The organism is Variovorax sp. GW821-FHT10C12 (genome assembly GCF_059415405.1).
In genome coordinates, this window is sequence record NZ_JBWKNE010000003.1 from 451602 (window position 1) to 508204 (window position 56603).

General features: G+C 67.7%; 53 protein-coding genes (2 of these 53 cut by a window edge). 34 read left to right on the plus strand and 19 right to left on the minus strand.

Annotated elements, in window-relative coordinates:
* The 8 genes from gspN to gspG all read right to left on the minus strand — a co-directional run.
* Positions 1-108, minus strand: partial view of a type II secretion system protein N gene (gene gspN / locus AC07OH_RS18585; protein ID WP_495301688.1) — the beginning only. Its footprint begins 696 nt before the window's first position; the window shows 108 of its 804 coding nt (coding positions 1-108); it begins with the start codon at positions 106-108; the stop codon falls past the left edge of the window.
* 21 nt (positions 109-129) lie between these two features.
* A complete protein-coding gene (locus tag AC07OH_RS18590; protein WP_495301689.1) occupies positions 130-681 on the minus strand; it encodes a type II secretion system protein M in 552 nt (183 codons plus the stop codon).
* Positions 678-1889, minus strand: coding sequence for a type II secretion system protein GspL (gene gspL, locus AC07OH_RS18595; RefSeq protein ID WP_495301690.1), 1212 nt, complete (start codon positions 1887-1889; stop codon positions 678-680). Before gspL ends, AC07OH_RS18590 begins: the two co-directional genes overlap by 4 nt.
* A gap of 130 nt (positions 1890-2019) precedes the next feature.
* Positions 2020-3045: a type II secretion system minor pseudopilin GspK gene (gspK, locus tag AC07OH_RS18600; protein ID WP_495301691.1), complete on the minus strand. Its 1026-nt coding sequence runs from the start codon at positions 3043-3045 to the stop codon at positions 2020-2022.
* A complete protein-coding gene (locus AC07OH_RS18605) occupies positions 3042-3722 on the minus strand; it encodes a PulJ/GspJ family protein (protein WP_159273966.1) in 681 nt (226 codons plus the stop codon). The genes gspK and AC07OH_RS18605 overlap by 4 nt, the downstream gene beginning before the upstream one ends.
* Positions 3722-4102, minus strand: a complete 381-nt coding sequence (gspI, locus tag AC07OH_RS18610; RefSeq protein ID WP_489059089.1) for a type II secretion system minor pseudopilin GspI — start codon at positions 4100-4102, stop codon at positions 3722-3724. The genes AC07OH_RS18605 and gspI overlap by 1 nt, the downstream gene beginning before the upstream one ends.
* Complete coding sequence (locus AC07OH_RS18615; RefSeq protein ID WP_489059087.1) at positions 4099-4605, minus strand: prepilin-type N-terminal cleavage/methylation domain-containing protein; 507 nt, start codon at positions 4603-4605, stop codon at positions 4099-4101. Before AC07OH_RS18615 ends, gspI begins: the two co-directional genes overlap by 4 nt.
* Entirely contained in the window at positions 4580-5020 is a 441-nt protein-coding gene (gene gspG / locus AC07OH_RS18620; RefSeq protein WP_056573020.1) for a type II secretion system major pseudopilin GspG, read from the minus strand. Before gspG ends, AC07OH_RS18615 begins: the two co-directional genes overlap by 26 nt.
* Before the next feature lie 50 nt (positions 5021-5070).
* Here gspG and AC07OH_RS18625 point away from each other — a divergent pair, with 50 nt between their 5' ends.
* Positions 5071-5694: a type II secretion system protein N gene (locus AC07OH_RS18625; RefSeq protein WP_492679487.1), complete on the plus strand. Its 624-nt coding sequence runs from the start codon at positions 5071-5073 to the stop codon at positions 5692-5694.
* A 39-nt stretch (positions 5695-5733) separates the two neighbouring features.
* On the opposite strand, the gene ilvA is transcribed toward AC07OH_RS18625, so the two are convergent.
* Positions 5734-7299 (minus strand): threonine ammonia-lyase, biosynthetic, encoded by a 1566-nt coding sequence (gene ilvA / locus AC07OH_RS18630; RefSeq protein WP_253252430.1) that lies wholly within the window; start codon positions 7297-7299, stop codon positions 5734-5736.
* A 73-nt stretch (positions 7300-7372) separates the two neighbouring features.
* Here ilvA and AC07OH_RS18635 point away from each other — a divergent pair, with 73 nt between their 5' ends.
* Complete coding sequence (locus AC07OH_RS18635; RefSeq protein WP_495301692.1) at positions 7373-8503, plus strand: site-specific integrase; 1131 nt, start codon at positions 7373-7375, stop codon at positions 8501-8503.
* Positions 8504-8597: 94 nt separating this feature from the next.
* Here AC07OH_RS18635 and AC07OH_RS18640 read toward each other — a convergent pair whose 3' ends face one another.
* Positions 8598-9878 carry a porin gene (locus AC07OH_RS18640; protein ID WP_495301790.1) on the minus strand — a complete coding sequence of 427 codons (1281 nt, stop codon included), beginning with the start codon at positions 9876-9878 and terminating at the stop codon, positions 8598-8600.
* A gap of 271 nt (positions 9879-10149) precedes the next feature.
* Between AC07OH_RS18640 and AC07OH_RS18645 the strand changes: the two genes are divergently transcribed.
* The gene (locus AC07OH_RS18645; RefSeq protein WP_062472691.1) at positions 10150-10599 is read left to right on the plus strand and encodes an OsmC family protein; all 450 of its coding nucleotides are present in this window, start codon (positions 10150-10152) and stop codon (positions 10597-10599) included.
* Positions 10600-10626: 27 nt separating this feature from the next.
* On the opposite strand, the gene coq7 is transcribed toward AC07OH_RS18645, so the two are convergent.
* Positions 10627-11256 (minus strand): 2-polyprenyl-3-methyl-6-methoxy-1,4-benzoquinone monooxygenase, encoded by a 630-nt coding sequence (gene coq7, locus AC07OH_RS18650; RefSeq protein ID WP_495301693.1) that lies wholly within the window; start codon positions 11254-11256, stop codon positions 10627-10629.
* A gap of 281 nt (positions 11257-11537) precedes the next feature.
* Here coq7 and AC07OH_RS18655 point away from each other — a divergent pair, with 281 nt between their 5' ends.
* The 8 genes from AC07OH_RS18655 (at position 11538) to ygiD (ending at position 21002) form a co-directional block, all read left to right on the plus strand.
* Positions 11538-12806, plus strand: coding sequence for a porin (locus AC07OH_RS18655; protein ID WP_495301694.1), 1269 nt, complete (start codon positions 11538-11540; stop codon positions 12804-12806).
* 185 nt (positions 12807-12991) lie between these two features.
* On the plus strand, positions 12992-13972 hold the full coding sequence (locus AC07OH_RS18660; protein WP_495301695.1) for an ABC transporter permease: 981 nt from the start codon (positions 12992-12994) through the stop codon (positions 13970-13972).
* A 1-nt stretch (position 13973) separates the two neighbouring features.
* Complete coding sequence (locus AC07OH_RS18665; protein WP_495301696.1) at positions 13974-15248, plus strand: M20 aminoacylase family protein; 1275 nt, start codon at positions 13974-13976, stop codon at positions 15246-15248.
* A gap of 31 nt (positions 15249-15279) precedes the next feature.
* Positions 15280-16860 carry an ABC transporter substrate-binding protein gene (locus AC07OH_RS18670; protein ID WP_495301697.1) on the plus strand — a complete coding sequence of 527 codons (1581 nt, stop codon included), beginning with the start codon at positions 15280-15282 and terminating at the stop codon, positions 16858-16860.
* Between the two features lie 77 nt (positions 16861-16937).
* Positions 16938-17849, plus strand: coding sequence for an ABC transporter permease (locus AC07OH_RS18675; protein ID WP_495301698.1), 912 nt, complete (start codon positions 16938-16940; stop codon positions 17847-17849).
* Positions 17850-17870: 21 nt separating this feature from the next.
* Positions 17871-18941 carry an ABC transporter ATP-binding protein gene (locus tag AC07OH_RS18680; protein ID WP_495301699.1) on the plus strand — a complete coding sequence of 357 codons (1071 nt, stop codon included), beginning with the start codon at positions 17871-17873 and terminating at the stop codon, positions 18939-18941.
* On the plus strand, positions 18938-19978 hold the full coding sequence (locus tag AC07OH_RS18685; protein ID WP_495301700.1) for an ABC transporter ATP-binding protein: 1041 nt from the start codon (positions 18938-18940) through the stop codon (positions 19976-19978). The genes AC07OH_RS18680 and AC07OH_RS18685 overlap by 4 nt, the downstream gene beginning before the upstream one ends.
* 103 nt (positions 19979-20081) lie before the next feature.
* Positions 20082-21002 carry a 4,5-DOPA-extradiol-dioxygenase gene (gene ygiD / locus AC07OH_RS18690; protein ID WP_495301701.1) on the plus strand — a complete coding sequence of 307 codons (921 nt, stop codon included), beginning with the start codon at positions 20082-20084 and terminating at the stop codon, positions 21000-21002.
* A gap of 21 nt (positions 21003-21023) precedes the next feature.
* Here the strand turns inward: ygiD and zwf are convergent, their stop codons facing one another.
* Complete coding sequence (zwf, locus tag AC07OH_RS18695) at positions 21024-22496, minus strand: glucose-6-phosphate dehydrogenase (protein ID WP_070059994.1); 1473 nt, start codon at positions 22494-22496, stop codon at positions 21024-21026.
* A gap of 144 nt (positions 22497-22640) precedes the next feature.
* Here zwf and AC07OH_RS18700 point away from each other — a divergent pair, with 144 nt between their 5' ends.
* Genes AC07OH_RS18700 through AC07OH_RS18715 form a run of 4 tightly spaced genes read left to right on the plus strand, consistent with a single transcriptional unit; the run spans position 22641 to position 27637 of the window.
* Positions 22641-23651 carry an ABC transporter substrate-binding protein gene (locus tag AC07OH_RS18700; protein ID WP_070059993.1) on the plus strand — a complete coding sequence of 337 codons (1011 nt, stop codon included), beginning with the start codon at positions 22641-22643 and terminating at the stop codon, positions 23649-23651.
* Positions 23652-25925: an ABC transporter permease gene (locus tag AC07OH_RS18705; protein ID WP_495301702.1), complete on the plus strand. Its 2274-nt coding sequence runs from the start codon at positions 23652-23654 to the stop codon at positions 25923-25925.
* A complete protein-coding gene (locus tag AC07OH_RS18710; protein ID WP_062472653.1) occupies positions 25922-26962 on the plus strand; it encodes an ABC transporter ATP-binding protein in 1041 nt (346 codons plus the stop codon). Before AC07OH_RS18705 ends, AC07OH_RS18710 begins: the two co-directional genes overlap by 4 nt.
* 12 nt (positions 26963-26974) lie before the next feature.
* Positions 26975-27637, plus strand: coding sequence for an HAD family hydrolase (locus AC07OH_RS18715; protein ID WP_495301703.1), 663 nt, complete (start codon positions 26975-26977; stop codon positions 27635-27637).
* Here the strand turns inward: AC07OH_RS18715 and AC07OH_RS18720 are convergent.
* Positions 27583-28254: a lipocalin family protein gene (locus AC07OH_RS18720; RefSeq protein ID WP_495301704.1), complete on the minus strand. Its 672-nt coding sequence runs from the start codon at positions 28252-28254 to the stop codon at positions 27583-27585. The genes AC07OH_RS18715 and AC07OH_RS18720 overlap by 55 nt on opposite strands.
* A gap of 240 nt (positions 28255-28494) precedes the next feature.
* Here AC07OH_RS18720 and tal point away from each other — a divergent pair, with 240 nt between their 5' ends.
* The 3 genes from tal (at position 28495) to AC07OH_RS18735 (ending at position 31516) form a co-directional block, all read left to right on the plus strand.
* Positions 28495-29454, plus strand: coding sequence for a transaldolase (gene tal / locus AC07OH_RS18725; protein WP_495301705.1), 960 nt, complete (start codon positions 28495-28497; stop codon positions 29452-29454).
* Between the two features lie 2 nt (positions 29455-29456).
* Complete coding sequence (pgi, locus tag AC07OH_RS18730) at positions 29457-31010, plus strand: glucose-6-phosphate isomerase (RefSeq protein WP_495301706.1); 1554 nt, start codon at positions 29457-29459, stop codon at positions 31008-31010.
* A 173-nt stretch (positions 31011-31183) separates the two neighbouring features.
* On the plus strand, positions 31184-31516 hold the full coding sequence (locus tag AC07OH_RS18735) for a DUF805 domain-containing protein (protein WP_495301707.1): 333 nt from the start codon (positions 31184-31186) through the stop codon (positions 31514-31516).
* A gap of 59 nt (positions 31517-31575) precedes the next feature.
* Here the strand turns inward: AC07OH_RS18735 and AC07OH_RS18740 are convergent, their stop codons facing one another.
* Both AC07OH_RS18740 and AC07OH_RS18745 read right to left on the minus strand, forming a co-directional pair.
* Complete coding sequence (locus tag AC07OH_RS18740) at positions 31576-32640, minus strand: 4-hydroxythreonine-4-phosphate dehydrogenase PdxA (protein ID WP_495301708.1); 1065 nt, start codon at positions 32638-32640, stop codon at positions 31576-31578.
* A 38-nt stretch (positions 32641-32678) separates the two neighbouring features.
* The gene (locus AC07OH_RS18745; protein ID WP_495301709.1) at positions 32679-33659 is read right to left on the minus strand and encodes a Bug family tripartite tricarboxylate transporter substrate binding protein; all 981 of its coding nucleotides are present in this window, start codon (positions 33657-33659) and stop codon (positions 32679-32681) included.
* A 93-nt stretch (positions 33660-33752) separates the two neighbouring features.
* Here AC07OH_RS18745 and AC07OH_RS18750 point away from each other — a divergent pair, with 93 nt between their 5' ends.
* The 11 genes from AC07OH_RS18750 to xylB all read left to right on the plus strand — a co-directional run bounded on the left by AC07OH_RS18750 (position 33753) and on the right by xylB (position 45396).
* Entirely contained in the window at positions 33753-34694 is a 942-nt protein-coding gene (locus tag AC07OH_RS18750) for a LysR family transcriptional regulator (RefSeq protein WP_495301710.1), read from the plus strand.
* A 176-nt stretch (positions 34695-34870) separates the two neighbouring features.
* Positions 34871-36181: an ABC transporter substrate-binding protein gene (locus tag AC07OH_RS18755; protein ID WP_062472668.1), complete on the plus strand. Its 1311-nt coding sequence runs from the start codon at positions 34871-34873 to the stop codon at positions 36179-36181.
* Positions 36182-36239: 58 nt separating this feature from the next.
* Positions 36240-37097: a carbohydrate ABC transporter permease gene (locus AC07OH_RS18760; RefSeq protein ID WP_062472670.1), complete on the plus strand. Its 858-nt coding sequence runs from the start codon at positions 36240-36242 to the stop codon at positions 37095-37097.
* A 10-nt stretch (positions 37098-37107) separates the two neighbouring features.
* Positions 37108-37932, plus strand: coding sequence for a carbohydrate ABC transporter permease (locus AC07OH_RS18765; protein ID WP_013539656.1), 825 nt, complete (start codon positions 37108-37110; stop codon positions 37930-37932).
* A 17-nt stretch (positions 37933-37949) separates the two neighbouring features.
* Positions 37950-38987 carry an ABC transporter ATP-binding protein gene (locus tag AC07OH_RS18770; protein ID WP_062472672.1) on the plus strand — a complete coding sequence of 346 codons (1038 nt, stop codon included), beginning with the start codon at positions 37950-37952 and terminating at the stop codon, positions 38985-38987.
* A gap of 90 nt (positions 38988-39077) precedes the next feature.
* Positions 39078-40457, plus strand: coding sequence for a D-arabinitol 4-dehydrogenase (gene dalD / locus AC07OH_RS18775; RefSeq protein ID WP_495301791.1), 1380 nt, complete (start codon positions 39078-39080; stop codon positions 40455-40457).
* Positions 40454-41242, plus strand: a complete 789-nt coding sequence (locus AC07OH_RS18780; protein ID WP_495301711.1) for an L-iditol 2-dehydrogenase — start codon at positions 40454-40456, stop codon at positions 41240-41242. The genes dalD and AC07OH_RS18780 overlap by 4 nt, the downstream gene beginning before the upstream one ends.
* 14 nt (positions 41243-41256) lie before the next feature.
* Positions 41257-41928 (plus strand): transaldolase family protein, encoded by a 672-nt coding sequence (locus tag AC07OH_RS18785; RefSeq protein WP_495301712.1) that lies wholly within the window; start codon positions 41257-41259, stop codon positions 41926-41928.
* Positions 41929-41951: 23 nt separating this feature from the next.
* Positions 41952-42920, plus strand: a complete 969-nt coding sequence (locus tag AC07OH_RS18790; protein ID WP_495301713.1) for a carbohydrate kinase family protein — start codon at positions 41952-41954, stop codon at positions 42918-42920.
* A 15-nt stretch (positions 42921-42935) separates the two neighbouring features.
* Positions 42936-43877, plus strand: a complete 942-nt coding sequence (locus tag AC07OH_RS18795; RefSeq protein WP_062471853.1) for an AraC family transcriptional regulator — start codon at positions 42936-42938, stop codon at positions 43875-43877.
* Between the two features lie 52 nt (positions 43878-43929).
* Entirely contained in the window at positions 43930-45396 is a 1467-nt protein-coding gene (gene xylB, locus AC07OH_RS18800) for a xylulokinase (protein ID WP_495301714.1), read from the plus strand.
* Between the two features lie 162 nt (positions 45397-45558).
* Here xylB and groL read toward each other — a convergent pair whose 3' ends face one another.
* Both groL and AC07OH_RS18810 read right to left on the minus strand, forming a co-directional pair.
* Positions 45559-47211: a chaperonin GroEL gene (gene groL / locus AC07OH_RS18805; protein ID WP_489059035.1), complete on the minus strand. Its 1653-nt coding sequence runs from the start codon at positions 47209-47211 to the stop codon at positions 45559-45561.
* A 56-nt stretch (positions 47212-47267) separates the two neighbouring features.
* Positions 47268-47558 carry a co-chaperone GroES gene (locus tag AC07OH_RS18810; protein ID WP_056572926.1) on the minus strand — a complete coding sequence of 97 codons (291 nt, stop codon included), beginning with the start codon at positions 47556-47558 and terminating at the stop codon, positions 47268-47270.
* Between the two features lie 416 nt (positions 47559-47974).
* On the opposite strand from AC07OH_RS18810, the gene AC07OH_RS18815 reads away from it, so the two are divergent.
* On the plus strand, positions 47975-48466 hold the full coding sequence (locus tag AC07OH_RS18815) for a cupredoxin domain-containing protein (RefSeq protein WP_495301715.1): 492 nt from the start codon (positions 47975-47977) through the stop codon (positions 48464-48466).
* A 51-nt stretch (positions 48467-48517) separates the two neighbouring features.
* Here the strand turns inward: AC07OH_RS18815 and AC07OH_RS18820 are convergent, their stop codons facing one another.
* Both AC07OH_RS18820 and AC07OH_RS18825 read right to left on the minus strand, forming a co-directional pair.
* Positions 48518-50695, minus strand: a complete 2178-nt coding sequence (locus AC07OH_RS18820; protein WP_495301716.1) for a TonB-dependent receptor — start codon at positions 50693-50695, stop codon at positions 48518-48520.
* Between the two features lie 253 nt (positions 50696-50948).
* Positions 50949-52541, minus strand: a complete 1593-nt coding sequence (locus tag AC07OH_RS18825) for a phospholipase D family protein (protein ID WP_495301717.1) — start codon at positions 52539-52541, stop codon at positions 50949-50951.
* A 175-nt stretch (positions 52542-52716) separates the two neighbouring features.
* On the opposite strand from AC07OH_RS18825, the gene AC07OH_RS18830 reads away from it, so the two are divergent.
* The 4 genes in view from AC07OH_RS18830 to AC07OH_RS18845 are tightly spaced (at most 37 nt apart) and all read left to right on the plus strand, a layout consistent with a single transcriptional unit that may run on beyond the window.
* Complete coding sequence (locus AC07OH_RS18830; protein WP_495301718.1) at positions 52717-54813, plus strand: TonB-dependent siderophore receptor; 2097 nt, start codon at positions 52717-52719, stop codon at positions 54811-54813.
* Positions 54814-54843: 30 nt separating this feature from the next.
* A complete protein-coding gene (locus tag AC07OH_RS18835) occupies positions 54844-56031 on the plus strand; it encodes a PepSY-associated TM helix domain-containing protein (protein WP_495301719.1) in 1188 nt (395 codons plus the stop codon).
* Positions 56028-56240, plus strand: a complete 213-nt coding sequence (locus tag AC07OH_RS18840) for a hypothetical protein (protein WP_495301720.1) — start codon at positions 56028-56030, stop codon at positions 56238-56240. Before AC07OH_RS18835 ends, AC07OH_RS18840 begins: the two co-directional genes overlap by 4 nt.
* Positions 56241-56277: 37 nt before the next feature.
* On the plus strand, positions 56278-56603 hold the 5' portion of the coding sequence (locus tag AC07OH_RS18845) for a TonB-dependent receptor domain-containing protein (protein WP_495301721.1). 1801 nt of this gene lie beyond the right edge of the window; 326 of the gene's 2127 nt are visible here — the first part of the coding sequence; its start codon is at positions 56278-56280; the stop codon falls past the right edge of the window.

Sequence of the window (56603 nt, forward strand, 5' to 3'; positions counted from 1 at the left end):
CGCGAACAGCACGACCGCGACCAGCACGCCGGTGACGGCGCCGAGCACGGCCCAGCGCCAGCTGCCGCGGCGCGGCTGGAGGTCGGGGACCGGGGGGCGTCTCGCCATGCCGTGCGGTGCGTGGGGGCTTCAGCGCGGGGCGGGCAGCGCCATCACGAGCGTGCCGTCCCAGCGGGGTTGCGGAGGTTGGTCGGGCGTGGCGGGCGCGGGCTTGGCGCCTGGCGGCGGCGGTGCGATGGGCGCGCGCGTCAGGTGCACTTCGCGCGGCACGGCGTGGGCATTGCCGCGCGCTTGTGCGAGCCATTGCGCCAGGTTCTGGGCGGGCGCGCCGCGCAACGTGACGGTGGCGGCGCCATCGCCACCGGCCGTCATGAGCTGGGCGTTCGTGACGCCGAGGCCGTCGCGCACCGAGCTTTCGAGCGCGCGCAGGGCGTCGTCGCGCGCCAGGCGCGGTTGCGACTGCAGCGCCTTCGCGCGGTTCTGCAAGGTGGCCATCTGCTGGAGCTGGGCGTCGAGCCGTGCGTGTTCGGCCGGTGCCGCGGCCAGCGTGCGCAGCGCGGGGGCGAGCGCAATCCACCAGAGCAAGGCCAGTGCCACCAGCGCGACGGCGCCGATGACGAGGCGGCGCTCGCGCATCCCGAGGGCGGCCCAGCGGGCCTTGAGTTGTTCGCTGAAGTTCATCGGTTGGCCTCGGCCTGTACCAGCAGCAGGTCGCCTTCGGTGCGCACCTGGTAGCCGCGCGGCGACAGCGCGGCGGTGATCTGCGTGACCTCCTGCGGCTGCAGCCCGAGGCCGCGCAGGCGCAGCTGGCCGGCGCTGAAGTCGATGGCGCTGGGGGAGCGGCCGGGCGGCAGGGCGGCGGCGATGGCGCCGACCATGGGTTCGAAATCGCTCGGCGCCACGTCGCCGACGGCCTGTTGCAGCGCGGCGACTTCGCGGCCCATCTGCAGCGGCGCGTCGACCACGATCTTCACCGAGGGAAAGGTCTGCGTCAGGATGGCGCGCGTGGCCTGGCGCTTGGACTCGAGCGCGTTGCGCTCCTTCCAGGCCCAGGCGTTCAGGCCGATGAGCTGGGTCAGCAGCAGCACCACGATGCCCCAGCGCGCAGCGCGCCATTCGGGCGCGAAACGCAGGGTCTGCAGCACCGAGGCGAACTTCTTGCCGGCGCGCGCGCGGCCCGTCACGGCCAGGTCGAACTGCGCGAGTTCCCAGGGCGTGCGCGTGGCGTGCAGCCAGCGCTGCGGCGCCTGCACGATCGGCACACGGCGTTGCAGCAGGTGCTCGGCCGCTTCGGCGACGGCGGGTTCGGTGGTGATGACGGCGGTGTCCAGCGGCAGGCCGTTCGACAGGGCCAGGCCCGCGCCGGCCAGCGGCAGCGAGACCACGCCGTCGCCGTCGCAGACCGTGAGCTGCGGCGCCTCGGGCTCGCCCGTGACCTGCAGCAGCGGCGGCGCGTCGGCCGGCTGCGGCGTGAATTCGGGAACGATGCGCACGACGCGCCGGCCGGCGGCTTCGAGCCCCTGCACGACGCTGCGCAGCCAGATGCGGTTGCAGGCCACGACCCACACCGGCTCGCCGGCCTTGGCGTCGGGCGCGAGCGCGAAGTGCAGGGCTTCCGGGTCGTCGAGCAGGTGTTCTTCGAGCAGGCCGTCGAGCACGGCGCGCAGCTTCGAGGTGCTGCCCATGCTGCCCTTGGGCAGCGTGACGCGGTGCCACGACAGCGCCGAGGACGGAATGCCGAGCGTGACTTCGGGGCCCGACGGCAGCAACGTCAGCAGCGCACGGCCCTGGTCGCGCAGCGCGATGCCGTCCTCACCGGCCTGGGCCCAGTCGTACTCACCCGCGGCATCGGCCGGAGGGAGGGGAGCAATGAGCAGCAGCGGGGTCATGTGGGGGGTGTCGGAAAAGCCGGTGATTGTAGGAGGGTGGCTTACAAGTTGTTGCTATTGTTTGAATAGCATATCTTGCAGAGACTACGTGCGTTTGACGGTGTTTTGATCAGAGAAAAGGAAAGCGGCGTCAGGGTTTTGCCGGGGGCATGGTGGCGCCCGCGCCACGGGTGCGCCAGACGGTGGTCACGGCCAGGCCCTTGCGAAAAAGCAGCGAGTGCTCCTCGACCCAGGTGCGGTCCAGCCGCAGCCGGCCGTACACCTCGAAATACTGGGTGCCCACGCCGTGCTGGGCCGCGTTGAAGCGCGAGCCGCCGCTGGGCAGGCCGGCGTTGGCTTCCTCGATGTTCTTGAAGAAGGAGCGCGTGCGCCGCTCCACCAGCTGGCGCGCGCTGGCGATGCCCAGCGATTCGACGCTCGCGCTGATGGCCTCGGCGCTGGCCGTGTTGAGGTTGAGCGTGGTGCGCTCCGGCAGGATCGTCACGTAGGGCTCGAGGGCAGCGGCGGTGGCGGGCGAGAGGCCGAGCCATACCAGTTGCGCGACTTCCTGTGGCATCAGGGGGCTGGCGCCGGTGTCGGCGCCGGCATCGCTGCTGCCACCACTCGATCCGGCGTCGGTGCTGCCGGTGTGCAGCGCGCTCGCGAGCCGCGCGGTCATCTGGGTCAGCTCGCCGGCCGGCAGGCCCAGCAGGTTGAAGAGGCGTGTGAAGGTCGCGACGCTGGCCGGCACCGGCTTGCCGGCGTCCACCAGCGACAGCACGTTGAGCTTGGACTGCGCATCGACGATGCGGCCCGACAGGAAGGCGTCGGGCAGGCCTTCGAGGTTGTCGCTCGCCACGTTCTTCTCGGCTGACAGGAAGCTGGTGAGGCGGGCCTCTTCGAGCGGCACGGCCCAGGGCTCGCCGAGGTGGTCAGGGCCGCCGGCGCGGCCGTCTTCGCCGAGGATCAGGCGCGACCAGTCGAGCGCGCCGATCAGCACCCAGGACGCCTGCACGCGCGCGCGCTCGGCGCCTTCGACTTCGGCCGAGCGCCATTGCTGCCAGAGTGCGGCGGCAGAGAACGTGGCGACCAGCATCACGGTCAGCATGGCGGCGAGCAGCGCGGCGCCGCGCTGGCGGCGTGTGCTGGCCCCGCGATGGCGTTGCGGCGCGGTCATGAGCGCGGCCCCCCGAGCGTCGGCCGCACCCAGTCGCGCGTGAGCGTGCCCGAGAGCCCGTCGCCGGGCGGCAGGGTCAGCACCAGCCGCACGCCGTCGGGCATGGCGATGAGCGCGCCGGCCGGGTTGGAGGGGTTCGCCGCCGCGACGGGCAGCGGCTCCGCCGGCACCCAGGCGTTGTTGCGGAAGTACGCGAGCTGCCAGCTGTTGACCGGCATCAGCGCCACATCGGTGGCGCCGCCGGTGGGCGCGGCGCCGTCCTGCGCCCACGCGGCTGCGAGGTTCCAGGCCTGCACCCATTCGCCGCGCGTGGCGAAGGGCGCCGACTGCCAGCGCCGCCAGCGCGTGCCGTCGGCGCCGGGGCGCAGCGTCCAGGCGACGACCTGCACGGTCGGCGTGCTGGTGTCGCTGCCGCGGCGCGTCATGCGCAGCACGCGGCCGTCCCAGTCGATCGGGCGGGTCTGCGCGAGCAGGGTGATGGCGTCGAGGTCGGCGCTCCACTGCGCGAGCGTGGCCTGCAGCGTGAGCACCGCGTCGGCGCGCTGCTGGTTCTGCGTGGTGGCGCGCGACATGCTGTCCAGGCCGCGCCAGCTCACGAGGGCGAGCAGCGCCATCACGGCGATGGCGACCAGCAGCTCGATCAACGTGAAGCCGCGTGCGCGCGAAGGCTTCGTCATCAGACGCGCCCCACCACGGTCGACACGCGCAGCAGCGGTGCGCTGCCTTCGTCGCGCACCTGCACGTCGACGCGCCGGAAATTCGGATTGAGCGTGGGCACGGTCGTGGTCGTGACTAGGAAGGTGAGGCCGGCCTGCAGGCAGATGGAGCCCGAGTCGCCGACGGCCGGCATCTGCCGCGACAGGCGCGCCTTGGCGAGTTCGTTTTCGGCGCACAGGCCGGCCAGCACGAGGTCGGACTGGCGCTGCGCATTGCGCGTGAGCGACATCGTGGCCTGCGAGCCGGCCGCGAGCGCGAGCGCGACGATGCCCAGCGCGATCAGCACCTCGATCAGCGTGAAGCCGCGGTGGCGTGCAGTGCGCCGCAGCCGTTGTCTCATGGCACGGCGAACACGGTGAAGGGCCGCAGCCCGTCGGTGGCGACGCGCAGCATGCGCGCGGGCGGGCCTTCGCTGTGCAGCATGACCTGCTGCGCCGGAATGATGGGGTCGGGCCCGAGCTGCAGCGCCGCCACCGGCGTGCCGCCGCCCAGCAGGGGCTGGGCCGTGATGCCGGCGTGGGTCCAGCCGGTGGGCAGCGCGTCGGCGGGCAGGCCGTCGAAGACGAAGCCGCCGCCTTCGACGAGGCGCCAGCGCACCATGACGCCGCTGGCGCGCGACTGGGCACGGGCCGATTCGAGCAGGGCGGCGAGGCGGTCGGCCTCGCGGTCGAGCGCGGCGGCGTTGGTGTCGCGCATTGCGAAGCTGACGCCCGCGGTTGCGATGGCGATGATCGCGATCACCACGATCAGCTCCAGCAGCGTGAAGCCGCGCGCTGCGCGAGGCGGTGGCAGCACCACGCGGCCGGGGGCGATGCGCTTACTGCCAGCTGCCGATGTCGGCATTCTTGCCCTCGCCGCCGCTCTGTCCGTCGGCGCCGAAGGAGAGCACGTCGATTTCGCCCTTGATGCCGGGGTTCATGTACTGGTACGGATGGCCCCAGGGGTCGTTGGGCAGCTTCTCGACGTAGGGCTTCCAGTTGGGCGCGGCCGGGCCCGCGGTGGGGCGGGTCAGCAGCGACTGCAGGCCCTGCTCGGCGGTCGGGTAGCGCTGGTTGTCGAGGCGGTAGAGCTTGAGCGCCTGCATCAGGTTGTTGATGTCGGTGCGGGCGGCGGTGACGCGGGCGTCGTCGGCGCGCTCGATCACGTTCGGCACGATCAGCGCAGCGAGCACGCCGATGATGACAAGCACCACCATGAGTTCGATCAGCGTGAAGCCGCGTTGTGCGGTGCGGGAGACGGAACGAAGGAGTTTGTTCATAGCTTGCGGGGACATGAGGCAGTAAGCGCGCTGCATGATAATCCGCGGCCATGACAAGTCCTTACTCCGCAGCCCGCTGGCATGCCCCACTTGCAACGACGGGGCTTTGGGCGTTGGCCGCAGGCGCCGCGGTGTTCTGGGCGCTGCGGCTGGCGTCGCCGGCCGATGCCGTGGCGGCAGCGGCCACGATGCCGCGCGCGCCGGTGGCGGCCGATGCCGAGGCCGTGGCCCGGTTGCTGGGCGTGGTCACGGTGACGTCGAACGCCCCCGTGGCGCCGGAGGCCGCGAGCCGCTTCGCGCTGTCGGGCGTGGTGGCAGACCCGTCGAACCAGGGGGCGGCGCTGATCTCGATCGACGGCAAGCCGCCGCGGCCGTTCCGCGTGGGCTCGAAGGTCGGCGAGAGCTATGTGCTGCAGTCGGTGGGCGTGCGGGCGGCGACGCTCGGTGCCCAGCGTGATGGGCCGGCGGCGTTCACGCTGCAGTTGCCGGTGCGTGCACCGCTGAGCATGGGACTTCCGACGCCGCCTGCCGGTCTGCCCACGATGCAGTCACCTGCGCCGGCCGGGCTGTTGCCGGCCACGATGCCGGCGGTGGTGATGCCGCCTCAGCAGCCCCCGGCACTGGCGGGCGCCGCGATGGAGCCGCCGCCGCAGGCGCAGACCCCTGCGCAGTAAGCGCAGCGGTCTCTTTCTCTCTTCTTCTCTTCTTTCTTTTCAGGCCTGAAGGAACAGGCGGTAGGCCGGGTTGGCCGTTTCCTCGACACAGGGGTAGCCCAGCGTTTCGAGGAAGCTGTCGAAGGCGGCCGACTCTTCGGCCGGCACCTGCAGGCCCACGAGGATGCGCCCGTAGTCGGCGCCCTGGTTGCGGTAGTGGAACAGGCTGATGTTCCAGTTCGGCCGCATCAGGCTCAGGAACTTGAGCAGCGCACCCGGACGCTCGGGGAACACGAAGCGCAGCAGGCGCTCGTCGTGCGCCAGCCCCGTGCGGCCGCCGACCAGGTGGCGCAGGTGCTCCTTGGCGAGCTCGTCGTGCGTGAGGTCGAGCGCGTCGAAGCCGTGTTCGATGAAGACCTTCGCGATGGTGGCCGACTCGCCGCGTGCCGAGGTCGTGAGACCGACGAACACGTGGGCCTTGGCGGCATCGCTGATGCGGTAGTTGAACTCGGTCACGTTGCGCGGCGCGCCGCCGGCCGGCAGCTGGCTGATGAGTTCGCAAAAGCGACGGAAGCTGCCGCGCTCTTCGGGGATGGTCACGGCGAACAGCGCCTCGCGTTCCTCGCCGACCTCGGCCCGCTCGGCCACGAAGCGCAGCCGATCGAAGTTCATGTTCGCGCCGCACAGGATCGCTGCGTAGGTCTCGCCTTGGCGGCCATGCTCGGCGGCGTACTGCTTGATGGCCGCCACGGCCAGCGCACCGGCCGGCTCGACGATGCTGCGCGTGTCGACGAACACGTCCTTGATGGCGGCGCACACCGCATCGGTATCGACCGAGATGTAGCTGTCGACCAGGTTCTGCGCGATGCGGAAGGTTTCCTCGCCGACCAGCTTGACGGCCGTGCCGTCGGAGAACAGGCCGACGTCGGGCAGGTTCACGCGCTGGTGCGCGGCGACCGATTGCATCATCGCGTCGGAGTCGTTCATCTGGACGCCGATCACCTTGATCTCGGGCCGCACGGCCTTGATGTAGTTGGCCACGCCGGAGATGAGACCACCGCCGCCGATCGCCACGAACACCGCGTCGAGCGGGCCCTGGTGCTGGCGCAGGATTTCCATCGCGATGGTGCCCTGGCCCGCGATGACGTCGGGATCGTCGAAGGGATGGACGAAGGTCAGGTTCTGCTGCGTCTGCAATTCGAGCGCGTGCAGGTAGGCGTCGGAATAGCTGTCGCCGTGCAACACGATCTCGCCGCCGAAACCACGCACCGCATCGATCTTCAATTGCGGTGTGGTCACGGGCATCACGATCACTGCGCGCGTGCCGAGCTTGCGCGCGCCGAGCGCAACGCCTTGCGCGTGATTGCCGGCCGATGCGCAAATCACGCCGCTTGCCAATTGCGCTTTGCTCAGGTGCGCCATCTTGTTATAGGCACCGCGCAGTTTGAAACTGAATACGGGTTGCTGGTCCTCGCGCTTGAGCAATACGGTATTGCCGAGCCGCTCGCTGAGCGCGCGCGCCTTCTCCAACGCGGACTCGACGGCCACGTCGTAGACCCGCGCATTGAGGATTTTTCTGAGATAGTCGGCGGGCGTTAACGCCGCAGTAACGGGTGCATTGCGCAAGATCTTTTCCAGGGAGTTTTCATTTGCTAACCATCAATCATAAGAGGCATCGGTATTGCATGCGGGGAATGGCATGGACACAAATGTCATAAACCTATTCCGCAAGGCTCCTGCTGCAAATGATTCCGGTTTTTTTGCGCGCACCTATCCCGCGATTCATACGCCCGCTAATTCACTAACAGTTGGGCAGAATTTGTTATCAGTTTCTGTCAGTGACCTTTCGAAAGGACTGATGCAGGCCGAGGCCGCGCGCGTGCAACGCGGCGAAATCGGACGGCCCACATGGCAGGTCATGGGCAACAGATTGCGTGCGCACATCGTTCCGTTGCTGGGCGATGTGCCGGTGGCCGTGTTCGCGACCGCGGACGTGCAGCGCCTGATCGATCACCTCGGCGAACAAGGCTTTACGAGCACGACGATCGCGCAGTACCTCGTGTTGCTCCGCAAGGTGGTCATGCATGGCGTGCACGTCGGTGCATTGCGCGAGGCCCCCGTGTTCCCGAAGGTCAAGGTGCGCAGTCAGCCGCGCGGCAGCTTCAGCGTGGCGGAGTACCGTGCGCTGATTGCGGCGGCGCGCAGCTTGCGCGGCCATTCGCACCCGGTGCTGGACCGGCTGACGGCCGGCGAACGTTTCTGGATCGCACGCGAATTGCTCGTCATGCCCGACGAGCTGCCATGGCTGATCCGCTGGATGGTCAACACCTTCGTGCGTCCCAGCGACATCAAGCTCATGAAGCACAAGCACATCGAGGTGGTGCGAGGCAAGCATGTCTACCTGCGGATGAATCTGCCGGAGACCAAGCGGCACAGCCAGCCCATCGTGAGCCTGCGACCTGCCGTTCGTGTCTATGAATGTCTGCTCGCGTACCGCGAGACGCATGGCTTCGGCGGGGCGGAAGACTACATCTTCATGCCGCACCTGAAGAACCGCGAGCACGCGCTGGCGGTTCTCAATTTCTTCTTTCACTGGGTGCTCGAAAAGACGGGGCTCGAAAAGGGGCCGCTGGGTCAATCGAGGACGCTGTACTGCCTGCGTCATACCGCCATCACGTTGCGGCTCCTGTATGGGCAGGGGATCGACATGCTGACCTTGGCGCGCAATGCACGCACGAGCGTCAACATGGTCGAGCGCTTCTACGCATCGGTGTTGAGCGGAGAAATGAATGTGGGGCTGCTGCAGAGCAGGCGTGGCCGGGTGAGTTGAAGAAGGACAAAAAGCCGCCCGGCGTGAGCCGGGCGGCTTGAGCGTTTGCAGATTCAAACTGGCGTGGGCCAGCATGTGAATCGACAGTGAACGATCAGAAGGCGTGACGGATGCCGAAGTCGTAGCCCGTCGAGGTCTTCGGCGTGAAGCCGTTGCCGGTGCCTTGGAAACCCGGGCCGCCGACGGTCAGCGATGCGCCGTTCTTGTTGCTCACGCGAGCAACGGTGGCGTACAGGGCCGTGCGCTTCGACAGGTTGTGCACGTAGCCGATCGCCAGCTTGTTGGCCTTCTTGTCGGCGGGCAGCACTTCCCACGGGTTGCGGGCAACCAGGTTCTCGTCGTACTTGACGCTTGAGTACGAAGCGCGGATCAGGCCAGCACCGACCGGCACGGTCACACCCAGCAGGTAGCCGGTCAGGTCGATGTCGGGACGGCCGCCGAGGTACGGCTCGACTTCGTAGTCGATCTTGTTCTTGGCGCGCGACAGTTCACCGAACAGCTTCACGGGACCGAAGTCGTACGAAGCACCCAGGTTCAGCGTGTTGACCTTGGTGGTCGTGCCGACGTAGAACTGATCGCCCACGGTGCTGCTGCCATAAGCCAGCGCCACGTCCAGGGGGCCGTTGGCGTAGCCGAAGCGGCCACCGATGTAACGGCCGGTGCGCGACGTGTTGTCCGTGGAAGGCGTAGCCAGGCCAGGGCTGTACTTGGTCTTCTCGCTGAAGCCGTACATCACTTGACCGTAGAAACCACCCAGGTTCGGCGGCAGGAAGTAGCCGATGCTGTTGCCGGCGCGAACGTAGTTGCTGCCACCAGCATCGGGGAGCTGCGGAACGTTCTTGAGGGCATCGGGGAGCTTCTTGCCGTCGGCATAGCCGGTGAAGCCGCCGAATGCGCCATTGGCGGTGTTGACCAGATTGGAGCCGACGCCATTGGTGCCGAACGGATCGAACACGGTGTCGTTCCAGAACGTCGGGGTGTAGTCGCGACCCAGACGGACTTCACCGAAACCGCCCGAGAGGCTCACGGTCGAACGGCGCGTGAATGTCGAGACGCCGGTCTGGCCATCGTCGTTGCTGATCGGCGCTTCGAGCCAGAAGCTGGCGGCCAGGCCACCACCGAGGTCTTCCGTGCCACGGAAGCCCAGGCGGCTGGAGTTGTAGCCCGAGTGGGCCAATTCGCGGCGGCTTGCCTTGATGCTGCCGCGGTTCACATAGAACGGGTTGTAGACGGGGAAGCCCAGCTTGTCGTACGTGACGCCGTTGCCCAGGTCACGCGAGGTGGACGAGTAGCCGCTGATCGACGCGTCGACCACACCAAACAGAGTGACGGACGACTGAGCCGAGGCAACACCGGCGACAGCCAGGGCAGCCAGAGCAGCTGCCCTTTCGGGGGTGGCGGCTAGAGTGGCGCAGTCATGGGACGCACAAAGAAAAAAGCCCCGAGTTTTGCAACTCGGGGCTAAATCCACCAATTGGAAGGGTGGAGGAGACAACTGGGTGCACACCATGAAGTGCGCAGCAATGAAATAGAGTATACCCACCCTTTGTTGCGATGCAACAAGTAGGCGATGCTTTTCCCACACACAAGTTGATGTTTGGTGCGCATTTTTCCGCACGAATTCATCCCAATTGGAGCTGAACACCATGGAATGCACAGTAAGTTGGACCGGTGACGCAGGCACCCGATCGGCCATGGGCTTCGTGGCCGAGACCGGCAGCGGCCACGTCCTGATGATGGACGGCGCCCCGGATGCGGCCAAGCCCGAGAACGGCGGCCAGAACCTGGCTGCGCGGCCGATGGAAACCGTGCTCGCGGGCACGGGCGGTTGCACGGCCTACGACGTGGTGCTCATATTGAAAAGGGGGCGCCATCGCGTCGAACGCTGCAGCGTGAAGCTGACCAGCGAGCGCGCCGAAAAGGACCCCAAGGTCTTCACGAAGATCCACATGCACTTCACCGTGGCGGGCAAGGGCATTCCGGCCACCGCTGTGGAACGTGCGATCGCGCTGAGCCACGAAACCTACTGCTCCGCCAGCATCATGTTGGCGAAGACGGCGGAAATCACGACCAGCTTCGACCTGATCGAGACCTGAAACGCCGGGTGGCGGCGCGCCGCAGCCTCAGATCCTGTGTGCGACGGTCGTCATGACCCGGGACGCCAGTCGCATCAGGGCCTTGGCGGGGGGCGGCAGTTCCGCGGCGCCCGCGTCGACGGCTTGCGTGGCATGGCGGGCTTCGTCGATCTTCATCTGCTCGACCACGGCGCGGGACGCGTGATCGGTCGGCGGCAGCCGGTCCAGGTGGCTTTCGAGGTGCGCTTCCACCTGCCGTTCGGTTTCGGCGACAAAGCCGAGGCTCAAGGGATCGCCCAGGCGACCGGCAATCAGGCCAAGTCCGAAGGCACCTGCATACCAGAGCGGGTTCAGGAGGGACGGGCGGGCACCCAGGTCGTCCAGCCGTTGACGGGTCCAGGCCAGGTGATCGGTTTCTTCATGCGCGGCTTCCAGGAAGTGCGCGCGCAGTGCCGGGTCCCGTGCCACGGCGGCCTGGGCGGTGTACAGCGCCTGGGCACACACCTCGCCGACATGGTTCACACGCATCAGCGCCCCGGCTTCGCGGCGCTCCGACTCGCTCAATTCACCTTGCGGCTGAATCGCGGGCGGAAGCGCCCGGGTGGCGTGAGATCGAGCAAAAAGCGTGCGCAAAGCCGCATCGGCGGCAGTCAGGGCGGGGTCGAGCAGGGCAGTCATGGGTCTATTTGAACGCACCTGTCCAGCGATGCAAGGCGGGCACATTTCGTTTCATATCGTGGCAAAACCACCTGTCCAAGTCCTTTGTTGCACGACTGCAACGAAACACACGGGGCTTCCAAGATTTCGGGCGATTTGTTTTGCCCTGCCGCAGTGGCTCTGGTGCAATAGCATCAACTTCCCAAAAGGAGGTTGGCCCGGGGTCCGGTGGGAGCACTAAGTGCCAGTCACGGTGAGCCCTTCGCACCGGAGCCCTATGTTTAACCTTGGAGAAACTTGCAATGAAAAAATCTCTAGTTGCTCTGGCTGCCCTGGCTGTCGCCGGTGTTGCCTCGGCTCAGTCGTCCGTCACTCTGTTTGGTGTGGTCGACGCGTCGATCAGCGGCTACTCGTCCACCTCGCGTGATCAGAACAACGGCGTGACGTACAACGCTGCTGGCTTCCCGATCTACAACCCGTTCTACCTGAACAAGGGCAGCGTCAAGGTCAGCAGCCGCCAACTGGCTAACTCGGGCTACAACTCCAGCCGTCTGGGCTTCCGTGGTACGGAAGACCTCGGTGGTGGCCTGGCAGCCAGCTTCTGGCTCGAAGCCCCGATCAAGAACGATGACGGCTCTGAAGGTGTTGCAACGTTCGCACGTCGTTCGACCGTGAGCCTGTCGGGCGGTTTCGGTGAAATCCGTCTGGGCCGTGATTACACCCCGACGTTCTGGAACGACACCGTGTTCGATCCGTTCGGCACCAACGGCGTTGGCACCAACCTGATCTCGACGGCCAATGGCTCGTTCGGCGGCTTCGGCTCGCCCACGGCTTCGGTTGGTTCGTTCAGCAACGTTGGCGCGAACAACTACGTGCGCGCCAGCAACACCATCGGCTACTTCCTGCCGCCGAACCTGGGTGGTTTCTACGGTCAAGTGATGTACGGCTTCGCTGAGAAGAACAAGTACAGCCCTGGCCTGGCAACGCCTGATGTGGCTAACAGCCAGCGTCAAGGTCGTTACGTCGGCGGCCGCTTCGGCTACGCCAACGGCCCCCTGGACGTGGCTCTGGCTTATGGCAGCAGCACCGTGGGTGACAACTACTACCCTGGCACGACCGACAAGGTCAACACGCTGAACCTGGGCGCTTCGTACGACTTCGGTCCCGTGAAGCTGTTCGGTGAACTGTCGCGCGCCAAGAACAAGCGTGACTACGAAGTCACGCCGCTGGGTGGTGGCCGTGCTGACACGGACCTGACCGGTTACCTGCTCGGCGTGACCGTGCCGGTCGGTGCTGGCCTGATCCGCGCTTCGTACTCGGCTGTCAAGTACGACCTGAACCAGCCTGACGTGCTGTTCCAGCCGCGTCTGGCTGACCCGAAGGCCAACAAGCTGGCCATCGGCTACGTGCACAACCTGTCGAAGCGCACGGCTCTGTACGCTACGGTTGCTCGCGTGAGCAACAAGAACGGTGCATCGCTGACCGTTGGCGGCGCGCCCTTCGTGACCACGGGTGGCTTCACCCCGAAGACCTCGACCGGCTACGACTTCGGTATCCGTCACGCTTTCTAATTTGATGCTGGCGTAAGCCAGCTTCGAATCGAAAGACTCAAAAGCCACCCGGCGCAAGCCGGGTGGCTTTTTTCATTGGGGCGCGCCTGTTCTCACTCGTAAAAATTGCGCCTCCACCCCCGGGGAACCCCCGTGCGGGCACGCTGTTTGCACTGCTAGCATGCCGCGATCACTCTTGTTGCTGAATGACTGCCTTTGTACTGCGCCGCCTGATCCAGGCCGTGATCGTGATGATCGCGGTTGCGTTCATTGCCTTCCTCCTCTTTCAATATGTCGGCGACCCGGTCGTGTTCCTGCTGGGACAGGATGCCAAGCCCGACCAGATCCGTGAAATGCGCGCCGCATTGGGGCTCGACCGACCCTTCTTCGTGCAGTTCTGGCATTTCCTCGTCAACGCCGCACAAGGTGAGTTCGGCCTGAGCCTGCGCCAGGGCGCCAAGGTGTCGCGCCTGATCGGCGAGCGCTTCCCGGCCACGCTCGAACTGGCCCTGGTGGCCGCGGCCCTGGCGCTGTTCGTCGGCATCCCGATGGGCGTGTACACCGCCCTGCGCCGCGGCACCTTCATGAGCCAGGTGTTCATGACCGTCTCGCTGCTCGGCGTGTCGCTGCCCACCTTCCTGATCGGCATCCTGCTGATCCTCGTCTTCGCGGTGACGCTGGGCTGGTTCCCGAGCTTCGGGCGTGGCGACACCGTGCGGTTCGGCTGGTGGACCAGCGGCCTGTTCAAGGCCGACGGCTGGCACCACATCATCCTGCCGGCGGTGACGCTGGCGATCTTCCAGCTCACGCTGATCATGCGGCTGGTGCGCGCCGAGATGCTCGAGGTGCTGCGCACCGACTACATCAAGTTCGCACGCGCACGGGGCCTGTCGAACCGCGCGATTCACTTCGGCCATGCGCTCAAGAACACGCTGGTGCCGGTCATGACCATCACCGGCCTGCAGCTCGGCGGCCTGATCGCCTTCGCGATCATCACGGAGTCGGTGTTTCAGTGGCCCGGCATGGGGCTGCTCTTCATCCAGGCCGTGACCTTCGCGGACATCCCCGTGATGGCCGCCTACCTGTGCCTCATTGCGCTGATCTTCGTGGTGATCAACCTCGTGGTCGACCTGCTGTACTTCGTGGTTGATCCGCGGCTGCGCGTGGGCAAGGCGGGAGGCCATTGAGGTGAGTGCCGCAACCGCCGCCGCAGCGCCGCGCCTGCAGGCCTCCGGCCGGGCCTTCGCGCACATCGCCAGCTTCTACCCCGAGATCACGGCCTTTCGCCGCGACCTGCACGCCCACCCCGAGCTCGGCTTCGAAGAGGTCTATACGGCGGGCCGCGTGCGCGAAGCGCTGCGCGCCTGCGGCGTGGACGAGATCCACGAGGGCATCGGCAAGACCGGTGTGGTCGGCGTCATCCGCGGCAAGTCGACCGCCAGCGGCCGCATGATCGGCCTGCGCGCCGACATGGACGCGCTGCCCATGCGCGAGGACAACGACTTCGGCTGGCGCTCTGCCAACGACGGTCTGATGCACGGCTGCGGCCACGACGGCCACACCGCCATGCTGGTCGGTGCCGCGCGCTACCTGGCCGAGACGCGCGACTTCGACGGCACTGCCGTGTTGATCTTCCAGCCCGGCGAAGAAGGCTTTGCCGGTGCGCGCGTGATGATCGAAGACGGCCTGTTCGACCGCTTCCCGGTAAACGCCGTCTACGCCATGCACAACTGGCCCGCGATGCCGGCCGGCACCGTCGGCATCAACCGCGGCGCCATGATGGCCGCGGCCGACCGCGTGACGATCGAGATCAAGGGCAAGGGCGGCCACGGCGCGCATGCCTACCAGACCATCGACCCCGTTGTGGTGGCCGCCCACATCATCACCGCGGCGCAGACCATCGTGTCGCGCAGCGTGCGCCCCATCGACGCGGCCGTCGTCAGCATCTGCGCCGTGCAGGCCGGCGACCTCGGCGCGATGAGCGTGATCCCGGGCGAGGCCACGCTGGTCGGCACCGTGCGCACCTTCAGCGCGCGCGTGCAGGCACAGGTCGAGCAGCGACTGAGCGAGCTGTGCACGGCCATTGCCGCCGGCTTTGGCGCGACCGCGACGATCAAGTACGAACGCATCTACCCGGCCACGATCAACACCGCGCCCGAAGCGATGTTCGCGGCCGACGTGGCGCAGGCGTTGGTCGGCGCGAAGAACGTCGACCGCAACCTGGAGCCCAGCATGGGCGCCGAAGATTTTTCCTTCATGCTGCAGAAGAAGGCCGGTGCCTATCTGCGCATCGGCCAGGACGTCCGCAGCGGCGCCTTCCTGCACAACAGCCGCTACGACTTCAACGACGAGATCCTGCCGTTGGGCGCCGCATTGCATGCGGGCCTGATCGAGCAGGGCATGCCGCTGGCTGCTACCCGCAGCCAGCAGCCAGGGAAAGCCGCCGCTACCGCGGCGCCGTGATGTGTTCGATTTCAACCCGAGGAGTGTTCCCATGAGTTTCAAGAAGCAAGCGGCTGCGGTCGCTGTCCTGTGCGCCCTGGGCGCCGTCAGCATGGTCGCCAGCGCGCAGACCATCCGCATCGCGAACCAGGGCGATGCCCTGTCGCTCGACCCGCACTCGCTCAACGAGTCGCTGCAACTGAGCGTCACCGCCAACGTCTATGAAACTCTCGTGGGCCGCAACAAGGACCTGAGCCTGGCGCCGCTGCTGGCCACGAGCTGGAAGCAGACCTCGCCGAACGTGTGGCGCTTCGAGCTGCGCAAGGGCGTGGTGTTCCATGACGGCACGCCGTTCAGCGCCGACGACGTGGTGTTCAGCTTCGCGCGTGCGCAGGGCGACGGCTCCGACATGAAGGCCACGCTCAGCGAGATCAAGGCCGTGCGCAAGGTCGGCGACCTCGCCGTCGAAATCGAAACCAACGGCCCGTTCCCGATCCTGCCCGACGTGATCTCGCTCACCATGATCATGAGCAAGAAGTGGTGCGAGGAAAACCAGGCCACCAAGCCGGTCGACCGCCGCAAGGGCATCGAGAACACCGCCTCGTTCAAGGCCAACGGCACCGGCCCGTTCCGCGTGCGCGAACGCCAGCCCAACGTGCGCACCGTGTTCACGCGCAACGGCACCTACTGGGGCAAGATCGACGGCAACGCGCAGGAGATCGTGTTCACGCCCATCGCCAACCCCGCCACGCGCGTGGCCGCGCTGGTCTCCGGCGAAGTCGACGTGATGGAGCCCGTGCCCGTGCAGGACATCGCGCGCATCAACGCCGCGCCCAACGCCCGCGTCATCACCGGCCCCGAGATGCGCACCATCTTCCTGGGCATGGACCAGAAGCGCGACGAGCTGCAGTACTCGAACGTGAAGGGCAAGAACCCCTTCAAGGACAAGCGCGTGCGCCAGGCCTTCTACCAGGCCATCGACATCGCCGGCATCCAGCGCACCGTGATGCGCGGCGCCTCCAAGCCCACCGCGCTGCTCGTCGGCCCGGGCATCAACGGCTGGACCGCCGACCAGGACAAGCGCTTGCCCTACGACGTCGATGCCGCCAAGAAGCTGCTGAACGAAGCCGGCTACCCCAACGGCTTCGAAGTGTCGATGAACTGCCCGAACGACCGCTACGTCAACGACGGCCAGATCTGCCAGAGCGTGGCCGCCAACCTGGCCAAGATCGGCGTCAAGATCAACCTCGTGGCCGAGACCAAGGGCACCTACTTCCCGAAGATCCTGCGCCGCGACACCAGCTTCTACATGCTGGGCTGGACCCCGACCACCTACGACTCGCACAACGCACTGAGCTCGCTCACTTCGTGTCCCGACGACAAGGGCACGGGCCAGTTCAACCTGGGCGCCTACTGCAACCCGAAGCTGGACGAGCTGACCAAGAAGATCCAGTCCGAGTCGGACAAGGCCAAGCGCAACGAGATGATCAAGGAAGCCTTCAAGGTCCACACCGACGACATCGGCCACCTGCCGCTGCATCAGCAGTCGCTGGCCTGGGGTGTGAGCAAGAAGGTCGAGCTGGTGCAACTGGCCGACAACTTCATGTACTTCAAGTGGATGAGCATCAAGTAAGTCGACCGTGGGCCGCTGCCTGAGCGGCCCGACCATGGGCCCGCTTCTTGCGGGCCCATTCATTTTTTGCTTTCACGATGAAAAAAAACTTGGCCCGCTGGCTCGACAGCGATGTCGGCTACAGCTTTCGCACCTCGCCGGTGGCGATCGCCGCCGCCGTCATTGCGCTGGTGTGCGTCTTCTGTTCGGTGTTCGCCGGATGGGTGTCGCCGCACAACCCCTTCGACCTCGCCACGCTCGAACTCGGCGATGCCCGCCTGCCGCCGGCCTGGAGCGCCGAAGGCTCTACCAAGTACCTGCTCGGCACCGACGACCAGGGTCGCGACATTCTTTCGGCCGTGATCTACGGCGCCCGCATCTCGCTGATCGTCGGCGTGGTGTCGGTGGTGCTGTCGGTGGCCGTCGGCGTGGTGCTCGGCCTGCTGGCCGGCTTCTTCGGCGGCTGGCTCGACTCCTTCCTCATGCGCGTGTGCGACGTGATGCTGTCGTTCCCGCCGATCCTCGTGGCGCTGCTCATCGCCGGCGTCGGCCGTGCGCTCTTTCCGGGCGCGCACGAGTCGCTGGCCTTCGGCGTGCTGATCATCTCGATCTCGCTCACGGGCTGGGTGCAGTACGCGCGCACCGTGCGCGGCTCCACGCTGGTGGAGCGCAACAAGGAGTACGTGCAGGCCGCGCGCGTCACCGGCGTGGCGCCGCTGCGCATCATGCTGCGCCACGTGCTGCCCAACGTGATGGGGCCGGTGATGGTGCTGGCCACCATCCAGGTCGCGACCGCAATCATCACCGAGGCCACGCTCTCGTTCCTGGGCGTCGGCGTGCCGCCGACCTCGCCCTCGCTGGGTACGCTCATCAGCATCGGCAACCAGTACCTGTTCTCGGGCGAATGGTGGATCACGGTGTTCCCGGGCCTGATGCTGGTGCTCATCGCACTCAGCGTGAACCTGCTCGGCGACTGGCTGCGCGACGCGCTCAATCCGCGCTTGCGCTGAACAGAAAAGGAGAACGCCCCCATGACGCTGCTCCAGGTCAAAGACCTCGTCGTCGAATTTCCGAACCGCCGCGGCACGCTGCGTGCGCTCGACCGCATTTCCTTCGACATCGCGCCCGGAGAAATCCTCGGCGTGGTGGGTGAGTCGGGTGCAGGCAAGTCGCTCACCGGCGCGGCCATCATCGGCCTGCTTGAACCGCCGGGCCGCGTGGCCGGCGGCGAGATCCTGCTCGAGGGCCAGCGCATCGACAACCTCGGTTTCGATGCGATGCGCCCCATCCGCGGCCGCAAGATCGGCGCGATCTTTCAAGATCCGCTGACCTCGCTGAACCCGCTGTACACCGTGGGCCGCCAGCTCATCGAGACCATCCGCACCCACCTGCCCGTGACTGAGTCGGAAGCGCGCAAGCGCGCCATCGGCCTGCTGCAGGACACCGGCATTCCCGCCGCCGAACAGCGCATCGACCACTTCCCGCACCAGTTCTCGGGTGGCATGCGCCAGCGCGTGGTGATTGCGCTCGCACTCGCCGCCGAGCCCAAGCTCATCGTGGCCGACGAGCCGACCACCGCGCTCGACGTGTCGATCCAGGCGCAGATCATCCAGCTGCTCAAGCAGGTCTGCAAGGAACGCGGCGCGGCGGTGATGCTCATCACGCACGACATGGGCGTGATCGCCGAGACCTGCGACCGCGTGGCCGTGATGTATGCGGGCCGCATCGCCGAGATCGGCCCGGTGCACGAAGTGATCCACCAGCCCGCGCACCCCTACACCTCGGGCCTGATGGCGTCGATCCCCGACATGACCAGCGACCGCGAACGGCTCAACCAGATCGACGGTGCCATGCCGCGGCTTAATGCCATTCCGACCGGCTGTGCCTACAACCCGCGCTGCCCGCGCACCTTCGCACGCTGTCTGACCGAACGGCCCGAGCTGATGCACGCAGGCGCCACGCGCGCCGCCTGCTGGCTGCACGACGCCGCCGACCCGCATGCGGGCCGAGCTGAGATCGCCGCCCAGCACCACGACGCCCTGGCGGCCGGCGAGCGCGCCACGCCCGAGGCGGCCGAACCCCTCGCAGAGGTGACCCGATGAGCGCCGTGATCGAACCCCGCAAGGACGCTGCAGCGACAAAAGCCGGCGAGCCGCTCGTGGTCGCACACGACCTCGCGCGCACCTTCGACGTCTCGCCGCCCTGGCTCAACCGCGTGCTCGAACGCAAGCCGCGCGTGCTGCTGCACGCCGTGGACGGCGTGAGCTTTTCCATCGAGCGCGGCAAGACGCTCGCGCTGGTCGGTGAATCGGGCTGCGGCAAGAGCACGGTCGCGCGACTGCTGGTCGGCCTGTATGCGCCCACGCGCGGCGGCCTGCAGTTCGACGGGCAGGACGCGCATGCCGCGTTCAAGACGCCCGAAGGCCGTCAGCTGCGCCGCCGCATCCAGATGATCTTCCAGGACCCCTACGCGAGCCTCAACCCGCGCTGGATCGTCGAGGACATCATCGGCGAGCCGCTGCGCGAGCACGGCATCCTGAGCGACAAGGACGCGCTGCGCCAGCGTGTGGGCGAGCTGCTGCAGTCGGTCGGCCTCTCGCCGCTGGACATGAGCAAGTACCCGCACCAGTTCTCGGGCGGCCAGCGCCAGCGCATCTCCATCGCGCGCGCGCTCGCCACGCAGCCCGAGTTCCTCGTGTGCGACGAGCCCACCTCGGCGCTCGACGTGAGCGTGCAGGCGCAGGTGCTCAACATCATGAAGGACCTGCAGCGCGAGCAGGGCCTGACCTACCTGTTCATCTCGCACAACCTCGCCGTGGTGCGTCACGTGGCCGACCAGGTCGGCGTGATGTACCTGGGCCGCCTGGTCGAGGTGGCGGACAAGCAGAAGCTCTTCGCCGAGCCGCAGCATCCGTACACGCGCATGCTGCTCGACGCGATTCCGCAGATGAAGCACACCGGCCGTGCGCGCACGCCGGTGCAAGGCGAAGTGCCGAACCCGCTGAACCCGCCGACGGGTTGCGCCTTTCATCCGCGCTGCCCGCATGCCAATGCGCGCTGCTCGTCGGAGCGGCCGTCGCTGCTGAGCTTGAAGGGCGTGCAGGTGGCTTGCCATGCAGTGGAGGAAGGGCGGATCTGACCGTACGTCACCGAAGCGGAAGGAGCGCGGCCGAAGTGTGCGTAAAGGCACCGCGGCGCCGCGAGAGATGAGGCAGAGTCCGGCGCTTGCCCCGAACGAAACCATGACACGTCCGACGATCCCTTCCTCCTGGGCGGCCCGCCTGCTCGGCCGCCGCGGCTTTCTCATGGGCTCGGCGCTGGGCGCCACCGCCGCGCTGGCGTCGATGACCGAGATCGCGCACGCGGCTGGCGCAGCACCGGCGCGCCGCATGCCCGTCATCTTCATCGGCCACGGCTCGCCGATGAATGCGCTGGCGGACAACGCCTTCACGCGCCGCCTCGCCGCCTGGGGCCGCGAGTTGCCGCGTCCCACGGCGATCCTCAGCGTGTCGGCGCACTGGCTCAGCCAGGGCGCGACCGGGGTCACGGTGCAGACGCGGCCCAAGACGATCCACGATTTCGGCGGCTTTCCGCAGGCGCTGTTCGACATCGAGTACCCCGCGGCCGGTCACCCCGCACTGGCGCGCGAAGCGATCGGTGCCGTCAAGCAGGCACCGGTGATCGCCACCGAGCAGTGGGGGCTGGACCACGGCACCTGGAGCGTGCTGAAGCACCTGTACCCGAAGGCCGACGTGCCGGTCTTCCAGCTCAGCATCGACTACGACAAGCCGGCGGCGTTCCATCATGCGGTGGGGCGTGACCTGGCGGCCTTGCGCGACCAGGGTGTGCTCGTGATGGGCAGCGGAAACGTGGTGCACAACCTGCGCGCCACCGACCGTGGCACGCCCGACGGGCTCAAGGCGAGCCGCCCTTGGGCGCAGTCGTTCGACGATGCGGTGAAGGCCGCGCTGGCCGGCCGGGACGACCGTGCGCTGATCGGCTACGAGAAACTGGAGGGGGCGTCGACCGCCGTGGCCACGCCGGACCACTACTTCCCCTTCCTGTATGCCCTGGGCGCTGCGGCGCCGGGCGAGCGCGCGAAGACGGTCTACGAAGGCTTCCAGTCGGGCACGCTCGGCATGCGCTGCCTTCAGTTCGGTTGAAGACAGCGCAGTCTTGGCGTCCTACTGCTCTTCGCCCCAGGCGAAGCCGTCGCGCGCGATCATGGCGCTCGACGCGCTGGGGCCCCAGGTGCCGGCCGCATAGGGACGCGGACCGCCGTCGGACTCCCACGAGTCGATGAGCGGCTCGACCCAGCGCCAGGCTTCTTCCTGCTCGTCGCTGCGCACGAACAGGTTCAGGCGCCCGTCGATCACGTCGAGCAGCAGGCGCTCGTAGGCGCCCACGCGTTCGGCGCCGAAGCGCTTGTCGAAGTCGAGGTCGAGCTGCACCGGCGCCAGTTGGGCGGCGCTGGCGTGGCCGTTGCCGCCGCGCTGGCGGTTGTCCTGCGCTTGCGCGAGCATGTGCAGTTCCAGGCCGTCCTTCGGCTGCAGGTTGATCACCAGCTTGTTCACGTTGCCCGCCGGCGCGCGGTAGATGGCGTGCGGCGTGGGGCGGAAGTTGACCTCGATGCGCGCATCGCGCGAGGCCAGGCGCTTGCCGGTGCGGATGTAGAAGGGCACGCCGGCCCAGCGCCAGTTGGCGATCTCGGTGCGCAGCGCCACGAAGGTCTCGGTGCGGCTGTCGGGGTTCACGCCCGGCTCGTCGCGGTAGCCCTGCACCCGCTCGCCGTAGGCCGTGCCGGCCGTGTACTGGCCGCGCACCGCATGCAGGCCGAGCGTCTCGGGCGTCCAGGGCTTGAGGGCGCGCAGCACCTTGAGCTTTTCGTCGCGGATGGCGTCGGCGTGCGCGTTGATGGGCGGCTCCATGGCCACGGCGCACAGCAGCTGCAGCGCGTGGTTCTGCACCATGTCGCGCAGCGCGCCGGTCTGGTCGTAGAAGGCGCCGCGCTTTTCCACGCCCAGGTCCTCGGCCATGGTGATCTGGATGTTGGCGATGTGCTCGCGGCGCCAGATGGGTTCGAACAGCGCATTGCCGAAGCGCATCGCGAACAGGTTCTGCACCGAGGGTTTGCCCAGGTAGTGGTCGATGCGAAAGACCTGCTTCTCTTCGAGCACCTTGCCCACCGCGGCGTTGATGGCGCGGTTGGAGGCCAGGTCGTGGCCCAGCGGTTTTTCGAGCACGACGCGGGTGCGCGGGCCGTTGAGCCCGGCGGCGGCGATCTGCTCGACCACCTGCGTGAAGAGCGCAGGCGCCGTGGCCACGTACATCACGACCGTCTTGGCGTCGCGTTGCTTGAGCAGGTCGGCCAGGCTGGCGTAGTCGGCGGGCTTGGACAGGTCCATGCGCAGGTAGTGCAGCATGGAGGCGAACTTCTTGAACTCCTCGGGGGAGGGGCGCTTGGCGCCTTCGACGGCGCTGAAGCGCGACTGGATCAGCTCGCGGTACTGGTCGTCGGACAGGTCGTCGCGTGCCACGCCGACGATGCGCCCGTCCTGCGGCAGGCTGCCGTGCCTGAAGGCCTGGAACAGCGCAGGCATCAGTTTGCGCCACGCAAGGTCGCCAGTACCGCCGAACAGAACGAGATCGAAGCTCATGAGAAAACTTTCCTTTTGTCTGGATGCAGAGCAGGCCGTGTGCCAGTCGCGATGGTACTTCTACCGATTCGGCACACCTGTACTAAAGCTACGCTGACCCAAGGCCGCAAGGCCTTTTTTTATTGCCGAGGCAGGGGAATACCAATGAAGAAGCTTTTCACGGCAGCCGCGCTGCTGGGTCTGTCGGCCGCAGCGTCGGCGCAAACCGTCAACGTCATCTGCTCGGTCCAGGCCGAGTGGTGCAACGTGATCTCCACCGTCTACGCCCGCACCACGGGCGTGCGCATCAACATGGCGCTCAAGGGCTCGGGCGAGGCGCTGGCCCAGCTCATCGCCGAGAAGGACAACCCCAAGACCGACGTCTGGTTCGGTGGCACGGGCGACCCGCACCTGCAGGCGGCCGAGCAGGGGCTCACGCTCGAATACAAGTCGCCCACGCTCACGCAGCTGCATCCCTGGGCCCAGCAGCAGGCCAAGCAGTCGGGCTACAAGACCGTGGGCATCTACTCGGGCCCGCTGGGCTTCGGCTACAACCCCGAGCTGCTGGCCAAGAAGAAGCTGCCCGTGCCCAAGACCTGGGCCGACCTGCTCAAGCCCGAGTACAAGGGCGACATCCAGGTGGCCAACCCCGCATCGAGCGGCACGGCCTACACCATGATCGCCACGCTGGTGCAGCTCATGGGCGAGGACAAGGCCTTCGACTACCTCAAGGCGCTGCATAGGAACGTGGGCCAGTACACCCGCTCGGGCACCGGCCCGATCAAGGCGGTGGCGCGCGGCGAGACCGCGATCTCCATCAGCTTCGTGCACGACGGCCCGGGCGAGAAGATGCAGGGCTTCCCGGTCGAAACCATCACGCCCAGCGACGGCACGGGCGCCGAGATCGGCTCCATGAGCATCATCAAGGGCGCGCGCAACCTCGATGCCGCCAAGAAGTTCTACGAATGGGCGCTCACGCCCGCCGCGCAGGAATTGGGCGCCGCCAACAAGCAGTTCCAGCTGCCGAGCAACGCGAGCGCCAAGCTCGACCCGCGCATTCCCGACTTCAAGAAGATCAAGTTCATCAACTACGACTACGCCAAGTACGGCGCCAGCGCCGAGCGCCGTCGCCTGATCGCGCGCTGGGAAAAAGACGTCAACTCGCTCCCGCGCTAAGTGCAGGCGCGTTCCAACGAAGGCGCGCCGGTCAACCCGGCGTCCCTGGCCGCCGCCCGGCGCGCGCGGCGCTGGATCTGGGCCTGGGTCGCATTGGGCCTGGCGGCCTACCTTGTGCTGCCCTGGTATGCGATCCAGGACGCGACCTGGTACGAAGCCGTTCCGCAGGTCTTCGGCAGTGCAGAGGGCGCCAACGGCCTGATGCAGGCGGCCACGCAGGGCCGCTCCTGGCTCTTCATCGGGCTGGCCGGTTTGCTGCTGTGCGCCGCCGGCGCGGCCTTGCCGGCCGGCAAGGCGCAGGGGCGCTGGCTGCTGGCGGGCGGCGCGATCGGCGCCGTCGGGCTGGCGGTCGCGGGCTTCACCATCGGGGCGCGGGGCTGGAGCGTCGCGGCGCTCAACACCCAGTTCGGCGAACTGGCGGTCAACCAGTTCGGCATCGGCGCAGGCGGCTTCGTGGCGCTCACGGCGCTGGTGCTGCTGGCGGCCTTCGGCATGGCGCGGCTCGGCCTGTTCAAGGGCGACCTGTTCGTGTCTGCCTCGGTGGTCGGCTGCGGCGTGCTGATGGCGCTGTTCATCGCCTACCCGGTGAGCCGGGCGCTGTCGGGTGCCTTCTTCAACGAAGACGGGCAATGGTCGATCACGGCCTTTGCGGCGCGCGTGTTCACCGAGCGCATCTGGGGCCTGGGTTGCCTGGCGGGCGGGGTGCGCTGCGGCGTGGCGTGGAACACGCTGGTGCTGGCGTTGCTCACCGCGGCCGGGACCACCTTCCTGGGCACCCTGATGGCGCTGATGGCCGAGCGCGGCAACCGGCGCGGACAGGGCGTGCTGCGGGTGCTGGCGCTGCTGCCGATCATCACGCCGCCGTTCGTGGTCGGCCTGGGCCTGATCCTGCTGTTCGGCCGCGCGGGCATCGTCAACCAGGTGCTGGAGAACGTCTTCGGCATCGAGCCCACGCGCTGGTTCTACGGCATGCCGGGCGTGCTGGTGGCGCAGCTGTTCGCCTTCACGCCCATCGCCTTCATGATCATGCGCGGCGTGGTGCAGGGCATCGCGCCCAGCCTGGAAGAAGCCGCGCAGATGCTGCGCGCTGACCGGCGCCGCGCCTTCTTCACCGTCACGCTGCCGCTGCTCAAGCCCGGTCTGGCCAACGCCTTCCTGGTCGGCTTCATCGAGAGTATTGCCGACTTCGGCAACCCGGTGGTGGTGGGCGGGCAGTTCTCGGTGCTGTCGACCGACATCTTCTTTGCCATCGTCGGCGCGCAGTACGACCAGGGCCGCGCCGCGTCGCTGGCCTGGGTGCTCACGCTGTTCGCGCTCGGCGTGTTCGCGCTGCAGCGCGGGCTGCTCGGCAAGCAGAACTACACGACGGTGAGCGGCAAGGGCGACGCCGGTATCGCGATGGCGCTGCCCGACGGCGTGCGCCGCACCATCCAGTGCATCGCGCTGCCGTGGATCGCCTTCACCGCCGTGGTCTACCTGTTCGCCTTCGCGGGCGGCTTCGTGCAGACCTGGGGCCGCGACTACAGCTTCACGCTCAACCACTTCAAGAGCGCCTTCGCGCTGGAGTGGGGCCAGTTCGGGCTGGTGTGGGCCGGCACGGCGTGGAACTCGCTGATCACCACGCTGAAGCTGGCCGGCATCTCGGCGCCGATCACTGCGGCGCTGGGCCTGCTGATCGCTTGGCTGCTGGCGCGCAACGAGTTCAAGGGGCAGGGCGCCTTCGAGTTCGGCGCGCTGCTGGCCTTTGCGATCCCGGGCACGGTGCTCGGCGTGAGCTACATCCTGGCCTTCAACGTGCCGCCGTTCGAGCTCACGGGCACCGGGCTCATCATCGTGCTGTGCTTCATGTTCCGCAATCTGCCGGTGGGTGTGCGGGCCGGCACGGCGGCGTTCAAGCAGCTGGACCGCTCGCTCGACGAAGCCTCGCTGATGCTGCGCGCGTCCACGTCGCAGACCCTGTTCAAGGTGGTGCTGCCGCTGCTCAAGCCGGCGCTGGTGGCCGCGCTGGTCTACAGCTTCGTGCGCGCCATGACGACGGTGAGCGCGGTGATCTTCCTGGTCACCGCCGAGAACGAGCTGGCCACCACCTACATCATCGGCCGCGTCGGCAATGGCGACTACGGCATTGCGCTCGCGTACTGCACGGTGCTCATGGTGCTGATGTCGCTGGCGATCGCGCTGGTGCAGTTCGTGGTGGGGGAGCGCAAGCTGGGACGGCGCGGGGCGACACCCCCGCATCAGGGACATCACAAAATGGAAAGCCTCTCGGCATGAACGGCATCGAATTCCGCAACGTCACCAAGCGCTACGGCACAGACAAGAACGGGCCGATGGCCGTCAAGGGCATCAGCTTCGAGGTGCCCGTGGGCACGCTCACCACCATCCTCGGCCCCTCGGGCTGCGGCAAGACGACCACGCTGCGCATGATCGCGGGGCTCGAATCGCCGACCTCGGGCTCGATCTTCATGGGCGGGCGCGACGTCACCACGCTCGGGCCGGGCGAGCGCAACGTGAGCATGATGTTCCAGAGCTACGCGTTGTTCCCGCACATGAACGTGATCGAGAACGTGGGCTACGGCCTGCGCATGAGCGGCGTGAAGAAGGACGAGGCCACGGTGCGGGCGCGCGAGGCGCTCAGGGGCGTGGGCCTGGTCGGCTTCGACGAGCGCCTGCCCAGCGAGCTGTCGGGCGGCCAGCAGCAGCGCGTGGCCCTGGCGCGCGCGCTGGTGCTCGAGCCGGCGGTGCTGCTGTTCGACGAGCCGCTGTCCAACCTCGACGCCCGCCTGCGGCGCGAGATGCGCGAGGAAATCCGCTCGCTGCAGCAGCGCCTGAAGCTCACCGTGGCCTACGTGACGCACGACCAGAGCGAGGCGCTGGCCGTGAGCGACCAGATCATCGTCATGGACCACGGCGTGATCGCCCAGCGCGGCACGCCCGAGCAGCTGTACGGCCGCCCCGAGAGCGAATTCGTCGCCGGCTTCATGGGCGAGGCGATGGTGTTCCCGGCCGTGGCGCAGGCCGACGGCAGCGTCACGCTCGGCCCGCTGCGGCTGCAGCCGCGCTACGCGGTGGCGCCCGGCACGGTGAAGGTGGCGGTGCGGCCCGAGGCCTGGGACATCGGCGCGCTCGACGGCCTCCCCGCCACGCTGCGCAAGTCGGCGTACCTGGGCAGCTTCTACGAATACGGCTTCGACACCCCGCTGGGGCCGGTCTTCGTGGTCTCGACCGACCTGTCGCGCCCGCTGGCGGCGGGCACGCAGACCACCCTGTCGCTCGGAACCCATGGCGTGAGCGTGGTGCCCGGCGCATGAAACAATGGCGCCATGAACGTGGTTTTCGATCTTGGCGCCGTGCTGTTCGCCTGGGAGCCGGCACGGCTGGTCCAGGCCCATCTCCCCTCTCACGCCCCCACTGAAGCCGCCGCCGCGGCCCTGGGCCGGGCCCTTTTCCATCACGACGACTGGACCGGCTTCGACTGCGGCACCCGCACGCTGAACGATGCCATCGCCCGCATGTCGGCGCGGCTGGCGCTGCCGGCCGCGTCGCTGCACGCCATGCTCGACGGGCTCGGCGAGCGGCTGGAGCCCATCGACGTCACGGTTGCGATGCTCGAAGAGCTGCTCGTGCACCGCGACGCCGGCGAGCCGCTGCGGCTGTACTACCTGTCGAACATGCCTGTGCCGTTCGCCCGCGCCCTCGAGCGCCGGCACGCCTTCATGCGGCGCTTCGACGGCGGCGTGTTCTCGGGCGACGTGAAGTTTCTCAAGCCCGAGCGCGAGATCTACGAGCTGCTGGCCATGCGCCACGGCCTCGACCCCGAGCAGACCGTGTTCATCGACGACTCGGCCGCCAACGTCGAGATGGCCCGCGCCTTCGGCTGGCACGCCATCCACTGCACCGCGCCCGACAAGCTGCCGGCGCAACTGCAGCGTTACCTGCCGGTGAGCACCACCTTGTCGGTGTCGAACCCCAGGCTGCGGGCGTAGTCCAGCTCGGCCTGCAGCGCGTCGTCCTCCAGGCGCGGCGCGCGCGAGAGCACCCAAAGGTACTCACGGTCGGGCGTGCCGACCAGCGCCACCTGGTAGTCGCGGTCGAGCTTCAAGATCCAGTAGTCGCCCCACACCAGCGGCAGCCAGCCCATCCAGGCCGGGGCGAAGCGCACCTGCAGCTGGCCCGCGCCGGGCTGGCCGACCACGGGCGCCACGCGCGCGCTGCCGATGGCCTCGTCGAAGTTGCCGTCGTCGCGCACGCAGCGGTTGCGCACCTGCACGGTGCCGTCGGGCTGCGGCGTGTACTCGGCGCTCACCGGGCCGGCGCACTGTTTCTGGAACCGGTTGGGCAGCCGCGCCTGTTCGTGCCAGAGGCCGGCGTAGCGGTGCAGGTCGACCGGCGCCACCACCTGCAGCGGCGCGCGCATCAGCGGGGCGCCGTCGGCCGGGCCGGCGGGCCGGGCACGGGCCGTGCGTGCGGCGCCCAGCGCGTACCAGGTGGCCACGCCGCCCACGACGAAGGCGGTGGCCATGGCGCCGATCGCGTGGCTGGTGCGGCGGTCGTCGAAGGGGCGGCCGGTGGCGATTACGGGGCTTGAGGGGCGAGGGGTCATCGGAGCTCCTGGAGAAAGTCGTTCGGCGTGGATGCCGCTTCAGGTTCAGGGTGCCCCCGGCCGCGGCCGGCTGCCGTCAGCCAGGGACCACAGCCCCTGTAGGGCAGGGCGGCCGACAACCCTTCGCGCTGCAGGCCGATGGAGCTTCGCGAAAACCCGTGCTACGGTTCGCATGAAAACATCGACCGCCGCGCAACTGCGTGCAGGACTTGTCACACCCCTCCCCGGATAATTGATTTCATGAACCAACTCGATGCACTCCGCCAGTGGACCACCGTGGTTGCCGACACCGGTGACTTCAAGCAGCTCAGCATTTCCAAGCCGCAGGACGCGACCACCAACCCGTCGCTGATCCTCAAGGCCGTGCAGAAGGCCGAGTACCGGCCGCTGCTCGACGCGACCGTGAAGGCCCATGTCGGCAAGCCGCTCGACGAGGTCATCGACCGCCTGCTGGTGCGCTTCGGCACCGAAATCCTCTCCATCATCCCGGGCCGCGTGTCCACCGAAGTCGACGCCCGCCTGTCCTTCGACACCGCCGCCACCGTGGCCCGCGGCGAGCGCATCGTGGCGCTGTACAAGGCCGAAGGCATCGACACCGAGAAGCGCCTGCTGATCAAGGTCGCCTCCACCTGGGAAGGCATCGAGGCTGCGCGCCTGCTCGAGCAGAAGGGCATCCGCACCAACCTCACGCTGCTGTTCTCCTTCGCGCAGGCCGTGGCCTGCGGCGCGGCCGGCGTGCAGCTCATCTCGCCCTTCGTGGGCCGCATCTACGACTGGTACAAGAAGTCGGCCGGTGCGAAGTGGGACGAAGCCGCCAGCGCGGGCGCCAACGACCCCGGCGTGAAGTCGGTGCGCGAAATCTTCAACTACTACAAGCAGCAGGGCATCAAGACCGAGGTCATGGGCGCGAGCTTCCGCAACGTGGGGCAGATCCAGGCGCTCGCCGGTTGCGACCTGCTGACCATCAGCCCCGAGCTGCTGGCCGAGCTGGCCGCGAGCAACGAGCCGCTCACGCATGCGCTCGACGCCAAGGCTGCCATCGCGAGCGGCAACGCAGAGAAGGTGAGTTACGACGAAGCCGGCTTCCGCTTCGCGCTCAACGAAGACGCCATGGCCACCGAGAAGCTCGCCGAAGGCATCCGCGCCTTCGCGGCCGATGCGGTGAAGCTCGAAAAGCTCATGCAGGAAAGCGGCAAGTAAACATGACCATGACCCTGCGCTGTGACCGCGCGCCGGCCTGGGCGCAACTGCAGTCCAGCTTCGACACGGCCGGTCGCCAGTTCGACCTTCGCCATGCCTTCGTGGACGACGCCGGGCGCTTCGCGCGCTTCAGCCAGGAGGCGCCGCACGTCTTCGCCGACCTGTCGAAGAACCTGATCGACGCGCGTACCGAGGCGCTGCTGTTCACGCTGGCGCGCGAATGCGGCCTCGAAGCCCACCGCGACGCCATGTTCGCGGGCGCGCACATCAACAACACCGAAGACCGCGCCGTGCTGCACACGCTGCTGCGCGCACCGGCCAACGCAGCCACCGGCCGCCAGACGGCCCACGAGCTGCGCGAAGTGCATGCCACGCTCGACGCCATGCTGGCCTACGCCGAGCAGGTGCGCAGCGACCACACGATCACCGACGTGGTCAACATCGGCATCGGCGGCTCCGACCTCGGCCCGCAGATGGCCGTGCTGGCGCTCGCAGAGTTCGTGGCGCCGGGCAAGCGCTTTCACTTCGTCTCGAACGTCGACGGCCACGAGCTGGCGGGCGTGCTCAAGGGCCTGGCGCCCGAGCACACGCTGTTCCTGGTCGCCTCCAAGACCTTCACCACGGCCGAGACGATGACCAACGCGCGCTCGGCCAAGCGCTGGTACGAGCAGTCGGGCGGCACCGACATCGCCGGCCATTTCGCCGCGCTCACCACCAACGTCGAGGCCGCGAAGCAGTTCGGCATCGACACCACCTTCGGCTTCTGGGACTGGGTGGGCGGCCGCTATTCGCTGTGGTCGGCCATCGGCCTGCCGATCGCGCTGGCCATCGGTGCCGACGGCTTTCGCCGGCTGCTGGCGGGCGCGCATGCGATGGACGAGCACTTCCGCACCGCGCCGCTCGAGCAGAACCTGCCCGTGCGCCTGGGCCTGCTCGACGTCTGGTACCGCAACTTCCATCGCTTCACGAGCCGCAGCATCGCGCCGTACCACAGCGCCCTGAAGCGCGTGCCGGCCTACCTGCAGCAGCTCGAGATGGAAAGCAACGGCAAGCAGGTCGATGCGAGCGGCGCGCCGCTGGCCTTCGGCACCTCGCCTGTGCTCTGGGGCGAGCCCGGCACCAACGGCCAGCACGCCTACTTCCAGATGCTGCACCAGGGCACCGACGTGATCCCGCTCGAGTTCATGGCGGTGCGCGACGCCTCGCACGACCTCGACGGCCACCACCCCAAGCTGCTGGCCAACGCGCTCGCACAGGCGCAGGCGCTGATGGTCGGCAAGCTCGACGAAGGCGGCCACAAGAACTTCCCGGGCAACCGGCCGAGCACCTTCTTCGTGTTCGAGAAGCTCACGCCCGAGGCGCTGGGCGCCTTCCTCGCGATGTATGAGCACCGCGTGTTCACCAGCGGCGCGCTGTGGGGCATCAACAGCTTCGACCAGTGGGGCGTGGAGCTCGGCAAGGTGCTGGCGCGTGACATCGAGCCGCGCCTGGCCTCGGGCGATGTCTCGGGGCTCGATGCCTCCACGGCCGGCCTGCTGCAACGGCTGAGCACCTGACGGCACACGTCACCGCAAGGCTTGCGAGCCTTGGCCAAAGGCTCTATCCACTAGGCCTTTAGGCCATTGGTTTGCAGCGCGGTGGCCGGTTTGGCCGAGTTTGTCGTTGCACAGTGCGCCGATATGATGGCCCCGGGGAAATTTCCCTGGGATTCATCAAGAGGAGCGAGTCAATGGACTTTCAAACAGCGGTCAAGACGTGCATCGCCAAGTACACCGACTTCAGCGGTCGTGCGTCGCGTTCGGAGTTCTGGTGGTTTTTTCTGGCCCAGTTCGGGGTGCTCATCATCACCGGCCTGATCCATCAATACGTGTATTTCATCGCAGCGCTGGGCTTGCTTCTGCCCGCACTCGCCGTGGGTGCGCGTCGCCTGCACGACATCGGCAAGAGCGGCTGGTTCTTGCTGCTGTCGATCATCCCGCTGATCAATCTCGTGCTGATCTATTTCTTCGTTCAGCCGACGCAGCCTGAGAGCAACGCTTACGGCGAACCGCCGAGCGCCTGAGCTTTTTTCCTTCGAAGGGCCGCACACGCGGCCCTCTTTCTTTTGGGGCGCCCGGTGGCTCAGGCCACTGCCACCTCGACGGACGCAGGTGCAGCAGGCGCGCCGCTTGCCATGCGCACGCACAGGTCGAAGGCCTGCTGCAGCCCTTCGATCTGCGCCACGCCCTGGCCGGCAATGTCGAAGGCGCTGCCGCTGGCCGAGGTGGCCACGGGCACGGGCAGGCCGCCGTGCAAGGTCACGCCCTGTTCGAAGCCCATGAGCTTCATCGCGATCTGGCCCTGGTCGTGGTACATCGACACCACCGCATCGACATCGCCGCGCCGCGCGCCGATGAACACGGTGTCGGGCGAGAACGGGCCGCGCGCGTCGTGGCCTTCGGCGCGCAGCTGTTCGATGGCGGGCGCGATGATCTCGATCTCTTCCATGCCGATCGAGCCGCCGTCGCCCGCGTGCGGGTTGAGCCCGGTCACGGCGATGCGCGGCTGGGCCACGCCGGCGCGGCGCAGCGCCGACGCGATGATCTTCACGGCGTCGCGCACGCCCTCCACCGTGATGTGCCGCGCCACGTCCTTCAGCGGAATGTGCGAGGTCACGCGCGAGGTCCACAGCGATCCGGTGAGGTTGAACTCGCAGACGAAGCCCGTGACCGCGAAGCGCTCCTGCATGTAGCGCAGTTCGTCCTCGTGCACGAGGCCGCCCAGGCGCAGCGAATGCTTGTTGAGCGGCGCGAAGAGGATCGCGTCGGCCTGGCCGTTGCGCACGGCCTGCGTGGCCAGCTCCAGCGCTTCGAACGAAGCCCGGCCCGAGCGCTCGTTCGACTCGCCGAGCACCGGTTGCTCACCCGCCATCCAGTCGCGCACGAGGAGGCTCGGGCGGCCGTCCTCGAAGCGCAGGCTGTCGAGGGTGTTCACCTGCAGCGGCGCCAGCTTCGCGCCCGCCACGCGCTCGCCCGCGGCCAGCACGACGGGGTCGGCGATCAGCAGCACGCGCGCGGCGTCGAGGTTGCGCTGGCGCGCGAGCAGCTTCACGGCCATCTCGGGGCCGACGCCGCTGGGATCGCCGAGCAAAACGGCGATGCGGGGTTTGGCGGAGGTCACGCGCGGGGAGGAGGAGGGGATGGGCATGGTCGATGTCTGAGAAAAAAGGAAGGGGAAGGTCGGCCTCACTCGGCCTTGATGCGCGCGTCGCGCACGAGCCGGCCGTAGTGGTCGAACTCCTGCCGGTTCATCGCCGCGAAGGGTTCGCCGGTCAGCGTGCCGGGCTCGCCGCCCAAGGCCTTGATGCGCGACTGCACGTCCGCCAGGCCCATCGTGCGCGTGAGTTCGGCGCTCAGCCGTTCGACCGCCGGACGCGGCGTGCCGGCCGTCACGTACAGGCCGTACCAGGTCGACACGTCGGCGCCCTTGATGCCTTGCTCGGCCAGCGTGGGCACGTCGGGCAGCTCGGGCGAGCGCTGCGGCGCGCTCACGGCCAGCGCGCGGAACTTGCCGGCGCGGATCTGGCCCATGGCCGAGGAGGTGCTGTCGAACATCATCTCGACCTCGCCCGAGATGATGTCGATGTGCGCCTGCGAGCTGCCCTTGTAGGGCACGTGGATCGAGGTCATGCCCGTGGCCAGGTTGAAGGCTTCGCCGCCCACGTGCTGCGTGCTGCCGATGCCTGACGACGCGTACTTGAAGCCGCCGGGCTTCGCGGCCATCGCGGCCAGCAGGTCCTTCACCGACTTGTAGGGCGAGCTGGCCGACACCACCAGCACGTTGGGCATCACGGCCACGAGGCCGATGGGTTGCAGGTCTTTCAGCGGGTCGTACTTGAGCTTGAGGATGTGCGGCGCCACGGCCTGCGCCGTGTTGGTGGCCAGCAGCAGCGTGGCGCCGTCGGCCGGCGCGCGGGCCGTGAGTTCGCCGGCGATGGTGTTCGATGCGCCGGGGCGGTTCTCCACCGTCACGGGCTGCTTGAGCACGGGCGCGAACTTGTCGGCCAGCACGCGCGCGAGGATGTCGGTGCCGCCGCCGGGCGAGGCGCCGACCAGGATGCGCAGCGGCTTGTCGGGGTAGGCCGGCTGCGCACCCGCGTTCAGGCAGGCGGCCAGCGCCAGCAGCGCCGCCAGGCCGGCACCGCGGGCCAGGGGAAAGAGGGTCATCGCGTCGTCTCCTGCTTGTTATGGCCCCGAGCCTACGGAGCTTCGGTCGCGCGATCCAATCGAAAAAGGCCGAAGCTCCATATACTTTTGTGCATGAAACCCGGCCTCACCGACGCCTCGCTGATGCTGCATGTGAGGCCGCGCCAGCTGCTTTTGCTGGCCCGGCTCGACGCACACCGCCACCTCGGCCGCGCGGCCGAGGCCATGAACATCAGCCAGCCGGCCGCCACCAAGCTGCTGCAGCAGCTGGAGGAGTCGCTCGGCGAACAGCTCTTCGAGCGCCTGGCGCGCGGCATGGCGCCCACGCCCTACGGCGAGATCCTGATCCGCTACGCCCACCGCGTGCTCAGCGACTTCGGCACCGCGCGCGAGGAAATGCTCGCGCTGCGTTCCGGCCTGAGCGGTGCGCTGCGCGTGGGCAGCGTGCCGGGCGCGGTGCCCGAGCTGCTGGCGCCGGCGCTGGTCGAATACCACCTGCGCCATCCGCAGGTGGCCGTGTCGGTGGTGGTCGAGACCAGCGACCTGATGCAGGCGCAGCTGGAGCAGGGCGACGTCGACCTCGTGCTGGGCCGCCTCACCGACGGCCACGACGAGGCGAAGTACGCGAGCGTGCCGCTGCTGGGCGAGTCGCAGGTGGTCGTGGTGCGCGCGGCGCACCCGGTGTTCGAGCGCGCGGCCACGGTCACGCTGGCCGAGATGGCGAACTGGTCGTGGGTGCTGCAGCCGCCGGGCTCGCCGCAGCGCGGGCGCTTCGAGGCGGCGATGCGCGAGGCGGGCATCCAGGCGCGGCTGGACATCATCGAAACGGCATCGCCCATCGCCATCACGGCGCTGCTGGAGAACTCCGACATGGCCGCCGTCATGCCCGCTTCGCAGGCCAGCCACTACGCCCGCCTGGGCGTGCTGCGCACCGTGCCGGTGGAGTTGCCGGTGCGCGTGCCGCCGATCTGCCTGATCACCCGGGAGGATCGCGCGCTGTCGCCGGCCGCCGCGCAGTTCCGGCGCCAGCTGCTGGGCGGCGGCGGGCATGCATGAGAACTTCAGACAGACAGTTTTCCATCCTGAATTGCATCAATTAGGGATTTCACTAGCCAACTGGTGCATGAGAGTACTGGTGGCGACTCTCGAAATACCAAAACTGCAAGCGCGTTTCTCCAGAATCCGGGCACGGCGACCACGATACCGAGGCGTCGCTCACCCAAGGAGACACCATGAAGCGCTTTCTGAAAGCGGGCCTCGCCCTCGCACTCATCGGCACGGGCCTTGTGTCCCACGCCGCCACCGAACTCGTGATCGCAACCGTCAACAACGGCCACATGATCGAGATGCAGAAGCTCACGCCCTTCTTCGAGAAGGCGAACCCCGACATCAAGCTCAAGTGGGTCACGCTCGAGGAAGGCACGCTGCGCCAGCGCGTGACCACCGACATCGCCACCAAGGGCGGCCAGTTCGATGTGATGACCATCGGCCTGTACGAAGCGCCGATCTGGTCGAAGAAGGGCTGGCTGCAGCCCATCGCCACCGATGCCGCCTACGACGCCGACGACCTGCTGCCCGCCATCCGCGCCGGCCTGTCGCACGAAGGCAAGCTGTACGCCGCGCCGTTCTACGGCGAGAGCTCGATGCTCATGTACCGCAAGGACCTGGCCGACAAGGTCGGCTTCAAGATGCCCGAGCAGCCCACCTGGGCGCAGGTGAAGGAGCTGGCCGGCAAGATCCACGACCCCAAGGGCGGCCTGTACGGCATGTGCCTGCGCGGCAAGCCGGGCTGGGGCGACAACATGGCCTTCCTGACCACGCTGGTCAACACGAACGGCGGCCAGTGGTTCGACATGCAGTGGAAGCCGCAGATCGACACCAAGCCCTGGAAGGACGCGATCGGCTTCTACGTCGACCTCATGAAGGCCTACGGCCCGCCGGGCGCCTCGGCCAACAGCTTCAACGAGAACCTGGCGCTGTTCAACGAAGGCAAGTGCGGCATGTGGGTGGACGCGACCATCGCGGCCTCGTTCATCAGCGACCCCAAGCAGTCGAAAGTGGCCGACAAGGTGGCCTTCGCGCAAGCACCCGTCGCCGTGACGCCGAAGGGCGCGAACTGGCTGTGGACCTGGAACCTCGCCATTCCCGCCAGCTCGACCAAGGGCGCCGCCGCGCAGACCTTCGTGAAGTGGGCGACCTCCAAGGAGTACGTCAACCTCGTGGCCAAGGAACACGGCTGGGGCACGGTGCCCACCGGCACGCGCAAGTCGACCTACGCGAACCCCGAGTTCCAGAAGGTCGCCAAGTTCGCCGCCGCCGAGAAGAAGGCCATCGACAGCGCCAACCTCAGCGACAGCACCCTGCCCAAGTCGCCGTACGTCGGTGTGCAGTACGCGGCCATTCCCGAGTTCCAGGCCATCGGCGTGGCGGTGGGCCAGCAGATGAGCGCGGCACTGTCGGGCAAGGTCACGGTCGACCAGGCGCTGAAGACCTCGCAGCTCGCCGCCGAGCGCGAGATGAAGAAAGCGGGCTACTACAAGTAAGCCGCGCTTCTTCCCCTCTCCCCGCGGGGAGAGGGCCGCAGCCTGAGAGGAACAGACCATGAAAAGACTCCTGCCCCGCGCCCTCATGGCGCCCGCCGTGCTCACGCTCTTCCTCTGGATGATCGTGCCGCTGCTGATGACGTTGTACTTCTCGTTCGTGAACTACAACCTCATGCAGCCCGGCGAACGCACGTTCGCGGGCCTCGAGAACTTTCACTACTTTGTCACCGACCCCGACTTCTGGCCGGCCACGTGGAACACGCTGCTGCTCATCGGCAGCGTGATCGTCATCACGGTGGTGTTCGGTGTGCTGCTCGCGCTCCTGGTGAACGAGCCCTTCCCGGGCCGCGGCATCGTGCGCGTGCTGCTGATCTCGCCCTTCTTCGTCATGCCCGCAGTGAACGCGCTGCTGTGGAAGCACATGATGATGAACCCCATCTACGGCATCCTGGCCGACGTGTGGCGCTTCTTCGGCGCGCAGCCGGTCGACTGGCTCACCGACGTGCCGCTGTTCTCCGTGATCATCATGGTGGCGTGGCAGTGGCTGCCTTTTGCCTGCCTGATCTTCATCACCTCGCTGCAGTCGCTCGACCGCGAGCAGATGGAAGCGGCGCGCATGGACGGCGCCAGTTCATTTCAGCGCTTCTTCTATCTCACCATTCCGCACCTGGGCCGCCCGATGGCCGTGGTGATCATGATCGAGATGATCTTTCTGCTCAGCGTGTTCGCCGAGATCGCCATCACCACCAACGGTGGCCCGGGCAACGAGAGCACGAACATGACCTACATGATCTTCAAGCAGTCGCTCATGAACTTCGACGTGGGCGTGGCCTCCGCCGGTGCGCTGTTCGCGGTGGTGCTGGCGAACATCGTCGCGGTGTTCCTGATCCGCATCATCGGCAAGAACCTGGATTGAAGGAACGACCATGCAACCCAGCAACTTCCTTCCCCAGCTGCTGCGCACCGTCGGTGCGTGGGCCGTGGCGCTGCTTCTGTTCTTCCCGCTCGGCTGGCTGTTTCTCACCGCCTTCAAGACGGAGTTGCAGGCGATCCATGTGCCGCCGCTGTTCATCTTCGAGCCCACGCTCGACAACTTCGGCGAAGTGCAGCGCCGCAGCGACTACCTGCTGTACGCGCGCAACTCGCTCATCACCAGCCTGGGCTCGACGATTCTCGGCCTGCTGATCGCCGCGCCCGCCGCGTACTCGATGGCGTTCTTTCGCACGAAGAAGACGCGCGACATCCTCATGTGGATGCTCTCCACCAAGATGATGCCGGCCGTCGGTGCGCTGGTGCCGATCTACGTGCTCGCGCAGACCGCCGGCATGCTGGACTCGCTCACCGCGCTCACCATCGTGTTCACGCTGTCGAACCTGCCGATCATGGTGTGGATGCTCTACAGCGCCTACAAGGACATTCCGAACGAGATCCTCGAAGCCGCGCGCATGGACGGCGCGAGCCTGTGGACCGAGTTCCGCCATGTCGTGATGCCGCTGTCGGTCGGCGGGCTCGCATCGACCGGCCTCCTGTGCCTGGTGCTGAGCTGGAACGAAGCCTTCTGGGCGCTCAACCTCACCTCCGCCAAGGCCGGCACGCTGGCCACGCTCATCGCGTCGTACTCCAGCCCCGAAGGCCTGTTCTGGGCCAAGTTGTCGGCCGCCTCGCTGATGGCCATCGCGCCCATCGTCGTGTTCGGCTGGTTCAGCCAGAAGCAGCTCGTCCAAGGCCTGACCTTCGGCGCCGTCAAGTAAAGAAAGGGAGACATCTCATGGCCTACCTCGAACTCAAGAACATCAAGAAGAGCTTTGGCGACGTCCACATCATCAAGGGCGTCGACCTGCAGATCCAGAAGGGCGAGTTCATCGTCTTCGTCGGGCCCTCGGGCTGCGGCAAGTCGACGCTGCTGCGGCTGATCGCAGGGCTCGAACCGATCACCAGCGGCAACCTGCTGCTCGACAGCAAGGACATCACCTGGACGCCCTCGGGCAAGCGCGACCTGGCGATGGTGTTCCAGAGCTACGCGCTGTACCCGCACATGAGCGTGTACGACAACATGTCCTTCGCGCTGAAGCTCGCGGGCGTGGCCAAGGACGAGATCAGGACCAAGGTCGAGTACGCGGCCAAGACGCTGAACCTCACGCAGTACCTGGACCGCACGCCCAAGGACCTGTCGGGCGGCCAGCGCCAGCGCGTGGCCATCGGCCGGGCGATCGTGCGCGCGCCCAAGGTGTTCCTCTTCGACGAGCCGCTGTCGAACCTCGATGCGGCGCTGCGCGGCAACACGCGCGTCGAGATCCACAAGCTGCACCGCGCGCTCGGCGCCACCACCATCTACGTCACGCACGACCAGGTCGAGGCCATGACGCTGGCCGACCGCGTGGTGGTGCTGAAAGACGGCCTCATCGAACAGGTCGGCACGCCCCTCGAACTCTACGACCGCCCGGCCAACCAGTTCGTCGCGCAGTTCATCGGCATGCCGTCGATGAACATGGTGGCGGCGAGCGCCATCCCGAGTTTTTCCGCCGCCACCGGCGGGCGCCTGCCCAGCGACGGCTTCCTGGGCGTGCGCCCCGAAGGCCTGCGTGTGCATCCGAAGCAGGGTGCGGCCGCCGGCGTGCCGGGCCGCGTCGAGCTCATCGAGGCGCTGGGCGCCGACACGCTGATCCACGTGGATGTGGGCGGCGTGCCGCTCATCGCGCGCCAGAACGAACGCACGCCGTTGCAGGCCGGCGATGACGTGGCGGTCGAGCTCGACCCGTCCGTGCTGCACCTGTTCAGCCGCGAAGGCCGCGCCGTCGCCGCCTGATCCGACGACCCTTACTTTCAACGGACCTTCCCCGTGACCCTCGCAGCAGCGGGCCTCGTGCCCACCCCACCGGCGCCTTCGGAATTCACGGTGCTTCACCTCGGCCTCGGCTCGTTCCACCGCGCCCACCAGGCCGTCTACCTGCAGCGGCTGATCGATGCGGGCGACGCCCGTTGGTCGCTGTCGGGTGCCAACATCCGGCCCGACATGGCCGAGGTCGTCGCGGCATTGCAGGCCCAGGGCGGACGCTACACGCTCGAGACGGTGTCGCCCGCGGGCGAGTACCGCTACGAGCAGATCGAAGCCATCCGCGAGGTGCTGCCCTACGAGCCCTCGCTGGCCCCGGTGATCGCGCGCGGTGCGGCGCCGTCCACGCGCATCGTCTCCTTCACCGTGACCGAAGCGGGCTACTACCTCGACACCAAGGGCAAGCTCGACCTGTCGTTCGCCGACCTCGCGGCCGACATCGAACGCGCGCGGCGCGGCGAGGCCGGCGAGACGATCTACGGCGCGGTCTGCGCGATCCTGCGGGCACGGCGCGCCGCGCAGGCGGGCCCCGTGACGCTGCTGAACTGCGACAACCTGCGTCACAACGGCGATCGCTTTCGCGCGGGCCTGCTCGAGTTCATCGCGCTGGTCGGCGACGCGCCGCTGCAGGCCTGGGTCGATGCCAACACCCGCTGCCCGAACGCGATGGTCGACCGCATCACGCCGCGCCCGCCGCCCGAGCTGCGCGCGCGCGTGCGCGCCGCCACGGGCCGTGACGACGGCGCGGCGGTCACGGGCGAGAGCTTCATCCAGTGGGTGATCGAAGACGACTTCATTGCCGGCCGGCCCGACTGGGGGCGCGTCGGCGTGGAGCTGGTCGACTCGGTGCAGCCGTATGAGGAAGCCAAGATCCGCATCCTCAACGCCACGCACAGCTGCATCGCCTGGGCCGGCACGCTGGCGGGGCTGGGCTTCATCCACGAAGGCACGCACGACGCGGCCATCCGCCGCATGGCCTTCGACTACGTGACCGACGACGTCATCCCGTGCCTGAGCCCGAGCCCGATCGACCTCGCGGCCTACCGCGACGTGGTGCTCGACCGCTTCGGCAACCCCGCGATCCGCGACACCAACCAGCGCGTGGCGGCCGACGGCTTCTCGAAGATCCCGGGCTTCATCGCGCCGACCGTGCGCGAGCGCCTGGCGGCCGGGCAGCGCATCGACAGCGTGGCGATGCTGCCCGCGCTGTTCCTCGCGTTCCTGCAGCGCTGGCACCGGGGCACGCTGCCCTACGCCTACCAGGACCAGGGCATGGACGACGCCGCCGCGCACGCCATCTGCGACGCGGCCGACCCCATGGCGGCACTGTGCGCCGATGCCGGGCTGTGGGGCAGCCTCGCGGGCGATGCGCGGCTGGTCGATGCGGTGCGCCGTGCCGGCGAGCGCGTGGCGCGCTTCATCGAAGAGAAGGCCGCGCCATGAGCGGCCGCCTGCAGGACCGCCATGTGCTGCTGACCGGCGCGGGTGGCGGCATCGGCCTGGCCGTGGCCGAGGCCTGCATCGCAGAGGGCGCGTGCTGCAGCGTGATCGACCGCGCGACCGCCGCGCCCGAGGCCGTGCGCGCGCTGCAGCAAGCCCACCCCGACGCGCTCGCCTACATCGCGGCCGACGTGACCGACACGCAGGCCATCGCGCACATGCTGGCCGAGGCGCAGGTCGCCTTCGGTCCCGTCCACACGCTGTTCAACAACGCCGCCGTGTTCGACCTCGCACCGCTGCTCGACAGTGACGAGGCCTCGTTCGACAAGCTCTTCGCGGTCAACGTGAAGGGCATGTTCTTCGTGATGCAGGCCGTGCTGCGCCACATGGTCGAGGCCGGCACGCCGGGCGCGTCGGTCATCAACATGGCTTCGCAGGCCGGGCGCCGCGGCGAGGCGCTGGTGTCGCACTACTGCGCGACCAAGGCGGCCGTCATCAGCTACACGCAGAGCGCCGCGCTGGCCATGGCGCCGCACGGCATCCGCGTCAACGGCATCGCCCCCGGTGTGGTCGACACGCCGATGTGGGACCATGTCGACAGCCTGTTCGCCAAGGCCGAGGGGCTGGCGCCGGGCGAGAAGAAGCGGCGTGTCGGCCTCGCGGTGCCGCTCGGGCGCATGGGCGTGCCGGACGACATTGCAGGGGCGGCGGTGTTTCTCGCCAGCGACGAGGCGCGCTACATCACGGCGCAGACCCTCAATGTCGATGGCGGCAATGTCATGAGCTGAACCCCCTCTTTCGCATGAACGACGATTTCCATCTGTACCTCGACAGCGCCGACCTGGCCGAACTGCAGGCTTGCCTGCCGCACCCGGTGGTGCACGGTGTGACGACCAACCCGACGCTGCTGCAGCGTGCGGGCGTGGGCCGCGCCGATGTGCCCGACCTGCTGAAACGTTGCATCGACCTGGGCGCGCGCCAGGTGCAGGCCCAGGTGTATTCGAGCGAGGTCGACGGCATGCTGGAAGACGCCGCCGTCCTGCTGCCGCAGTTCGACCCTGGCCAGCTCGTCATCAAGATTCCCGCCACGCGCCAGGGCCTGGACGCCGGCGCGCGGCTCATCGCCCAGGGTGTGCCTGTGACGTGGACCGCCGTGTACGCGCCCGAACAGGCGCACTTCGCCGCGCAACTGGGCGCGGCCTATGCGGCGCCGTACCTCGGCCGGCTCGAAGACGCCGGCATCGACGGGCTGGCGCTCATCGCGCAGATGCAGTCGCTGGTGGCGCAGCGGCCTTCTTCGGGTACGCGGCTGCTGGTGGCGAGCATCCGTTCGCGCGCGGCGTACCTGGCGCTGCTCGGGCTGGGCGTGGGCGCCATCACCATTCCGCCGCGCCTCTTTGCCGAGCTGCTCGACCATCCCGCCACCCTGGCTGCCGAAGCGGGTTTCCTGGCCGACGCCCGCGCCTTGCCCTGACAGAAGAAGAAAATCCAAGCACCATGCGCATTGCACTCACGGGCGAGGCCCTGATCGATTTCACCGCCAGCGAAGGCGGCACTCTGGCGTTCCTCGGCCATGAAGGCGGCTCGCCGCTGAACACGGCCGTGGCCTGCGCGCGGCTGGGGCAGCCGACCGGCTTTCTCACGCAGCTGTCCACCGACCTGTTCGGCGAGCGGCTGATGGCCTTTCTCGAACGCAACGGCGTCGACACCCGGCTCATTTTGCGCAGCGGCGCGCCGTCGACGCTGGCCTTTGTCGAGCGCACGCCGCAGACCAACCGCTACGCCTTCTACACACGCGGCAGCGCCGACGCCACCTGGGCGCCCGAGCCGCTGCCGCAGCTGCCGGCGGAATGCCGCTTCCTGCACTTCGGCTCGATCTCGCTGCTGCAGGAGCCGGCGTCGTCACGCATCGCCGACCTCGTGGCCGCCCACACGGGGCGCTGCGTGATCGTGTTCGACCCCAACGTGCGGCCCAGTCTGATCCCGGACATGGCCGCCTACCGCGCCCGCGTCAGCGAGTGGTTCGCCATGGCCGACCTGGTCAAGCTCAGCGACGAAGACGCCGCGCTGCTCGCCCCCGGGCGACCGGTCGATGTGCTCGCGGCCGAGTGCCTCACCGCTGGGGCGCGCGCTGTGATCGTCACGCGCGGCGGCGCCGGTGCCACGCTGTGGCGCACCGGCAGCGCGCCGCTCACCGTGGCCGCGCCGCGTGTCGAGGTGGTCGACACCATCGGCGCGGGCGACACCTTCACCGCTGGGCTGTCGGTGGCGCTGCTGGCGCATGGCGTCGAGCACCCGGCGCAACTGGCCGAACTCGGCGACGACGCCTGGCGCGCCGTGATGCGTTTCGCTGCCACCGCCGCGGCCCTGAACTGCACCCGCGAGGGCGCCGATCCACCGACGCTGGAAGCCGTTCGCACGGCGCTTTCGCAGGAAGACAACGAGGCCGTCGCTTCCCGGCCCTGATCGACCCGTGCCGCCATGACCACGACCACCCGCAAACGCGCGATCCCGCGTCAACGCCAACCCGAGCTGGAGCGCGACTTCGCACGCTCTCCGTCGCTGGGCTACGAGGCTCCGGAAGAAACCGGCCTGGTGCGCTGTCTCGCGCACGGCTTTCCAAGCCCGCTGGTGCGATGGCACTTCCATGAAGACTACGAGCTGCACCTGATCACCGAGACCTCGGGCAAGGCCTTCATCGGCGACTGGATCGGGCCGTTCCAGCCCGGCCACCTCGTGCTGTGCGGGCCGCGCCTGCCGCACAACTGGATATCGCTCGATGTGCCCGAAGAAGGCGCCGCCGGGCGCGACCGCGTGATCCAGTTCCGCCACGAGCCCATCGAGCGCGCAGCCGCCGAGATTCCCGAACTGCGCGACGTGATGCCGCTGCTCGACCGCGCGCGCCACGGCATCGAGTTCTTCGGCATGTCGGCGCAGGCGCTGGCGCACTGGGACGCCATCAAGGCCGCGCGCGGCGTGCGCCGCCTGGGCCTGTTCTGCGAGTTCATGGCCGACCTGGCCCAGTGCACCGACTACCGGCTGCTGTCGAGCGTGCAGATGCAGGGCGTGCAGGGCAGCGACGGCGATGCGCAGGTCGACCAGATCAACGACATCGTGAACCGCATCACCAACAACATGACCGACTCGATCTCGATGTCGGACGTGGCCGCCGAGCTGGGCATGAGCGAGAGCCGCTTCAGCCGCTTCTTCCGCCGCTCGACGGGCAACAGCTTCACCGACTTCGTGAACCGCGTGCGCATCAACAGCGCCTGCCACCTGCTGATGCAGACCGACCACTACGTGACCGACATCTGTTACCAGGTGGGCTTCAACAACGTGGCCAACTTCAACCGGCGCTTTCTCGAAATCAAGGGCATGACGCCGAGCGAGTTCAGGCGCCAGGCCGACACGCGCTTCGGCTGACTTCTTTCAAGGCGAACGCGCCCGCTCCGAAGGCGCCATCAGGGAGACCATCTTGTATCTGGGACTCGACCTCGGCACGTCCGAGCTCAAGGCATTGCTGCTCGCGGACGATCACCGCATCGTCGGCGTGGCACGCGCGCCGCTCACGGTCGACCGGCCGCAACCGCTGTGGTCGGAACAGGCGCCCGCCCAATGGTGGCGGGCGCTCGACACGGTCATGGCCGAACTGCGCACAGCGCATGCCGAGGCGTTGTCGCAGGTGCGCGCCATCGGCCTCTCGGGCCAGATGCACGGCGCCACGCTGCTCGACGCGGCAGGCGAGGTGCTGCGCCCGGCCATTCTCTGGAACGACGGCCGCAGTGGCGCGCAGTGCGAGGCGCTCACGCGCGCCGTGCCACGCCTGGGCGAGATCGCCGGCAACCTCGCGATGCCCGGCTTCACTGCGCCCAAGCTGCTGTGGGTGCGCGAGCACGAGCCCGAGGTCTTCGCCCGCGTGGCGCGCGTGCTGCTGCCGAAGGACTGGCTGCGCTTCATGCTCAGCGGCGAGGCGGTCAGCGAGATGTCCGACGCGGCCGGCACGCTGTGGCTCGACGTGGGCGCGCGCGACTGGTCCGACGAACTGCTCGCCGCCACGGGGCTTACGCGCGATCACATGCCGCGGCTGGTCGAAGGCAGTGAAGTCTCCGCGCTGCTCAAGCCGGAACTGGCGGCGCGCTGGGGACTGCGCGAGGGCGTGAAGATCGCCGGCGGCGCGGGCGACAACGCCGCCAGCGCGGTCGGCATGGGGCTCGTGGAACCGGGGCAGGGCTTCGTCTCGCTCGGCACCTCGGGCGTGGTGTTCGTCTCGACCGATCGCTTCCTGCCGAATCCCGCGCAGGCAATGCACGCCTTCTGCCATGCGCTGCCGAAGCGCTGGCACCAGATGTCGGTGATGCTCTCCGCCGCGAGTGCGGTGAGTTGGGCAGCCAAGACTTTCAAGTTCGCGGACGAGGCGGCGTTGCTCGAAGCGGCGGCGTCGGTTGCGTTGGCGGACCGGGCGCGTTGCCCGCTGTTCCTGCCCTACCTGTCGGGCGAGCGTTCACCGCACAACAACCCGAATGCGCAGGGCACGTTGTTCGGCCTGACGCATGCACATGGCCCCGCAGAGATCGCTTATGCCGTGGTCGAGGGCGTGAGCTTCGGCCTGCGCGATGGCTTCGACACGCTGCGCCTGCCAGCAGACATGCCGCTGCGCGAAGTCGCGCTCGTGGGCGGTGGTGCGCGCAGTGTCTGGTGGGGGCAGTTGCTGGCCGACATCTTCCAGGTGCCGCTGACGCTGTATGCGGGCAGCGAAACCGGCGGTGCGCTTGGCGCAGCGCGCCTCGCATGGCTTGCCGATGGTGGCGCGGTGGCAGAGGTTTGCACGTTACCGCCGGTCAAGCAGCAACTGGTGCCTTCGTCCGAAGGGGCCGACGGACACAGGACGCGGCATGCTCGCTTCCAGGTACTCTACATGGCGCTGCGCGATCAATTCCGATAGAAGACGCAATACCGAACGCCCATAGAAAAAGCCCCGCCGAAGCGGGGCTTTTTCATTTCGCGAAACACCGCGGAACCGGCTTTGCCGGGCCGCAGGTGTTGCCCCCGGTAGGGGCTTGGCGTAGCGGACACGAAGTGCCGCGCAGCCTGGGGGCGAGCGAAATTACATGCCCATGCCGCCCATGCCGCCCATGCCACCCATGTCAGGCATGCCGCCGCCACCGCCGGCTTCGTCCTTCGGAGCGTCAGCGATCATGGCTTCGGTCGTCAGCAGCAGCGAGGACACCGAAGCGGCGTTCTGCAGTGCGGTGCGGGTGACCTTCGTCGGGTCTAGGATGCCCAGCTCGAGCATGTCGCCGTACGTGTCGTTCGCAGCGTTGAAGCCGTAGTTGCCCTTGCCGGCCAACACAGCGTTCACCACCACCGAGGCTTCGCCGCCGGCGTTGTTCACGATTTCGCGCAGGGGCGCTTCGATGGCCTTCAGCACCAGCTTGATGCCGGCTTCCTGGTCGGCGTTGTCGCCCTTGACCGAGTCGCCCACAGCTTGCTTGGCACGCAGCAGAGCCACGCCGCCGCCAGCCACAACGCCTTCTTCCACTGCAGCGCGGGTGGCGTGCAGGGCGTCTTCGACGCGAGCCTTCTTTTCCTTCATTTCGACTTCGGTGGCAGCGCCAACCTTGATCACTGCCACGCCGCCGGCCAGCTTGGCCACGCGCTCTTGCAGCTTTTCACGGTCGTAGTCGCTGGTCGCTTCTTCGATCTGAACGCGAACTTGCTTCACGCGGGCTTCGATGTCACCGGCAGCGCCAGCGCCGTCGATGATGATCGTGTTTTCCTTGCCCACTTCGATGCGCTTGGCTTGACCCAGGTCGGCCAGCGTCACCTTTTCGAGCGTCAGGCCCACTTCTTCAGCGATGACCTTGCCGCCCGTCAGGATGGCGATGTCTTCCAGCATGGCCTTGCGGCGGTCGCCGAAGCCAGGAGCCTTCACAGCCACAACCTTCAGGATGCCGCGGATCGTGTTCACGACCAGCGTAGCCAGGGCTTCGCCTTCGACTTCTTCGGCAATGATCAGCAGCGGACGGCCGGCCTTGGCGACTTGCTCCAGCACCGGCAGCAGGTCACGGATGTTGCTGATCTTCTTGTCGAACAGCAGCACGAAGGGGTTGTCGAGCAGCGCCGATTGCTTCTCGGGGTTGTTGATGAAGTAGGGCGACAGGTAGCCGCGGTCGAACTGCATGCCTTCGACGACGTCGAGTTCGCTGTCCAGCGACTTGCCGTCTTCCACGGTGATCACGCCTTCCTTGCCGACCTTGTCCATCGCGTCAGCGATGAGCTTGCCGATGGTTTCGTCGCTGTTGGCCGAGATGGAGCCGACTTGCGCGATTTCCTTGGAGGTGGTGGTGGGCTTGGAAGCCTTCTTCAGCTCGGCGACCAGGGCCGTGACAGCCTTGTCGATGCCGCGCTTCAGGTCCATCGGGTTCATGCCGGCAGCCACCAGCTTGAAACCTTCGCGAACGATGGCTTGGGCCAGGACCGTGGCGGTCGTGGTGCCGTCACCAGCGTTGTCGCTGGTCTTGGAGGCCACTTCCTTCACGAGCTGGGCGCCCATGTTCTGCAGCTTGTCCTTCAGTTCGATTTCCTTGGCCACGGACACACCGTCCTTGGTCACGGTGGGGGCGCCGAACGAACGCTCGAGCACCACGTTGCGGCCCTTGGGGCCCAGGGTCACTTTGACTGCGTTGGCCAGGATGTTGACACCCTCGACCATGCGTGCGCGGGCTTCGCCGCCGAAGACTACGTCTTTTGCTGCCATGATGAATTAACTCCGAATGGATTGAATTGGGATGAGATCGAAAGAGAGGAGAAGAATTACTTCTCGACGACTGCGAACAGGTCGTCTTCCTTCATCACGAGCAGTTCGTCGCCATCGACCTTGACGGTCTGGCCGCTGTACTTGCCGAACAGGACGCGGTCGCCGACCTTGACGGTCAGTGCGGCCAGTTCGCCCTTGTCGTTGCGCTTGCCCGGGCCCACGGCCAGGACTTCACCCTGATCGGGCTTTTCGGCGGCTGCGTCGGGGATGACGATGCCGGAGGCGGTCTTGGTTTCGCTGTCAACACGCTTGACGATCACGCGATCGGCCAAAGGACGAAGTTTCATTGCATCTCCTGGAAGGGTAAGAAACGGGTTTGTTTGTGGTCGGGCGCCGGAGAAACCGGCGACCTGTCGACTGGATGGGAGGGCTGTTAGCACTCGTCAGCAGCGAGTGCTAATCATAAGGGCATTCGATGACCTTTCAAGAGCGTGGCCCTTGCCCTCGTCTCGCACGGCGGTGCTTTTCCGGGGAAACCCCGGGCTGCCGGGTGCCATCGGTCGGAACGTTTGGGGTTCTTTTGTCCGGGTGAAATGAAACCGCTCAGACCCCTGCAGAGGCCGCGCGCGGATTGCTTCTTTGTAATCCACGTGATCGGCGATTGACGGGGCGGGCTTCCTAGAGTCGCGGCACGCCAGCACGCAGCACCGGATGGATGCGCGCGCAGGCCGCCCGATCCACCCTTCCAATCTCCAAGGACACCATGGCTCTCACCTTCCGCAACACCGTTTTCGCTGCCTTGGCCGCACTGGCCGCGGCCGGCGCTTCCGCCTCGGGCACCCATGCCGGTGGCCACGACCACGATGCCGAAGCCGCCGTCGGCAAGCCCGGGGTGGCTGCCAAGGTGACGCGCACGGTCCAGGTCGACATGACGGATTCGATGCGCTTCACGCCGGCGGACATCAAGGTCAAGCAGGGGGAGACGGTGCGCTTCGTCGTCAAGAACTCGGGTGTCCTGAAGCACGAGCTTGTGCTCGGGACCGAGAAGGCGCTCAAGGCGCACTACGACGCGATGAAGAAGAACCCCGAGATGGAGCACGCCGATCCGAACATGGTCACGCTGGCCGCAGGCAAGACCGGCGAGATCGTCTGGCAGTTCACGCAGGCCGGCAAGGTCGATTTCGGCTGCCTGCAGCCAGGCCACTACGACGCCGGGATGAAGGGCGCGGTGCTGGTGGGCAAGGCCGGCAAGTAAAGCAAGAAGCAAGAGGCGGCCGCATGCCGGCCACGCAGCCGCCCGGCACGCTCAGAACTTCGCGCGCAGCGTCAGCTGCACCTCGCGCCCCGGTCCCGGCAGGATCAGGTTGTCCACGCTGCCGTGGGCCGAGACGTAGTACTTGCGGTTCGCGATGTTCTTCAGGTTCAGCGCGATCTCGTAGCGCTCGGTCTTGTAGCTGGCCGCGAGGTCGGCGGTCAGGTACGAGGGCAGCGTGACAAGGTTGCTCAGCGACGCATAGCGCGCGCTGACGTAGTTCAGGCCGCCGCCGGCGCTGAAGCCGTGGCCGAGGTCCTTCATGGCCCACACGAAGGCCGAGTGGCGCGGCGTGAGCGCGGCGGTCTTGCCCTGCACCGGGATCGCGGCGCCCACGGGCAGCTGCAGCGAACTCACGGTGGCGAGCGACTTGGTCATCTTCGCGTCGAGGTAGGCATAGCCTGCGCTCACGTCCCAGCGGCCCGGCAGGCGGCCGTTGAGCGCAAGCTCCAGGCCGTTGGTGCGCTGCGTGCCGACGTTGATCTGGCGGCGCGGGTTGTTCGGGTCGGTGTTCTTGATGCCCGAGCGTTCCAGGTTGAACAGCGCGGTCGTGAGGTTCAGGCCGCCGTCGAGCAGGTCGAACTTGGCGCCGATTTCCTTGTTGACGGTGATCTCGGGCGCGTTGTCGATGTTGCCGGTGGACAGCGCGAAGTTCTCGCCCGAGGGCTGGAACGAGCGGCTGTACGACACGTAGTACGACTGCACCGTGTCGGGCTGCCACACCACGCCGGCGCGCGGGCTGAACCTGCGGTCGGTGCGTTCCAGCGGCGCGAGCTTGCGCTCGAAGCTGGTGTCCTGCTTGAACACGTCGTAGCGCCCGCCGATCAGCGCCTTCCAGTGCGGCGCCAGCGTGATCTGGTCCTGGACGTACACGGCCGCGGTCTTGAACTCGCTGTTGCTCGGGATCGCGCCGTCGGCGAGGTAGGTGGCCAGCGGGATCGGCAGCGGGTCCACCACCGGGCTGAACAGGTTCACGCGCTGCGCGCCCGTGGCGGAAGACACGCTGAACAGGCGCTTGCGCTGCACGCCGAACTCGGCGCCGACCAGCCACTCCTGCTTGAAGCCGCCGATGTCGTTGCGCCAGGTCAGGTCGGTCTGGTTGAACCAGCCGCTCTCGTCGCGCTCGACGATGCCGCGCGTGCGGCCCACCGTCAGGCGCACCGGGTCGGTGGTGCCGCTGGGCAGCGTGTTGTTGCGGTCCAGGTGGTAGCTGGAATAGCGCGTGGTGTTGCGCAGGCTCAGCGCGTCGCTGAAGCGGTGATTCAGCGTGGCGGTGAAGGTCTGCACCTTGCTGGTCACGGTGTCGTCGCGCTTGCCGTGCGCGGAGCCGTAATACGCGCCGATGGGCACGTCGACCGGGCGCCCGTTGAGTGCCGGAATGCCGAAGTCGGTGAGGCGCTGGTCGCGCAGGTTGGTGTACTGCAGCAGCAGGTCGGTCTGCGGGCTGAACTTGATCGCCAGCGAAGGCGCGATGTTGTGGCGATCGGTGAACTGCTGGTCGCGGTAGCTGTCCGACTGCTCGCCGGCCACGTTCAGGCGGAAGGCCATGTTCTCGCCGATGGGCGTGTTCAGGTCGATCGTGCTGCGCGTGTAGTGGTGGCTGCCCAGGCCCAGCGAGACCTCGCCGAAGCGGCGCTCGAACACGGGCTTCTTGGTCACGCGGTTGATCAGGCCGCCCGAGGAGCCGCGGCCGTAGAGCACGGCGGCCGGGCCCTTGAGCACCTCGATGCGCTCGGTGTCCGAGAGGTCGCGAAAGTACAGCGCGTCGTCGCGCACGCCGTCGACGAACCAGTCGGAGATGCCGCTGAAGCCGCGGATCACGACCTGGTCGCGCTGGCCGTCGCCGTGGTTGAAGCTCACGCCCGGCACGTTGCGCAGGGCGTCCTGCATCGACACGGCGCCCTGGTCGCGCAGCAGCTGTTCGGGCAGCACGTTCACGGCCTGCGGCACGTCGCGCAGCGGCGCGCTGCCCTTGGTGGCGGTGCTGGTGGCGGCGGGGGCGTAGCCCTTGTCGTCCTCGGCGCTGACGGTGACTTCCTTCAGGGTCGAGGCGGTGGTCTGCGCCAGCGCGACGCCGCTCAGCGACGCAAGGGCGGCGCCGGCCAGCAGCGAAAAGGGCCACAGCGGGCGCGAGGGAGAGGCGGTGCGGTAGGCGCGGGAAGAGGGCTTCATGTTGTCCAGTTTTTTTAAGGCGGCACCACGCACGGCGGGCCGCGCACGCACACGCACCGCCCGTCGTCCATGCGACGAAGGGCGATGTCGTGCCTTGCCTTGAAAAAATCTGGGTGAGGCGGGGGCCGCGCGGACGGAAGCTCCGTCGGCGGCACCCCTGGGTGACGGCCGCTGGACGCGGCGGACTGAATTGTAAAGTTCTAGATGCGAGCTGTTCGCATTTGTGGTGCGGATGCGACGTGCGGCCGTCGGCTCACAGCTGGTCGGTCGGCACGAACCACGAGAACAGCAGCAGCTGCAATCGCGTGAGCATGCTGGAGTCGGGCTCGCTATCGAGCACCTCGTTGTGCACGTCACCGGTGCCGATCCACTGCACGTTCTGGCCGTCCGGCTTGAGCACGACGCGGTACACGCCTTCCATGTCGTCCAGCTGGTAGGCGAAGAGCAGCGCCTGCGTGAGCTCGAAGCTGCGCACGCGCACGCCGAACTCGGTGTTCAACAGGGCCGAGCGCGGGTCGAGGTTCATCGAGCCGAGCAGCACCCACTGGCGGTCGACCAGCGCCAGCTTGGCGTGCAGGCGTCCGCGCGCCTTCTTGAGCAGGCTGCGGAACTGGCCGCTGCGCTTGAGCTGCTGCGTGCTCACCTCGTACAGGTTCACGCCCAGCTTGAGCATGTCGACGCGGTAGCGGTTGTAGTTGATGTTCACCAGCGGCTCGTCGCTGTCGGCCAGCGAGTTGGTGACCACGGTGATGTTCAGGCCGTGGTCGCGGCCCATGCGGATGCGCTCCATGCCCTCGTCGCCGGGAATGAAGTAGGGCGAGATCACCACCACGTTCGACTTCGCGGCGCCCAGCATCTCGTGGAAGCGCTGCGCCAGCGACTCCTGCGGGCGCGCCATCGTGCCCAGGGCCTTGTTCGGGCTGTCGGCGGTGGCGGCGGCCTCGGCGCGGATCCAGCGCGTCTCGCCGATGTTGTCCAGCTGCGCGCCCAGCGGCAGGTCGCCCAGCAGGTCGGTGGCGGCCAGCGGGTCGGGCATCGGCGCAAAGGCGGGCGAGGTCGCGGCGTCGAAGGCGGCCTTGAGCTCGTCGGGCGTGAGCGTCGTGCCGGCCATGCGCTGCAGCGGGTAGACCACGTCGCTGTTCCAGTAGGTGTCGAAGATCCCGGCCGACTGCGGCACCACCGGGCCGGCCAGCAGCAGCTCGAAGTCGATGAAGTTGGCGCTGTCGCTGCGCAGGAAGTACTCGTCCGCGAGGTTGCGCCCGCCGGCGATGGCCAGGGCCCCGTCGGCGATGAACAGCTTGTTGTGCATGCGGTGGTTGAGCCGCCGGAAATCGCCGAAGAACTCCAGCCAGCGCATCGACGAATGGTCGCGGGCGTTCACGAAGGGGTTGAACAGCCGCACCTGCGCGTTGGGCTCGGCGGCCAGCCCGAGCAGCAGGCGGTCCATGCCCGCCGTGTAGAAATCGTCGAGCAGCAGGCGCACGCGCACGCCGCGCCGGGCGGCGTCGCGCAGTTCGCGCAGCAGCAGGCGGCCGGTCTTGTCGTTGCCGAGCTGGTAGGTCTGCACGTCGAGCGAGGCCCGGGCGCGGCGGATGAGCTCCAGCCGTGCATCGAGCGCGAACGAGGCCTCGATCAGCGGCCGCATGCTCGAGAGCCCGTCGGGCGGTGAATCGAGGCTGGCGGCGGCGCGGCCGAGCGGGGTGGCGGCCGAGGCGGGAATGGCGATCGAGGGCGGCCCGTCGGGCAGGCGCGGCGGCAGGCCGGCGCAGCCGGTGAGCACCAGCACGGCCAGCATCAGCGCCGGGCCGCGCAGCGCAGGAAACAACGAGGCGAGGAGCTTGAGCATGGGGCCTGTCAGCGCACGGAAACGGCGTGCGGGCGGGATCGTAGCTCGGCTGGTGCGGGCGTCCGCGGCGGTTTTGCAACGCTTCGCCCCCGTCTGCTGGAAAACCCGGGGACCGAGACTTTCTTGACAATAGAATGCGAATTGTTATCAATAGCGTTCAATGAACCATAAAAACATGGCAAGAATGAGGGCGCGGCGCAGGGCCGCTTCGGTGTTGGTGGGCTGCCTGGCGATCTACGCGCAGCAGCACGTTCTGGCGCAAACGGGTGGCACGGGTTCGCTCCCTGAAGTGCGCGTCGATGCCAATGCCGAAGCCGAGACCGCCACCTCGCCCGTGATCGGCTACCGCGCGAAGAACGCCGTGACCGCCACCAAGACCGACACGCCGCTGTCGGAAACGCCGCAGTCCGTCACCGTGATCACGCGCGACCAGATGGTCGACCAGGGCGCAACCAACCTGCAGGAGGCGCTCAACTACGCGGCGGGCGTGCGCTCCGACGCCTACGGTGTCGATTCGCGCACCGACTCGATGCGCGTGCGCGGCGCCAACCCCGACATCTACCTCGACGGCCTGCGCCAGGCCTACGGCTACTACACCAGCACCACGCGCACCGAGCCCTACACGCTGGAGCGCCTCGAAGTGCTGCGCGGCCCCTCGGGCATGCTGTTCGGCGCGGGCACCGCGGCGGGCGTGATCAACATGGTCAGCAAGCGACCGCTGCAAGAGGCCCAGCGCGAGGTGGGCGTGCAGTTCGGCAGCTTCGGCCGCAAGCAGGTGCAGGCCGACCTCACCGGTCCGCTGAATGCCGACGGCTCGCTGTCGTACCGGCTGATCGCGCTGCAGCGCAAGTCCGATTCGCAGGTCGACCACGTGCCCGACGACCGCAGCGTGATCGCGCCCTCGCTCACCTGGCGCCCCAACGCGGCGACCTCGCTCACACTGCAGGGCCTGTGGCAAAAGGACAAGAGCGGCAGCAGCTCGCAGTTCCTGCCGTGGGAAGGCACCTTGCTGCCGAACCCGAACGGCCGCGTACCGGCCAGCCGCTTCATCGGCGAGCCCGGCGACTACTACAACAGCGAGCGCCAGACCTTCGGCTGGCAGTTCGAGCACAAGTTCAACGACAGCTGGACCGTGCGCCAGAACTTCCGCTACGCGAAGAACGAAAACGACAACCGCTACCACTACGGCGGCGCGTTCAGCGGCTTCGACAGCTGGTCGACCGACCCGGTCTTCAAGCGCGTGTTCCCCCGCTACTACGACAGCCAACTGACGCGCAACCGCACGCAGACGCTGGACAACCACGTCGAGGGCCACTTCCAGACCGGCGCGCTCCAGCACACGCTGCTCGTGGGCGCGGACTTCGCGCGCCAGCGCGAGAACGTCTGGGGCGGCACCACGGCCGACACCATCGACATCTACGCGCCGGTGTACGGCCACCTGGACGAACCCGAGCGCGTGGCGCGTCCGCGCACCCGCCAGCGCCAGACCGGCCTGTACCTGCAGGACCAGATCAAGCTCGACCACTGGATCTTCGTGGCCGGCCTACGCCATGACCGGGCCGTGTCCAGCGCTGCCGGCAGCGACGAGCAAAAGAGCAGCGCCACCACCAAGCGCCTGGGCGTGATGTACGCCCATCCCTCGGGCTGGTCGCCGTACCTGAGCTACAGCGAGTCGTTCACGCCGCAGTCGCCGCGCGAAGGCCGCATCTTCTCGCCGCTGCGCGGCGAGCAGTGGGAAGCGGGCGTCAAGTACGAGCCGAAGAACCGCGCCATGGCCTTCAGCGCCGCGGTGTACGACCTGCGCGAGAAGAACCAGATCGTCGAAGAGCAGCCGAAGGTGTTCTCGCAGCGCGGCCTGACCAAGACCAAAGGCGTGGAACTGGAAGCCAAGGGCTCGGTGGGCCCCAACCTCGACCTGATCGCTCACTACAACTACACCGACGCCGACGCGCAGATCGAAGGCCTGCCCAAGCACCAGGCCAGCTTCTGGGCCAAGTCCAGGTTCTCGGTGGCCGGCATGAGCGGCTTCTCGGCCGGCGCCGGCGTGCGCGTGATGAGTTCGTTCCGCGACACCCAGTTCGGCACCGGCCCGCGCATCCCCGGCGTGGCACTGGCCGACCTGGTGTTTGCCTACGATACGGCCCAGTGGCGCTATGCGCTCAACATCAACAACGTGACGGACAAGGTGTACTTCAGCACCTGCCTCTCGCGCGGTGACTGCTGGTACGGTGCGCGCCGCAACATCGTGGCGAGCGCCACCTACCGCTTCTAGCCTTTTCCCCACCCAACGACGCACGACGACATGGACAGCCGAAAGATCAAGACCTGGGCCTGGGTGCACAAGTGGAGCAGCCTTGTCTGCACGGTGTTCATGCTGCTGCTGTGCATCACCGGCCTGCCGCTGATCTTCCACCACGAGATCGGCCACCTGCTGGGCACCGAGGTCGAGGCGCCGAAGATGCCGGCGAACACGCCGCGCATCAGCCTGGACAAGGTGGTCGAGATCGGCCGCGCCAAGCACCCCGACCGCGTGGTGCAGTTCGTCTCGCAGCCCGAGGACGACGACGGCCTGTGGTTCGTCACGCTCACGCCCACGCCCGAACCCACCGAAGACTTCAAGTCGGTGGCGGTCGATGCGCGCACCGGCGTCGTGCTGGCGCAACCGGAGTTCAGCCAGGGCTTCATGTACATCATGTTCAAGCTGCACGTCGACCTGTTCGCCGGGCTGCCGGGCAAGCTGTTCCTGGGCTTCATGGGACTGCTGCTGCTGGTGGCCATCGTCTCGGGCGTGGTGCTGTATTCGCCGTTCATGCGCAAGCTCGACTTCGGTACCGTGCGGCGCGAGAAGCGCCCGCGCCTGAAGTGGCTCGACCTGCACAACCTGCTGGGCATCGTCACGCTGGTGTGGCTGTTCGTGGTGGGCTCCACCGGCATGATCAACACCTGGGCCGACCTGATCATCAAGTACTGGCAGTACGACCAGCTCAGCACGCTGCTCGCGCCCTACAAGAACGAGCCGGTGGTGCCGGTGGCCGAGCGCGGCTCGCTGCAGCGCTCGATGGAAGGGGCGATGCAGAAGGCGCCGGGCATGAAGCTGTCGTTCATCGCGTTCCCGGGCACCTCGTTCTCGAGCCCGCACCACACGACCTTCTTCCTGCGCGGCAACGAGCCCTTCACCTCGAAGCTGCTGCAGCCGGTGCTGGTCGATGCCAAGACGGCGGAAGTCACGGCGGCGCCGAAGATGCCGTGGTACCTCACGGGCCTGCTGGTGTCGCAGCCGCTGCACTTCGGCGACTACGGCGGCATGCCGATGCAGATCCTGTGGGCGCTGCTGGACATCGCGACCATCATCGTGCTAGGCAGCGGGCTGTACCTGTGGCTCAAGCGTGGCAACACGGTGCCGGCACGGGCGACCACGACGACTGCGGCGCCCGCCACGGTATCGGGCCCACAGCCTGACCCGGCACCGGCCATGAAGGTGCAGGCATGACGACGCACCACAAGGCACCGCACCAATCCTTCTGGCGCATGTGGGGCTGGCCGATCGTGCTGGGCGTGCTGACCACTATCGGCCTCATCACTGCGCTGTTCAGCGACGGCGGCCTCGGCGACATGGTGGCCTGGGTGGGCCTGGGCGTTCCGGTGCTCGTGTGCGCCTGGTTCGGCTGGCGCCGCTCGCCGCGCACGGGTTCCCGCTAGGCAAAAGGGGCAGGGCACCGACGCAGAATCGGTGCCGATGAATGCCGCACTCTCCTACTCGCTTCGCCTGCTGATCCTGGGCGTTCCGCTGGCCGTGCACGGCCAGCAGCCCGCAACACCACCGGCTGGCACGCTGCGCGACGTCACCGTTTCCACGCCGCGCGGCACGCTGTCTCCGTTTCTCGTGCCCGGCTCGGTCGACCGCGTCGACGGCGACGAGATGCGCGACAGCCGGCTGCAGGTCAACCTGTCCGAGAGCCTGGGCGCCGTGCCCGGCCTGCAGGTGCAGAACCGCATGAACTACGCGCAGGACCTGCAGCTGTCGGTGCGCGGCTTCGGCGCGCGCTCGACCTTCGGCGTGCG

Coding starts and splice junctions, on each gene's coding strand:
- AC07OH_RS18590 (WP_495301689.1), bottom strand. CDS start 681: ATGAACTTCAGCGAACAACTCAAGGCCCGCTGGGCCGCCCTCGGGATG.
- gspL (WP_495301690.1), bottom strand. CDS start 1,889: ATGACCCCGCTGCTGCTCATTGCTCCCCTCCCTCCGGCCGATGCCGCG.
- gspK (WP_495301691.1), bottom strand. CDS start 3,045: ATGACCGCGCCGCAACGCCATCGCGGGGCCAGCACACGCCGCCAGCGC.
- AC07OH_RS18605 (WP_159273966.1), bottom strand. CDS start 3,722: ATGACGAAGCCTTCGCGCGCACGCGGCTTCACGTTGATCGAGCTGCTG.
- gspI (WP_489059089.1), bottom strand. CDS start 4,102: ATGAGACAACGGCTGCGGCGCACTGCACGCCACCGCGGCTTCACGCTG.
- AC07OH_RS18615 (WP_489059087.1), bottom strand. CDS start 4,605: ATGCCGACATCGGCAGCTGGCAGTAAGCGCATCGCCCCCGGCCGCGTG.
- gspG (WP_056573020.1), bottom strand. CDS start 5,020: ATGAACAAACTCCTTCGTTCCGTCTCCCGCACCGCACAACGCGGCTTC.
- AC07OH_RS18625 (WP_492679487.1), top strand. CDS start 5,071: ATGACAAGTCCTTACTCCGCAGCCCGCTGGCATGCCCCACTTGCAACG.
- AC07OH_RS18635 (WP_495301692.1), top strand. CDS start 7,373: ATGGACACAAATGTCATAAACCTATTCCGCAAGGCTCCTGCTGCAAAT.
- AC07OH_RS18645 (WP_062472691.1), top strand. CDS start 10,150: ATGGAATGCACAGTAAGTTGGACCGGTGACGCAGGCACCCGATCGGCC.
- coq7 (WP_495301693.1), bottom strand. CDS start 11,256: ATGACTGCCCTGCTCGACCCCGCCCTGACTGCCGCCGATGCGGCTTTG.
- AC07OH_RS18655 (WP_495301694.1), top strand. CDS start 11,538: ATGAAAAAATCTCTAGTTGCTCTGGCTGCCCTGGCTGTCGCCGGTGTT.
- AC07OH_RS18660 (WP_495301695.1), top strand. CDS start 12,992: ATGACTGCCTTTGTACTGCGCCGCCTGATCCAGGCCGTGATCGTGATG.
- AC07OH_RS18670 (WP_495301697.1), top strand. CDS start 15,280: ATGAGTTTCAAGAAGCAAGCGGCTGCGGTCGCTGTCCTGTGCGCCCTG.
- AC07OH_RS18675 (WP_495301698.1), top strand. CDS start 16,938: ATGAAAAAAAACTTGGCCCGCTGGCTCGACAGCGATGTCGGCTACAGC.
- AC07OH_RS18680 (WP_495301699.1), top strand. CDS start 17,871: ATGACGCTGCTCCAGGTCAAAGACCTCGTCGTCGAATTTCCGAACCGC.
- AC07OH_RS18685 (WP_495301700.1), top strand. CDS start 18,938: ATGAGCGCCGTGATCGAACCCCGCAAGGACGCTGCAGCGACAAAAGCC.
- ygiD (WP_495301701.1), top strand. CDS start 20,082: ATGACACGTCCGACGATCCCTTCCTCCTGGGCGGCCCGCCTGCTCGGC.
- zwf (WP_070059994.1), bottom strand. CDS start 22,496: ATGAGCTTCGATCTCGTTCTGTTCGGCGGTACTGGCGACCTTGCGTGG.
- AC07OH_RS18700 (WP_070059993.1), top strand. CDS start 22,641: ATGAAGAAGCTTTTCACGGCAGCCGCGCTGCTGGGTCTGTCGGCCGCA.
- AC07OH_RS18710 (WP_062472653.1), top strand. CDS start 25,922: ATGAACGGCATCGAATTCCGCAACGTCACCAAGCGCTACGGCACAGAC.
- AC07OH_RS18715 (WP_495301703.1), top strand. CDS start 26,975: ATGAACGTGGTTTTCGATCTTGGCGCCGTGCTGTTCGCCTGGGAGCCG.
- AC07OH_RS18720 (WP_495301704.1), bottom strand. CDS start 28,254: ATGACCCCTCGCCCCTCAAGCCCCGTAATCGCCACCGGCCGCCCCTTC.
- tal (WP_495301705.1), top strand. CDS start 28,495: ATGAACCAACTCGATGCACTCCGCCAGTGGACCACCGTGGTTGCCGAC.
- pgi (WP_495301706.1), top strand. CDS start 29,457: ATGACCATGACCCTGCGCTGTGACCGCGCGCCGGCCTGGGCGCAACTG.
- AC07OH_RS18735 (WP_495301707.1), top strand. CDS start 31,184: ATGGACTTTCAAACAGCGGTCAAGACGTGCATCGCCAAGTACACCGAC.
- AC07OH_RS18740 (WP_495301708.1), bottom strand. CDS start 32,640: ATGCCCATCCCCTCCTCCTCCCCGCGCGTGACCTCCGCCAAACCCCGC.
- AC07OH_RS18745 (WP_495301709.1), bottom strand. CDS start 33,659: ATGACCCTCTTTCCCCTGGCCCGCGGTGCCGGCCTGGCGGCGCTGCTG.
- AC07OH_RS18750 (WP_495301710.1), top strand. CDS start 33,753: ATGAAACCCGGCCTCACCGACGCCTCGCTGATGCTGCATGTGAGGCCG.
- AC07OH_RS18755 (WP_062472668.1), top strand. CDS start 34,871: ATGAAGCGCTTTCTGAAAGCGGGCCTCGCCCTCGCACTCATCGGCACG.
- AC07OH_RS18760 (WP_062472670.1), top strand. CDS start 36,240: ATGAAAAGACTCCTGCCCCGCGCCCTCATGGCGCCCGCCGTGCTCACG.
- AC07OH_RS18765 (WP_013539656.1), top strand. CDS start 37,108: ATGCAACCCAGCAACTTCCTTCCCCAGCTGCTGCGCACCGTCGGTGCG.
- AC07OH_RS18770 (WP_062472672.1), top strand. CDS start 37,950: ATGGCCTACCTCGAACTCAAGAACATCAAGAAGAGCTTTGGCGACGTC.
- AC07OH_RS18780 (WP_495301711.1), top strand. CDS start 40,454: ATGAGCGGCCGCCTGCAGGACCGCCATGTGCTGCTGACCGGCGCGGGT.
- AC07OH_RS18785 (WP_495301712.1), top strand. CDS start 41,257: ATGAACGACGATTTCCATCTGTACCTCGACAGCGCCGACCTGGCCGAA.
- AC07OH_RS18790 (WP_495301713.1), top strand. CDS start 41,952: ATGCGCATTGCACTCACGGGCGAGGCCCTGATCGATTTCACCGCCAGC.
- AC07OH_RS18795 (WP_062471853.1), top strand. CDS start 42,936: ATGACCACGACCACCCGCAAACGCGCGATCCCGCGTCAACGCCAACCC.
- groL (WP_489059035.1), bottom strand. CDS start 47,211: ATGGCAGCAAAAGACGTAGTCTTCGGCGGCGAAGCCCGCGCACGCATG.
- AC07OH_RS18810 (WP_056572926.1), bottom strand. CDS start 47,558: ATGAAACTTCGTCCTTTGGCCGATCGCGTGATCGTCAAGCGTGTTGAC.
- AC07OH_RS18815 (WP_495301715.1), top strand. CDS start 47,975: ATGGCTCTCACCTTCCGCAACACCGTTTTCGCTGCCTTGGCCGCACTG.
- AC07OH_RS18820 (WP_495301716.1), bottom strand. CDS start 50,695: ATGAAGCCCTCTTCCCGCGCCTACCGCACCGCCTCTCCCTCGCGCCCG.
- AC07OH_RS18825 (WP_495301717.1), bottom strand. CDS start 52,541: ATGCTCAAGCTCCTCGCCTCGTTGTTTCCTGCGCTGCGCGGCCCGGCG.
- AC07OH_RS18830 (WP_495301718.1), top strand. CDS start 52,717: ATGGCAAGAATGAGGGCGCGGCGCAGGGCCGCTTCGGTGTTGGTGGGC.
- AC07OH_RS18835 (WP_495301719.1), top strand. CDS start 54,844: ATGGACAGCCGAAAGATCAAGACCTGGGCCTGGGTGCACAAGTGGAGC.
- AC07OH_RS18840 (WP_495301720.1), top strand. CDS start 56,028: ATGACGACGCACCACAAGGCACCGCACCAATCCTTCTGGCGCATGTGG.